This window comes from Flavobacterium macacae (genome assembly GCF_003865365.1).
In the GTDB taxonomy this organism is placed as follows: Bacteria; Bacteroidota; Bacteroidia; order Flavobacteriales; family Flavobacteriaceae; genus Flavobacterium; species Flavobacterium macacae.
The window spans coordinates 55,589-113,259 of the sequence record NZ_RQVR01000002.1 but is presented as its reverse complement, the minus strand read 5'-3'; the positions used below and the strand labels follow the sequence as shown (position 1 = coordinate 113,259).

48 protein-coding genes (2 of these 48 running past the window's edge) are annotated in these 57,671 nt (G+C 36.5%); 26 read left to right on the top strand and 22 right to left on the bottom strand.

Annotated features, from left to right (window positions below; genetic code table 11):
• A protein-coding gene (locus tag EG849_RS02260) for a sigma-54 interaction domain-containing protein (RefSeq protein ID WP_125011464.1) crosses the window boundary here: on the bottom strand, nt 1–235 show its 5' portion. The gene continues 1,028 nt to the left of window position 1, outside the view; 235 of the gene's 1,263 nt are visible here — the first part of the coding sequence; its start codon is at nt 233–235; the stop codon falls past the left edge of the window.
• A 76-nt stretch (nt 236–311) separates the two neighbouring features.
• A complete protein-coding gene (gene miaB / locus EG849_RS02255) occupies nt 312–1,757 on the bottom strand; it encodes a tRNA (N6-isopentenyl adenosine(37)-C2)-methylthiotransferase MiaB (protein WP_125011463.1) in 1,446 nt (481 codons plus the stop codon).
• A 457-nt stretch (nt 1,758–2,214) separates the two neighbouring features.
• On the opposite strand from miaB, the gene topA reads away from it, so the two are divergent.
• The 7 genes from topA (at nt 2,215) to EG849_RS02220 (ending at nt 11,735) form a co-directional block, all read left to right on the top strand.
• On the top strand, nt 2,215–4,734 hold the full coding sequence (topA, locus tag EG849_RS02250; protein WP_125011462.1) for a type I DNA topoisomerase: 2,520 nt from the start codon (nt 2,215–2,217) through the stop codon (nt 4,732–4,734).
• Nucleotides 4,735–4,737: 3 nt separating this feature from the next.
• Nucleotides 4,738–5,889 (top strand): formimidoylglutamase, encoded by a 1,152-nt coding sequence (locus tag EG849_RS02245; protein WP_125011461.1) that lies wholly within the window; start codon nt 4,738–4,740, stop codon nt 5,887–5,889.
• Between the two features lie 145 nt (nt 5,890–6,034).
• Nucleotides 6,035–7,402 (top strand): T9SS ring complex lipoprotein PorK/GldK, encoded by a 1,368-nt coding sequence (gene porK, locus EG849_RS02240; protein WP_125011460.1) that lies wholly within the window; start codon nt 6,035–6,037, stop codon nt 7,400–7,402.
• Nucleotides 7,403–7,469: 67 nt separating this feature from the next.
• Nucleotides 7,470–8,117: a type IX secretion system motor protein PorL/GldL gene (porL, locus tag EG849_RS02235; RefSeq protein WP_125011459.1), complete on the top strand. Its 648-nt coding sequence runs from the start codon at nt 7,470–7,472 to the stop codon at nt 8,115–8,117.
• Between the two features lie 56 nt (nt 8,118–8,173).
• A complete protein-coding gene (porM, locus tag EG849_RS02230) occupies nt 8,174–9,682 on the top strand; it encodes a type IX secretion system motor protein PorM/GldM (RefSeq protein WP_125011458.1) in 1,509 nt (502 codons plus the stop codon).
• A 49-nt stretch (nt 9,683–9,731) separates the two neighbouring features.
• A complete protein-coding gene (porN, locus tag EG849_RS02225; protein WP_125011457.1) occupies nt 9,732–10,619 on the top strand; it encodes a type IX secretion system ring subunit PorN/GldN in 888 nt (295 codons plus the stop codon).
• A gap of 66 nt (nt 10,620–10,685) precedes the next feature.
• Entirely contained in the window at nt 10,686–11,735 is a 1,050-nt protein-coding gene (locus EG849_RS02220) for an NAD(P)/FAD-dependent oxidoreductase (protein ID WP_125011456.1), read from the top strand.
• On the opposite strand, the gene EG849_RS02215 is transcribed toward EG849_RS02220, so the two are convergent.
• The gene (locus EG849_RS02215) at nt 11,736–12,119 is read right to left on the bottom strand and encodes a DUF983 domain-containing protein (protein WP_125011455.1); all 384 of its coding nucleotides are present in this window, start codon (nt 12,117–12,119) and stop codon (nt 11,736–11,738) included.
• A 98-nt stretch (nt 12,120–12,217) separates the two neighbouring features.
• Between EG849_RS02215 and EG849_RS02210 the strand changes: the two genes are divergently transcribed.
• Nucleotides 12,218–14,125: an ABC-F family ATP-binding cassette domain-containing protein gene (locus EG849_RS02210; protein WP_125011454.1), complete on the top strand. Its 1,908-nt coding sequence runs from the start codon at nt 12,218–12,220 to the stop codon at nt 14,123–14,125.
• An 18-nt stretch (nt 14,126–14,143) separates the two neighbouring features.
• On the opposite strand, the gene EG849_RS02205 is transcribed toward EG849_RS02210, so the two are convergent.
• Nucleotides 14,144–15,136 (bottom strand): App1 family protein, encoded by a 993-nt coding sequence (locus EG849_RS02205; RefSeq protein ID WP_125011453.1) that lies wholly within the window; start codon nt 15,134–15,136, stop codon nt 14,144–14,146.
• Between the two features lie 62 nt (nt 15,137–15,198).
• On the opposite strand from EG849_RS02205, the gene EG849_RS02200 reads away from it, so the two are divergent.
• The gene (locus EG849_RS02200; protein WP_125011452.1) at nt 15,199–16,074 is read left to right on the top strand and encodes a diacylglycerol/lipid kinase family protein; all 876 of its coding nucleotides are present in this window, start codon (nt 15,199–15,201) and stop codon (nt 16,072–16,074) included.
• Nucleotides 16,075–16,237: 163 nt separating this feature from the next.
• Here EG849_RS02200 and EG849_RS02195 read toward each other — a convergent pair whose 3' ends face one another.
• The 5 genes from EG849_RS02195 to EG849_RS02175 all read right to left on the bottom strand — a co-directional run bounded on the left by EG849_RS02195 (nt 16,238) and on the right by EG849_RS02175 (nt 23,490).
• The gene (locus tag EG849_RS02195) at nt 16,238–17,389 is read right to left on the bottom strand and encodes a peptidogalycan biosysnthesis protein (RefSeq protein WP_125011451.1); all 1,152 of its coding nucleotides are present in this window, start codon (nt 17,387–17,389) and stop codon (nt 16,238–16,240) included.
• A gap of 58 nt (nt 17,390–17,447) precedes the next feature.
• Nucleotides 17,448–17,936 (bottom strand): DUF1761 domain-containing protein, encoded by a 489-nt coding sequence (locus EG849_RS02190; protein WP_125011450.1) that lies wholly within the window; start codon nt 17,934–17,936, stop codon nt 17,448–17,450.
• Nucleotides 17,937–18,011: 75 nt separating this feature from the next.
• Nucleotides 18,012–19,328 (bottom strand): TolC family protein, encoded by a 1,317-nt coding sequence (locus EG849_RS02185; RefSeq protein WP_125011449.1) that lies wholly within the window; start codon nt 19,326–19,328, stop codon nt 18,012–18,014.
• Nucleotides 19,329–19,332: 4 nt separating this feature from the next.
• Nucleotides 19,333–22,422, bottom strand: coding sequence for an efflux RND transporter permease subunit (locus tag EG849_RS02180; RefSeq protein WP_125011448.1), 3,090 nt, complete (start codon nt 22,420–22,422; stop codon nt 19,333–19,335).
• A gap of 6 nt (nt 22,423–22,428) precedes the next feature.
• On the bottom strand, nt 22,429–23,490 hold the full coding sequence (locus tag EG849_RS02175) for an efflux RND transporter periplasmic adaptor subunit (protein ID WP_125011447.1): 1,062 nt from the start codon (nt 23,488–23,490) through the stop codon (nt 22,429–22,431).
• A 415-nt stretch (nt 23,491–23,905) separates the two neighbouring features.
• Between EG849_RS02175 and EG849_RS02170 the strand changes: the two genes are divergently transcribed.
• On the top strand, nt 23,906–26,281 hold the full coding sequence (locus tag EG849_RS02170; protein ID WP_125011446.1) for a GAF domain-containing protein: 2,376 nt from the start codon (nt 23,906–23,908) through the stop codon (nt 26,279–26,281).
• Here EG849_RS02170 and EG849_RS02165 read toward each other — a convergent pair.
• Nucleotides 26,278–27,459 carry a Pycsar system effector family protein gene (locus tag EG849_RS02165; protein WP_125011445.1) on the bottom strand — a complete coding sequence of 394 codons (1,182 nt, stop codon included), beginning with the start codon at nt 27,457–27,459 and terminating at the stop codon, nt 26,278–26,280. The genes EG849_RS02170 and EG849_RS02165 overlap by 4 nt on opposite strands.
• Nucleotides 27,460–27,489: 30 nt before the next feature.
• Between EG849_RS02165 and EG849_RS02160 the strand changes: the two genes are divergently transcribed.
• On the top strand, nt 27,490–31,218 hold the full coding sequence (locus EG849_RS02160) for a metallophosphoesterase (RefSeq protein ID WP_125011444.1): 3,729 nt from the start codon (nt 27,490–27,492) through the stop codon (nt 31,216–31,218).
• Here EG849_RS02160 and EG849_RS02155 read toward each other — a convergent pair.
• Together EG849_RS02155 and EG849_RS02150 are read right to left on the bottom strand one after the other, a co-directional pair.
• On the bottom strand, nt 31,201–32,070 hold the full coding sequence (locus EG849_RS02155; protein WP_125011443.1) for a hypothetical protein: 870 nt from the start codon (nt 32,068–32,070) through the stop codon (nt 31,201–31,203). The genes EG849_RS02160 and EG849_RS02155 overlap by 18 nt on opposite strands.
• Nucleotides 32,071–32,172: 102 nt before the next feature.
• Nucleotides 32,173–32,619 carry a KTSC domain-containing protein gene (locus EG849_RS02150; RefSeq protein ID WP_125011442.1) on the bottom strand — a complete coding sequence of 149 codons (447 nt, stop codon included), beginning with the start codon at nt 32,617–32,619 and terminating at the stop codon, nt 32,173–32,175.
• Nucleotides 32,620–32,884: 265 nt separating this feature from the next.
• Here EG849_RS02150 and EG849_RS02145 point away from each other — a divergent pair, with 265 nt between their 5' ends.
• Entirely contained in the window at nt 32,885–33,142 is a 258-nt protein-coding gene (locus EG849_RS02145; RefSeq protein WP_125011441.1) for a hypothetical protein, read from the top strand.
• A 43-nt stretch (nt 33,143–33,185) separates the two neighbouring features.
• Here EG849_RS02145 and EG849_RS02140 read toward each other — a convergent pair whose 3' ends face one another.
• From EG849_RS02140 to EG849_RS02120, 5 genes are all read right to left on the bottom strand, one after another.
• On the bottom strand, nt 33,186–33,980 hold the full coding sequence (locus tag EG849_RS02140; RefSeq protein WP_125011440.1) for an SPFH domain-containing protein: 795 nt from the start codon (nt 33,978–33,980) through the stop codon (nt 33,186–33,188).
• A gap of 32 nt (nt 33,981–34,012) precedes the next feature.
• Entirely contained in the window at nt 34,013–34,204 is a 192-nt protein-coding gene (locus tag EG849_RS02135; RefSeq protein WP_125011439.1) for a hypothetical protein, read from the bottom strand.
• Between the two features lie 250 nt (nt 34,205–34,454).
• Complete coding sequence (locus tag EG849_RS02130) at nt 34,455–34,988, bottom strand: DUF5004 domain-containing protein (RefSeq protein WP_125011438.1); 534 nt, start codon at nt 34,986–34,988, stop codon at nt 34,455–34,457.
• Nucleotides 34,989–35,121: 133 nt separating this feature from the next.
• Nucleotides 35,122–37,188, bottom strand: coding sequence for a TonB-dependent receptor (locus EG849_RS02125; RefSeq protein ID WP_125011437.1), 2,067 nt, complete (start codon nt 37,186–37,188; stop codon nt 35,122–35,124).
• A gap of 100 nt (nt 37,189–37,288) precedes the next feature.
• Nucleotides 37,289–38,563 carry a PQQ-dependent sugar dehydrogenase gene (locus EG849_RS02120; RefSeq protein WP_125011436.1) on the bottom strand — a complete coding sequence of 425 codons (1,275 nt, stop codon included), beginning with the start codon at nt 38,561–38,563 and terminating at the stop codon, nt 37,289–37,291.
• A gap of 189 nt (nt 38,564–38,752) precedes the next feature.
• Between EG849_RS02120 and hpt the strand changes: the two genes are divergently transcribed.
• The 7 genes from hpt (at nt 38,753) to EG849_RS02085 (ending at nt 46,981) form a co-directional block, all read left to right on the top strand.
• On the top strand, nt 38,753–39,283 hold the full coding sequence (hpt, locus tag EG849_RS02115) for a hypoxanthine phosphoribosyltransferase (protein WP_125011435.1): 531 nt from the start codon (nt 38,753–38,755) through the stop codon (nt 39,281–39,283).
• A gap of 31 nt (nt 39,284–39,314) precedes the next feature.
• Nucleotides 39,315–39,887, top strand: coding sequence for an adenylate kinase (locus tag EG849_RS02110; protein WP_125011434.1), 573 nt, complete (start codon nt 39,315–39,317; stop codon nt 39,885–39,887).
• A 15-nt stretch (nt 39,888–39,902) separates the two neighbouring features.
• Entirely contained in the window at nt 39,903–41,177 is a 1,275-nt protein-coding gene (locus EG849_RS02105) for a hemolysin family protein (protein ID WP_125011433.1), read from the top strand.
• A gap of 94 nt (nt 41,178–41,271) precedes the next feature.
• Nucleotides 41,272–42,288 (top strand): GTPase ObgE, encoded by a 1,017-nt coding sequence (obgE, locus tag EG849_RS02100; RefSeq protein WP_125011432.1) that lies wholly within the window; start codon nt 41,272–41,274, stop codon nt 42,286–42,288.
• A 243-nt stretch (nt 42,289–42,531) separates the two neighbouring features.
• Nucleotides 42,532–44,679 carry a S46 family peptidase gene (locus EG849_RS02095; protein ID WP_125011431.1) on the top strand — a complete coding sequence of 716 codons (2,148 nt, stop codon included), beginning with the start codon at nt 42,532–42,534 and terminating at the stop codon, nt 44,677–44,679.
• Nucleotides 44,680–44,846: 167 nt separating this feature from the next.
• Nucleotides 44,847–45,545: a tetratricopeptide repeat protein gene (locus EG849_RS02090; protein WP_125011430.1), complete on the top strand. Its 699-nt coding sequence runs from the start codon at nt 44,847–44,849 to the stop codon at nt 45,543–45,545.
• A 74-nt stretch (nt 45,546–45,619) separates the two neighbouring features.
• Entirely contained in the window at nt 45,620–46,981 is a 1,362-nt protein-coding gene (locus tag EG849_RS02085; protein ID WP_125011429.1) for a UDP-N-acetylmuramate--L-alanine ligase, read from the top strand.
• Nucleotides 46,982–47,036: 55 nt separating this feature from the next.
• Here EG849_RS02085 and EG849_RS02080 read toward each other — a convergent pair whose 3' ends face one another.
• Nucleotides 47,037–47,633: a DUF1287 domain-containing protein gene (locus EG849_RS02080; RefSeq protein ID WP_125011428.1), complete on the bottom strand. Its 597-nt coding sequence runs from the start codon at nt 47,631–47,633 to the stop codon at nt 47,037–47,039.
• Between the two features lie 72 nt (nt 47,634–47,705).
• Between EG849_RS02080 and radC the strand changes: the two genes are divergently transcribed.
• From radC to EG849_RS02050, 6 genes are all read left to right on the top strand, one after another.
• The gene (radC, locus tag EG849_RS02075; RefSeq protein ID WP_125011427.1) at nt 47,706–48,398 is read left to right on the top strand and encodes a RadC family protein; all 693 of its coding nucleotides are present in this window, start codon (nt 47,706–47,708) and stop codon (nt 48,396–48,398) included.
• 137 nt (nt 48,399–48,535) lie between these two features.
• Entirely contained in the window at nt 48,536–49,162 is a 627-nt protein-coding gene (locus tag EG849_RS02070; protein WP_125011426.1) for an ABC transporter ATP-binding protein, read from the top strand.
• On the top strand, nt 49,162–50,460 hold the full coding sequence (locus tag EG849_RS02065) for an ABC transporter permease (RefSeq protein ID WP_125011425.1): 1,299 nt from the start codon (nt 49,162–49,164) through the stop codon (nt 50,458–50,460). Before EG849_RS02070 ends, EG849_RS02065 begins: the two co-directional genes overlap by 1 nt.
• Entirely contained in the window at nt 50,453–50,995 is a 543-nt protein-coding gene (locus EG849_RS02060; protein ID WP_233581737.1) for a hypothetical protein, read from the top strand. Before EG849_RS02065 ends, EG849_RS02060 begins: the two co-directional genes overlap by 8 nt.
• A 2-nt stretch (nt 50,996–50,997) precedes the next feature.
• The gene (locus tag EG849_RS02055) at nt 50,998–51,684 is read left to right on the top strand and encodes a YjjG family noncanonical pyrimidine nucleotidase (protein ID WP_125011424.1); all 687 of its coding nucleotides are present in this window, start codon (nt 50,998–51,000) and stop codon (nt 51,682–51,684) included.
• A 16-nt stretch (nt 51,685–51,700) separates the two neighbouring features.
• The gene (locus tag EG849_RS02050; protein ID WP_125011423.1) at nt 51,701–52,426 is read left to right on the top strand and encodes a hypothetical protein; all 726 of its coding nucleotides are present in this window, start codon (nt 51,701–51,703) and stop codon (nt 52,424–52,426) included.
• On the opposite strand, the gene EG849_RS02045 is transcribed toward EG849_RS02050, so the two are convergent.
• On the bottom strand, nt 52,423–53,700 hold the full coding sequence (locus tag EG849_RS02045; RefSeq protein WP_125011422.1) for a replication-associated recombination protein A: 1,278 nt from the start codon (nt 53,698–53,700) through the stop codon (nt 52,423–52,425). The genes EG849_RS02050 and EG849_RS02045 overlap by 4 nt on opposite strands.
• A 308-nt stretch (nt 53,701–54,008) precedes the next feature.
• Here EG849_RS02045 and EG849_RS02040 point away from each other — a divergent pair, with 308 nt between their 5' ends.
• Entirely contained in the window at nt 54,009–54,800 is a 792-nt protein-coding gene (locus tag EG849_RS02040) for a rhomboid family intramembrane serine protease (protein WP_125011421.1), read from the top strand.
• 252 nt (nt 54,801–55,052) lie between these two features.
• Here the strand turns inward: EG849_RS02040 and rlmB are convergent, their stop codons facing one another.
• The 3 genes in view from rlmB to EG849_RS02020 are tightly spaced (at most 59 nt apart) and all read right to left on the bottom strand, a layout consistent with a single transcriptional unit that may run on beyond the window.
• Complete coding sequence (gene rlmB / locus EG849_RS02035; RefSeq protein WP_125011420.1) at nt 55,053–55,787, bottom strand: 23S rRNA (guanosine(2251)-2'-O)-methyltransferase RlmB; 735 nt, start codon at nt 55,785–55,787, stop codon at nt 55,053–55,055.
• 59 nt (nt 55,788–55,846) lie between these two features.
• Entirely contained in the window at nt 55,847–56,743 is an 897-nt protein-coding gene (locus EG849_RS02030) for a hypothetical protein (RefSeq protein ID WP_125011419.1), read from the bottom strand.
• A 23-nt stretch (nt 56,744–56,766) separates the two neighbouring features.
• Nucleotides 56,767–57,671, bottom strand: the 3' portion of a protein-coding gene (locus EG849_RS02020) for a SusD/RagB family nutrient-binding outer membrane lipoprotein (protein WP_125011417.1). 814 nt of this gene lie beyond the right edge of the window; the window shows 905 of its 1,719 coding nt (coding positions 815–1,719); the start codon falls outside the window, past its right edge — the gene reads right to left on this strand; the stop codon is at nt 56,767–56,769.

Genomic DNA, 57,671 nt, shown 5'->3' with positions numbered 1-57,671 from the left:
CAATCGTTCCTTCCGGAATGGCACCACAGTTTACAGCAATGTATTTTCCGTGTTTTCGATGCGAGAGCGAATGGATGATCTTTGGAACACTTTCTTTTCCGACACCACTTTCTCCCACCACCAAAACCGAAATATCTGTTGGGGCAACTTGAATTGCTTTTTCGATTGCGCGATTGAGTTTCGGGTCGTTACCGATAATTTCAAAACGCTGTTTTATGGCTTGAACTGATTCCATATATTTTTTGTTGTTTTTGTTTAAGACTTGAAGTCAAACATTTCGTGAACTTTAAACCTTAAACTTTAAACTTTTTTTAATTCATATCCGAATATCCCACAACTTCACCAATCAAAGTGCCACTCGTGCAACTGTTGATTTTTACGTTTACGAATTCTCCGATTTTATAATCTTCTCGTGGAAAAACCACCGTAATACTTTGTGAATTTCTTCCAGAGAATTGTTCCTTAGATTTTTTAGACGTCTTTTCGATCAAAACTTCCACCGTTTTTCCGATGAATTCTTCGCTTCTGAACCAACTGTGCTTTTGCTGTAAATCCACAATTTCCTGCAGTCTTCTGGCTTTTGTTTCTTCGGGAACATCGTCTTCCATTTTTCTTCCCGCCAAGGTTCCTGGTCGTTCCGAATAGGAATACATGTATCCAAAATTGTATTTTACAAATTCCATCAAACTCAAGGTATCTTGATGATCTTCTTCTGTTTCTGTCGGAAAACCAGCAATCATATCTTGCGAAATACTGCAATCAGGAATAATCGTTCTGATTTTTGTAATCAAGTCGAAATATTCAGCTCGCGTGTGCAAACGGTTCATTTCTTTCAAGATTCTGTCGCTTCCCGATTGTACCGGAAGGTGAATGTGTTTGCAGATATTTGGGTATTTTGCAATAATGTGCAACACACTTTCGTGCATATCTTGTGGATTGGATGTCGAAAAACGAACCCTCATTTTTGGGAAAGTCGTCGCTACCATTTCCAATAAATTATCAAAATTAACGGCTGTCGCTTTTTGCATATCCGATGCTTTTTCGAAATCTTTTTTCAAGCCACCGCCATACCATAAATAACTGTCTACGTTTTGACCCAAAAGTGTAATTTCTCTATACCCTTGGTTCCAAAGGTTGGTGATTTCGGTCATAATACTTTGCGGTTCACGGCTTCTTTCGCGACCGCGCGTGAACGGAACTACGCAAAACGTACACATATTATCGCATCCTCTTGTGATGGAAACTAGCGCTGTAATTCCGTTTGAATTCAATCGAACCGGAGAAATATCGCCATAGGTTTCATCTTTCGATAAAATCACATTGATGGCGTCGTTACCCGATTCAACTTCAGCAAGAAGATTCGGCAAATCTTTATACGCATCTGGACCTACAACAAGGTCTACGATTTTTTCTTCTTCCAGAAATTGGCTCTTCAAACGTTCTGCCATACAGCCCAAAACCCCGACTTTCATCTTTGGATTGATGCGCTTTACTGCATTGTATTTTTCCAGGCGTTTTCTAATAGTCTGTTCAGCTTTGTCGCGGATGGAGCACGTGTTGACCAAAACCAAATCGGCTTCTTCTAAAATTTGAGTGGTGTTGAAACCATTTTCAGATAAGATGGAAGCTACCACTTCACTGTCTGAAAAATTCATCGCACAGCCATAACTCTCTATAAAAAGTTTTTTGGTATTCTCTTTTTTTTGTTCTAAAACAAGACTTTCGCCTTGTTTGTTCTCTTCAATTGTCTTTTCCATACGTCTTCCTTCAGCGGAATTTATTCAATTCGCAAATATAGGATAAATTCTATTGATATGACAAGATGGCAGGGTGAGATTTAACGTTTTATGATAAAGATTTCAAGATTTTGAAGTGCGCTGGTTTAAGTGAAGCAGGGTGGTTTGGAAATTTACTCTTATATATAGGGTAATTTTTCTTGATAATAATGGTTGCGAACCTTCCAAAGAGGGGGTGGTTTATTAAGATAAACCCGATAGGAGGGAAAAGCCTTTTAGTCTCGCTTCTTTAGCGGACAAAAAGCTTTGGAAGGAGAGCGGGAAAACGGACGGCTAAGATGCCTGAAGTTTTGCTTCTGGAAAGGACGGATTTCACATTGGTTCAGAGTGCTGAAAATCAACAAATTTCAATTTAAAAAAATCTTAAAACGCAATATTTAAAAAATTCACATACTTTTGTCGCAGAAATAAAAGCATTATGGCAAAGAATTTAGTGATAGTAGAGTCACCAGCAAAGGCAAAAACGATAGAGAAATTTTTAGGTAGCGATTACCAGGTGGAGTCCAGTTATGGTCACATTGCCGATTTGCCGTCTAAGGAAATCGGGGTGGATGTATTAAATGGATTTAAACCTAAATATGAAGTTTCTCCAGATAAAAAAGCCTTGGTAACAAAACTAAAAGGACTAGCGAAAAAAGCCGAAATGGTTTGGTTGGCAAGTGATGAGGACCGCGAGGGAGAGGCTATTTCTTGGCACTTGGCGGAAGAATTGAATTTGAAGCCTGAAAATACAAAACGAATTGTTTTTCACGAGATTACTAAAACAGCGATATTAAAAGCGATTGAAAATCCGAGAGCTATTAATTATGACTTGGTAAACGCTCAACAGGCGAGAAGAGTTTTGGATCGATTGGTGGGTTATGAGCTTTCTCCGGTTTTGTGGCGCAAGATCAAAGGCGGTTTATCGGCAGGAAGAGTACAGTCGGTTTCGGTGCGGTTGATTGTGGAACGCGAGAGAGAAATCCAGAATTTTAATGCGGTTGCCTCATATTCGGTTGTAGCTGAATTTGCTAACGAAGCGGGAAAAACATTCAAGGCAAAATTGCCAAAGAATTTTAATACGAAGAAAGAAGCCGAAGATTTTTTAAATAAAAATATCGGGTCTATATATAAGGTAGCGGATTTGGAAACAAAACCGACCAAAAAATCACCTGCAGCGCCATTTACGACTTCTACGTTACAACAGGAAGCGGCGCGTAAATTGTATCTTCCGGTTGGAATCACGATGCAGTTGGCACAGCGTTTATATGAAGCCGGTTTGATTACCTACATGAGAACGGATAGCGTGAACCTTTCAAATGATGCGATGAACGCGGCGGAAGCTGAAATCATTAAGTCATACGGCAAAGAATTTTCGAAGCCCAGAACTTTCACGACGAAAAGCAAAGGAGCTCAAGAGGCGCACGAAGCGATCCGTCCGACAGATATGTCGCGCCACACTGTGAATATCGACAGAGACCAGGCAAGATTATATGATTTGATTTGGAAAAGAACGTTGGCTTCTCAAATGAGCGATGCACAATTGGAACGTACTAACGTGAAAATTGAAGCGAACAACCACAAGGAATTATTTGCCGCAACGGGAGAAGTGTTGCTTTTTGAAGGTTTCTTGAAAGTCTATTTGGAAGGAAATGACGACGATGACGAAGAGCAAGAAGGAATGTTGCCTGCAATGAAAGTCAATGAAAAATTGCAAAATAATTTCATTACAGCAACAGAAAGATACACAAGACCGCCAGCGAGATACACGGAAGCTTCTTTGGTGAAGAAATTAGAAGAATTGGGAATCGGCCGTCCGTCAACGTATGCACCGACGATTTCTACCATTATCAACAGAAATTATGTTGAAAAAGGAAATTTAGAAGGACAGGAAAGAAATTACACGCAGTTGACTTTGCAAGCTGGAAAACTTGGAGAGAAATTACTGAAAGAAAATACAGGTTCTGATAAAGGAAAATTGGTTCCGACAGATATCGGGACAATCGTTACTGATTTCTTGGTGAAAAACTTCGAAAAAATCTTGGATTATAATTTCACGGCAAAAGTGGAGCAAGATTTTGATGAGATTGCCGAAGGAAATGTGAACTGGGCAAAAATGATGCAGGAATTCTACGACCAGTTTCATCCGAATGTGAAAGATGTGGAAGCCAATGCGGAAAGAGAAAGTGGCGAACGAATTTTAGGAAAACATCCAGAATCTGGTAAAACGGTTTTAGTTCGTTTGGGAAAATTTGGAGCGATGGCTCAAATTGGCGATGCTGAAGATGAGGAAAAGAAATTTGCCAGCTTGCGTCCAGAACAAAATATTGGAACGATTACTTTAGAAGAAGCCTTGAATTTATTTTTGCTTCCAAAAGCATTGGGAACATATCAAGGAGAAGAAGTTGAAGTGAGTTTGGGACGTTTTGGCCCGTTCATTAGATTCGGGAAAGTGTTTGTTTCGCTTCCAAAAGGAGAAGAACCTTTGGATGTAGATTTCGAAAGAGCCAAAGTTTTAATTGATGAGAAAATCCAGGCTGATGCGCCAATTGCCGTTTATAAAGGGGAAGGTGTTCAAAAAGGAACGGGTCGTTTTGGTCCTTTTATCAAATGGAACGGCATTTTTATCAATGTTTCTAAAAAATATAATTTTGACAACCTTTCTCAAAGTGATATCGAAGAATTGATTGAAGATAAAATTCAGAAAAACATAGATAAAGTAATCCATAATTGGGAAGAAGAAGGTATTTTGGTCCAAAAAGCCCGTTGGGGAAGAAGTGAGATTACCAAAGGAAAAATCAAAATTGAATTGAGCAAAGAGGTTGATGCAACAAAATTGACGCTGGCAGAAGTTCAAGAAATGATTGAGAAAAAAGCGCCAGCGAAGAAAGCCGCGGCGAAAAAAACGACAGCAACTAAAAAACCAGCTGCCAAGAAAACAGCAGCAAAAAAGAAATAACATATGGAGTTTGATTTTCTATCGCCCTTAGATGATGAAACCTTACAATTTATAAACAGCCTTACTTCTCAAAATTTGGGAAGCAAGGTTGTTTTGCATACGGACAAAGATTTTCCTGACTTAAATAAGATCAAGCTCGCTATTATTGGCGTGAAGGAAAATCGCGGCGCGCACCTTGAAATTGAAAACACGAAGCTGAGCCATATCCGAAAGGAACTGTACAGCTTGTTTCCGGGCAACTGGGAAGCGTCTATCGCTGATTTAGGGAATATCTTGGCAGGAAACGACATTGAGGATACGTATTTTGCTTTGCGCAAAGTGGTGGCTTCTCTTTTGAAGATGAAAATTATTCCGATTGTCATTGGCGGTTCTCAAGATCTGACGTATCCGCTGTATCGCGCGTATGATGAATTGGAACAGATGGTGAATTTGGTTTCGATTGATAATAGGTTTGATTTTGGAGACGCAAGCAAGCCACTTTCTTCAAATTCATATCTAACCAAAATGATCGTTGAAGAGCCTAACAATCTTTTTAATTATAGTAATTTGGGCTACCAGACCTATTATAATTCGCAAGAAGAGATTGATTTGGTAGAAAAATTATTTTTTGATGCTTATCGACTGGGTGAAGTATCGAACAATATATCGATCGCAGAGCCTGTTTTTAGGGATGCTGACATTGTAAGTGTAGATTTAACATCAGTAAAATCTTGTGATTCGGGTAATTTTATTACATTTACGCCCAACGGATTTAACGGTAAAGAGATATGTTCTTTATCAAGATATGCCGGAATAAGCGATAAAGTTTCAATATTTGGGATTTTTAATCATAATAATTCAAAGCAAGAAGCTGTTTTGATTGCCCAGATTATTTGGTATTTTATCGAAGGGTTTCATTATCGTTCCGATGAATATCCATTTGGAAGCAGGGAAAGCTATTTGAAATATATTGTTCCGCTGGAGGATGAAGAATTGGTATTCTTCAAAAGCAACAAAACAGATCGTTGGTGGATTGAAATACCGTTTATTTCAAATGTTAATAATAAACTAAAAAGAAATACGTTATTACCATGTACACACGATGATTATTTGGGAGCTTGTTCAAGCGAAATCCCTGAGAGATGGTGGAAAGCACAGAGAAAAAACATAATTTAATATGCGTACCTATTATTTTTTAACATAGTCTTAATAGAATGTTACAGTTTGTTTAAGAAAAATTAGTAAAAAAATTGTTTTTTAGAAAAATAATAAATAGGTTTACGCCCTTAAAAAATACGAATATATCATAACCCAAATTTATATGAAGAAGTTCATTGCATTTGCAGCATTAGCATCAATATTGTCAAGCTGTGGTTCGAGCGATAAAGGGGAACTAGTAGGTGTTAAAGGCCGAAAATGGCATCCGGAGAAACCGTATGGTATGACTTTGGTTCCAGGTGGCGCTTTTATTATGGGTAAATCGGATGACGATTTAGCTAACGTACAAGATGCTCCAACAAAAACAGTTACTGTTCGTTCCTTTTATATGGATGAAACTGAAATTACAAATAGCGAGTACAAGAAATTCGTGAAATGGGTGAAAGATTCAACTGTTAGGATGCGTTTGGCTATCATGGCTGAAGAAATGGGCCAGACTGCTGGAAGTGGTGGAATTGGTGATTTTGCATTTGATGATACTGATCCGGCAACAATGTCTCCTTATGACAAATATATGTATGAGAATTACTATAGCTTAGGAAGTGGTGATGATCCGTATGCTGGAAGAAAATTGAATAATAAAATCAAATTGATTACAGATCCACAAAAGTATCCTGATGAGTATTATGTTGAGGTGATGGATTCAATGTATTTGCCGGCTGCAGAATCTTATAATGGTTTGAGAACTATTGATGTTTCTAAATTAAAATTCAGATATTCTGAAGCTAATTTACATGAAGCTGTAAAAACAAAAGGCAGAAAGGATTTTTACAAAAAAACGGAGCCTATTGCCATCTATCCTGATACGACAGTTTGGATTAAAGATTTTGCTTACTCTTACAATGAGCCAATGCATAATGATTATTTATGGCACCAGGCTTATGATGAATATCCTGTTGTAGGTGTGACTTGGAAACAAGCAAAAGCTTTTTGTGCTTGGAGAACGCTTTATAAGAATGCTTACTTGAAAAAGAAAAAAGGCAGAAACCAGATTAACTCTTTCCGTCTTCCAACAGAAGCAGAATGGGAGTATGCTGCAAGAGGTGGTTTAGAATCAGGAACTTTCCCATGGGGTGGTCCTTATGCTAAAAACGACAGAGGATGTTTCTTGGCGAACTTTAAACCAAACAGAGGAGATTACGCAGCAGATGGAGCTTTATATACAGTGGAAGCGAAATCATACGATCCAAACGATTATAACTTATATAATATGTCAGGAAACGTAGCAGAGTGGACAAACTCTTCTTATGATGCAGGTTCTTATGAATTTGTTTCAACAATGAACCCAAATGTGCCAGATGCTAAAAATCAAAGAAAAGTGATTCGCGGTGGTTCTTGGAAAGATGTTGCTTATTTCTTGCAAGTAAGTACAAGAGATTTTGAATACGCAGATTCTGCAAGAAGCTTTATCGGTTTCAGAACTGTTCAAGATTACATGGGAACACAAAATACAGGTAACGCACCTCGATAAAAATTTAACCAACTTTATATTTATTTATATTACTATTTACTTAACTAACTAAAAACTATTTTTTATTATGGCAATTTTAAGCAAAAAAGCAATGAATTTCGCTTACGGTATGGGAGCAGCAGTTGTAATCCTTGGAGCATTATTCAAAATTACACACATTGAGATTGGTCCGCTTACAGGAAACTTGATGCTTACAATTGGTCTTGTTGTTGAGGCGTTAATTTTCGCTTTATCTGCATTTGAACCAGTTGACAATGAAATCGATTGGACATTGGTTTATCCAGAATTAGCGGGTGGAGAAGCTAAAAAGAAAGAAATTAAAAAAGAAAACCCAACAGAAGCTCAAGGTTTATTATCTCAAAAATTAGACAACTTGTTGAAAGATGCTAAAATTGATGGTGAATTAATGGCTAGCTTAGGGAATTCTATCAAAAACTTCGAAGGAGCTGCAAAAAACATGGCGCCAACTGTGGATGCTATTGCTTCTCAAAGAAAATATGCTGACGAAATGACAAGTGCTGCAACTTCACTTGAAACGTTGAACAGCCTTTACAAAGTACAACTAGAAAGTGCTTCTAGAAATGCTGAGGCTAACAAAGAAATTGCTGATAACGCAACTAAATTAAAAGAACAAATGCAATCTATGACTGCAAACATTGCTTCATTGAACAATGTTTATGGTGGTATGCTTTCTGCAATGAGTAACAAAGGATAATTAGTTTAAAACTATATTTTCATTTTAATAAAATAAAACTAAACTAATTAGAAAAAATGGCAGGAGGAAAATTAACCCCTAGACAGAAGATGATTAACCTGATGTATCTGGTTTTCATTGCGATGTTAGCATTAAATATGTCCAAAGAAGTTTTATCTGCTTTTGGATTGATGAATGAAAAGTTAGAGGCTTCAAATACTGATGCAACTACAAGAAACAAGGCTTTTATGGATGGTCTTGCTGAAAAAGTAAAAGAAAATGATAAGCAATATGGTCCTTTAAAAGCGAATGCTGATAAAGTAAAAGTATTAGCTGATGATCTTAATTCTTACTTAGAAGGATTGAAACAACAGATGTTAAAAACTGTTGACAACCCAAAGGATTATGAAGTAATGGATAAAGGGGATTTTCTTGACGGTAAATTCTTTGTAGGAGATAAAGTTTCTAAAGAAGGAGAAGTGTTTTTAGCTAAAATTGCTGCTTTTAGAGATGGAGTTGCGACTTTGGTTCCTAATGTTGCTACTTCAGTAAAATCTAAATTTGCTACAGCACCTGTAAAAAATAGAGATGGAGTTTCAATTGACTGGTTAGATTATCACTATAAAGGATTTCCTTTAGTTGCTTCTCTTACGAAATTAACTCAATTACAGGCAGATGTTAAAACTACAGAATCGGAAGTTTTAGGTAACATGCTACAAGGGAATTTAGCTTCTCAGGTTTCTATGAAGAATTATGAAGCTATTGTAGTTTTAGATAAAAATGCATATTTCCAAGGTGAAAAAGTTACAGGTAAAGTTGTTCTTGGTCGCTATGATGCAAACACAAAACCAACTGGTTTTAAAGGGCCTGGAAGTATTGAAAACGGACAAGCGGTGATTAATATGACTGCTGGTAATGTTGGAGAGCAAAAGATTGCTGGTCAATTTACTTTTATGGAAGATGGTAAAGAAGTGCCACTTCCTTTTAATGGAACTTACGTTGTAGTGCCTCGTCCAAATTCAGCTACCATTTCTGCTGATAAAATGAACGTTGTTTACCGTGGTGTAGCAAATCCAATGACAATTTCATTCGCAGGTGTGCCTACTAGTGATGTTAAGGCAAATGCTCCAGGATTATCTGGAGGTGCTGGTGGTAAATACATGATGAATCCAGGTGCTGGTCGTGAAGTTGTTATCAATGTTTCGGCTAAAATGTCGGATGGAAAGACGGCGAACGACAAAAAAGTATTTAGAATTAAAAATATCCCAGGACCAACAGGTGCTTTAAGAGGAAGAGAAACAGGTACTATCAAAGGACCTAAATCGAACTTAGAAGTACAAACAGTTAATGCTATTCTTGAAGATTTTGATTTTGATGTTAATCTTGATGTAGTTGGATTTAATATCAAAGTTCCAGGACAGCCAACAATTGTGGTATCTGGTAACAAATTAGATGGACGTGCTAAAGCAGCTGTTCAAAAAGCAACAAGAGGTGACGTTGTTATCTTTTCTGAGATCAAAACGAAGCTTGTAGGTAGCCCAATTATGTTGCCTAAAACAGCTCCAGTTGCTTACGAAATACAATAATTATTTAAAGTTTGAGTTTTAACTTAACAAACTAATAAATTACAAAAAAATGAATTGGAGAAATTTTTCATTAATAGTAACATTAAGCTTAGTTTCTAGTGTAACTTTTGCACAATCTAATCTTTTAAATGCGAAGACTCCTGAAGAAATCGGGAAGAAAACAGAAGCACAATTAAACGCTGACAATGACAAACCGTTGCCTTATGGATACGTTCACGATCGTGATATCCTTTTAGGAAAAACGGTGTGGGAATTTGTTGATCTTGATGAAAGAATCAATTTCCCAATGTATTTTCCAGTTGAAGGGAATTTAGGTCCAGATAGAAAATCACTCTATGCTGTTTTAATCGAAAACATGAAGTCTGGTAAAATTAGTGAAGTTTATGACGACAGTTATTTTACTACAAAAAAGACGTTGAAAGATATTGAATCTTCGTTGTCTAAGATTGATACTTCTGATGCAGGTAGAGAGCAGTATAATGCAGGTGAAAAAATTGGCGAAGAGTACATTGTAAGAACAGACATCGAACCTATTGATGTTATGGGATACAAAATTAAAGGATATTGGTATTTTGACAAACGTCAAGGTGAATTGAAATATCGTTTGCTAGGTCTTTGTCCTGTTGTTCCAGATGTTTATACAAAAGGAAGTGAAGAAGAAGATCCAATTGAATTATTTTGGGTTTATTTCCCATCTGCAAGAGAAGTTCTTCATAGTGCTTTAGCATTCAATGACAGAAACTCTGCAATGGCTGTAACGTTTGATCACTTGTTAAATGCACGTCGCTTTAGCGGTACAATTTATCAAGAAGAAAATGTTATGGGAGACAGAAAAATTGAAGACTATTTGAAAGATAACGCGCAAATGCAGTTATTAGAATCTGAAAGAGTTAAAGATAAAATCCGCAACTTCGAACAAGATATGTGGAATTATTAATAAAAAATTTCTCCAATACAAATCAACTCTTGCCTTAATTGGCAAGAGTTTTTTTATTTTTGCACTATGGTAGATTATTTAATTGTCGGATGCGGTTTGGCCGGAATTGCTTTTGCAGAAACAGCTTTACAAAATGGCAAATCCATTTTTGTTTTTGATAATAATTCACAGCAGTCTTCACGCGTTGCCGGAGGATTATACAATCCGGTTATTTTAAAGCGATTCAGTGAGGTTTGGAAAGCGCAAGAGCAAATTACTTTGCTGGATGCTTTTTATGGAAAATTAGAGCAGAAATTAAATTCGAAATTTGATTTCAAAATTCCAATTTATAGAAAATTATTTTCTGTGGAAGAACAAAATAATTGGTTCCAGGCTACAGATAAATTAGGTCTTTCGCCTTTTCTTTCGACCAAATTGATTTCAAAAAAATACAACGGAATCGATTCGCCCTACAATTTTGGTGAAGTTTTACAAACGGGTTATGTAGACACGGAAGCTCTGCTCAATGCTTATCAAGATTATCTAAAGACAGCAAATCTTCTTTCAGAAAGCGCTTTTGATTATAATGATTTTATTTCTAATGGCGAGTTTGTGCAATACCAAGGTATTAAAGCAAGACACATTATTTTTGCGGAAGGTTTCGGGATGGTTTCAAATCCGTTTTTTGGACATCTTCCTTTAGACGGAACAAAAGGCGAACTGCTGATTATTAAAGCTCCCGATTTGAATTTGGATGTGGTGGTAAAAACTTCCGTTTTTATTCTTCCTTTGGGAAATGATCTGTATAAAGTGGGGGCTACTTACAACTGGAAAGACAAAACAAATTTGCCAACGGAAGAAGGAAAGCAGGAACTGCTTGAAAATTTAAAAGAAATCCTGCATTCTGATTTTGAAATTATAGAACATTTGGCAGGAGTTCGGCCAACGGTAAAAGACAGAAGGCCCATGATTGGAACGCATCCAAAGCATCAAAACGTACATCTTTTAAACGGTTTGGGAACAAGAGGCGTGATGCTTGCTCCCGCAATGGCCTTAAATTTATTTGATAAAATTGAAAACGGAAAACCTCTTGATTTTGAAATCGATATCAAAAGATTTAAAAAAGTGCAGTGGTAATTATTTTTTGACAGCGTTTTTGTCATAATGGACGAAAATATTGATCCAGATATTTCTTGAAACGCGCATAATTATCGGCATAAAAACAATCAAGGCTCCAATAATTGCAATAAAGGCTGTTTTTAAATCGGTTTTAAACATAAGATAGGAAATAACAAATGCGGCTACGCCAAAAGCAATTCCTACACCATAACTAACATACATGGCGCCAAAAAAGAAGGAAGGTTCAATTTTATATTTCAAGCCACAATGACTGCATTTTTCGTGCATTTCAAAAATCCGAGAGAGATTATAAGCGTTTTTGGACAAATACATACTCTCATTCTGGCATTTAGGACAAGTTCCTGTTAAAATGCTATATAATTTGGATCCTTTTTTTAACATTTGCAAAAAATTTGTTTTTACTTTTTTTAAGTAAACAAATTTACAATAATATTGAGGTTTAATATCTTTAAATCTTACAATCTTTTAATCAATTTTAAATGCTGAATATACATAATTTGTCAGTTTCTTTTGGAGGAACGTATCTTTTTGAAGAAGTAACCTTTCGATTAGGAGCTGGCGACAGAGTGGGACTTGTTGGAAAAAATGGAGCTGGAAAATCAACAATGCTAAAAATATTAGCTAAAGATTTCGCTCCTGATTCTGGAGTTATTTCTCAAGAAAAAGAAGTTAGGATGGGTTTCCTTCGTCAAGATATTGATTTTGAACAAGGAAGAACCGTGCTCGAAGAAGCGTATGAAGCTTTTGTGGATATTAAAATTGTAGAGAAAAAATTGGCAGAAATCAATCACCAGTTGGTTACAAGAACCGATTATGAAAGTGAAGAATATAGCCAGATTATTGAAGATTTATCTGATTACACACACCGTTTTGAATTATTAGGAGGGTATAATTATGTGGGCGATACCGAGAAAATCCTTCTTGGATTGGGTTTCAAGAGAGATGTTTTTAACAACCAGACAGAAACTTTTTCGGGTGGATGGAGGATGCGTATCGAATTGGCAAAATTATTATTGCAGGCGAACGACGTTTTGTTGCTGGATGAGCCTACGAATCACTTGGATATCGAAAGTATCATTTGGTTGGAAAGCTTTTTGCGCAACTATCCTGGCGTAGTTGTAATTGTATCGCACGATAAAATGTTTTTGGACAATGTGACCAATAGAACGATCGAAATTTCTCTTGGAAAAGCATACGATTTTAACAAGCCTTATTCTGAATACCTATTGTTGCGTCATGAAATTCGTGAAAAACAATTGGCTACGCAGAAAAACCAAGCGAAGAAAATTGAAGAAACAGAAAAACTGATTGAAAAGTTTCGTGCCAAAGCTTCAAAAGCATCGATGGCACAGTCGCTTATCAAAAAGTTGGACAAAGTTGAACGCATTGAAGTTGACGAAGACGATAATTCAGTGATGAATATTTCGTTTCCGCTTTCAAAAGAACCGGGAAGAGTGGTTGTGGAAGCAGAAAATGTGACCAAAAGCTACGGTGATAAAACCATTTTGAAAGACATTTCGCTTTTAGTAGAACGTGGAAGCAAAATTGCTTTCGTTGGACAAAATGGACAAGGGAAATCTACGTTTATCAAAGCCATTGTCAATGAATTTGAATTTGAGGGAAATATCAAATTGGGCCATAACGTGCAATTGGGGTATTTTGCCCAAAATCAAGCCGAATATTTAGACGGAGAAATTACGTTATTGCGAACCATGGAAGACGCAGCGACAGACACCAATCGCTCAAAAGTACGCGATATGTTGGGTTCTTTCTTGTTCAGGGGCGATGATGTTGAAAAGAAAGTAAAAGTGCTTTCTGGAGGCGAAAGAAACCGTTTGGCGCTTTGCAAATTGCTTTTACAGCCAATCAACGTTTTGGTAATGGATGAGCCGACGAACCACTTAGATATCAAATCTAAAAATGTTTTGAAAGCGGCTTTGCAAAAATATGAAGGAACGCTTCTTTTGGTTTCTCACGACAGGGATTTTCTTCAGGGAATGTCCAATATCGTTTATGAATTCAAAGACCAAAAGATCAAAGAATATTTGGGAGACGTCAACTACTTTTTAGAACAGCGCAATCTTGAAAACATGCGTGAAGTGGAAAAGAAAGATGCGATTAAAAATAGCGCTCCAAAAGAGAACAAATCACTTTCTTATGAAGAACAAAAGAAAGGAAAAGCGCTTCAAAATAAGTTGAGCAAAGTGGAAAGCCAAATTAAGCAATTGGAGAATGATATCCAAAGAGACGATAAACTTTTAGCTTCTGAATATGACAAACACATTGAAGACGCTTCATTTTTTACGGCGTATAACAAAAAGAAAAAAGATTTAGACAATCTTCTGGAAGAATGGGAAGCTGTTCAACTCGAAATTGAAAATGCATAAAACCAAAAGACAGGCCATTCAGCCTGTCTTTTTTTTGTGGTTTTCAGAAACTATTCCAATGCGTTCTGAATGTTCCATCGCGTCTTTACTTTCCTTGAAATAACAAGTATCGACGCCCATACTTTCCATATTGGCTAAAGCGTCAATTGCTTTTTGTTTTTTGTGTTTACCGGTTTGGCGAATGTAAACCGCTTTTACCGTTACTGGAAAAATTTTGCAGATATCTTCATATAGAAAAGGATCATGCTGTGAATCATCGCCCATTAAAACATATTTTAAATGCGGATAAAATTCAAGTATATGTTTGATCTTTTCAAACTTATGGTCGTGGTCGCCACGTCCGGTCAAAAAGAAATCGGTCAAGCTTGTTTTAATATCTTTCAGCAATAAGACCGCTTTTGGAAGTTCGTGCAACTCGGCAAATTTGGTAATAAATCGATACAGGTTCCATTCACTGCTCGACACATAAAAGAAAGCATTTTTTTCAGAATCACTTTCCCTTCCGGCAGAACTCAGCGCTTGATAGTGTGGCACTACATCTTCAAAAATCTTGCGGTCGTTTACATTTCGAAAAAGCAAAATGTATAATTTCTTAAAAGCATTCCGCGTATGCGAAACCAAAAAAGTGTCGTCAATATCTGAAATGAAACCCAAATCACCATCGTGCGGACGAATGTAGCTTCCCTTTGCCACGATTTCTTCTTCCTCGTGAAAAAGGCTCACCTTGTACTCGTTCCAGCCATACGCCAAATCCCGATTCAGCGGAATACAAAATTTAAAATAACCGTCATCAAGGGTTTTTGTATGGATTTTCAAACCGTTATGTTCTAAATATATGGAAGCATTTTTCTGGGTTTTAATTCGAAACATTCTAATAACAGACTTTGCATTTCTCAAATTTTTTTTTTCAAAATTGTATTCTTCTTTCGTCGTCGGCTTAAAAACGTGGCCCATCACAATCAACTCCTGGTCGTTGGCATAACCTCGATATAATTTTAAAATTGGCTTCATAAAATATCTTATATTTATATAACGTTACAACAAATTACAAAAATTATAGCAATAAGAAAAATATGAGCTCGCAAAAGAATTTTATCTTGGTGGTAAACCCTATTTCGGGAGATGTCGATAAGACTGAAATCACTGAGATTGCCTCAGGTTTTGCCGAAAGCCAAGACGTCAATCTGATTATTTTTGAAACAACTGGAAATAATGATGAAGTAGCAATCCAGAAATTGCAGGAAAAAAATAAGGCCGAAAGAATTATTGTAGTTGGTGGCGACGGCACAATTAAAATGGTGGCAGAAGCAATGAAAGACCACGAAGTCATTCTCGGGATCATTCCGGGTGGCTCTGCAAACGGACTTTCAGTGGATCTGAATCTGCCCAGCGAAATCGAAGAAAACCTGATAATCGCTTTCCAAAACGATTATATGGAAATGGATATGATTTCCATAAACGGCAAAAAAAGCATGCATTTAAGCGACATCGGGATCAATGCTGAATTGGTAAAAAACTATGAAAACAGCAATGTTCGTGGCAAATTAGGGTATGCGCTTCAAGCCATCAACACGCTGACCGGTTTGAAAGAACCGTTTCGTGCCAAAATCGAAACTAAAAATCGAACAGTTGAAACCGAAGCCAGAATGGTGGTTATCGCCAATTCTCAAAAATACGGAACCGGAGTTACCATCAATCCTCAAGGCGTGATGAACGACGGAAAATTTGAAATTGTCATCATAAAAAACCTTGATTTGATTGTTTTCGGCAAGATTCTTTCCGGCAATATGCCCATTGAAAGTGGCGATGTCGAAATCATTTCTACAGACAAAGCGACCATTACGACCAACGTTCCGGTCAGTTTTCAAATCGATGGTGAATACTGCGATGAAGTCACAAAATTAGAAGTCGAAATCCTTCCAAATCAAATGAAAATTGCCATTCCTTAAGTTTTTTTCGAAACCAAACAGGAGGCCTTTTTTAAATCATTTTCCTGCTCCATGAACTATCTTTTGTTCCGAACCCCGGAAACAAAAGGATAGTTTCCGGCATCAGGGTTAGACATTCAATCGTTCCGGTATTTTTTAAACATTTAAATAGATTGCCGAAAAACTAAACCTTAAACGGATTCCGTTCCTGCCATTCGGTTTTTGGCTCTAAATAATTAAAAATTTTATCTATTTTTCTATTGATCAAAGAATTGCTGTGCTGGATGTAGCCAAACATTTCCAGCGGTTTTGCCCCCACAGAACTTTTGATTTCCAAGGCGGTCCTGGCAAAAACAATTTCTTTAAAGCCTTGATTTATTGAATAGCCGATCATATCATACAGCATGTTCAGGTACAGCATTTTTTCTTTTTGAATCGTCTCGTCATAGCCCAAAAAATAGGTGTCCATTGATTCGCCGTTTTTAATCAAAGTATTAAATCCGACCAATTTATCGTCAATGAAATAGCCATAAAACAAGAACTTGTCTTGTAATACTTCTTTGAAAACGCTGAAGTGATTTTTTGCCAAAAAGAAAGTATTAAACGGAGCATTTTTTGCCACGTGAAAATACAGGGCATAAATGGTTTCTTCATATTTTAAGATCGCTTCCAGATCCATTTTTTGCTTGGTAATTCCTTCTGCTTTTTTTCGGGAACGCTTGAATTGGTCACGGTATTTTTTACTTAAATCGGCCACATAATCGCCAAAGGTTTTCCAGTTTTCTCTGATCTCAAAAACCATATTCGGTTGTGTTGAGAATTTGTAATGGTTTTCAAAGGTGACGTTTTTAAAACCAGCAATTTCTTGTGAAGTGAAATCTTTAAAAGAAGTCACATGAATTTTATGCCCTGTGTTCTTGAAGATTTCTTTCAATGCTTCCGAGGCTTTTTTTAATGATTTTAAAGCTTCCTGGCAATTGATATCTTCTGAAAAATGGTACGCATTTTGTCCTGTCAGCATATTGTTTCCGATGAAAAGAACGTGCGAACTGAAGTTTTTAAAAATAATATTCCGCACGGAAGCTTTCAAACATTTGTCGCGTTCTCCAAAAGACGCAAGCTTGTTCAAATCTAAAAACTGCGACAACGCAATTCCAACTAATTTTTCCTCCTTAAATAATCCGATGAAATGGCAGATCATATTTTCGGGTGAAGATTTTTCTAAAACGTGTAAGTAATTTTTAGAAAGAAAAATATTTTCCGTTGCCAGATCATCCCAGTTTTCTGGAAGCAAATCTGTTGTCGGGAAAATTTTAAAATGGAGTGTGTTTTTCAAAGGCTGATAAATAATAAATCCCGCCTTTTACAGCGAGATTTGAGTATATTAAATGGTTTTAAACCCATCCGCAAATCATTGAACCAATAACTGTCAAGCTCAAAATCCAATAACCGCCGTTGATTAAAATATATTTCCAAGATTTTCTTTCGAATAATCCGTTGATGGCAACTATTGGTAAAACGAAGAACAAACCGGTCATGCATCCGTGGAAAGCACCGTGTTTAAAGGTTCTGTAAGCTGTTCCATATTCTTCCATAAAGTTCACAAAAGATTCTGGTTGCACCACATCAGGAGCACCACCGCCTATCATTCCCATGGCTCCAAACTGGTGAATCACAATCGGCATCATCATAAATCCGATTAATAAGGAATAAATAAATGTCAATCCGAAGATTTTTAGCATATTTCCTTTGGCCAATTCCTCTTCGGTAAGTCCGGCTTCACGCATCCAAATGGTTCCGAAAACTTTTGGGTGGTACCAAATAAATCCAGCCAAAAGCGTGATGATTCCGCTGGCTAAAACAGGGTAAAAGTTAAATTCCATAATTGATTTTGTTTTAAGTTTGTTCAATCAAAGATAGAAAATTTTAACTTTCGTTTAAGAAATCAGGTTCGAAATCTAAAAAGAGGCCAAAGGTAAATTTCCAGCCAATTCCTTCAAATTAATTTCAGAAACTTTGGCTTGGTATTGCGCATTGCTGTTTCTCACTTTTGCATTGACATAATTCAGTTGGGCTTCTCTAAATTCTAACGGAGCGATGGTCCCAATTTTATATTTTGCCAAGGTAATATCTAAATTTTCTCGGGCAATTTCTTCGTTTTTAGCTTCCAATTTTGTCAATTGCAGATTTGTCAAATACGTTTGATACGCCGAAGCCAATTGCGAATAAAGCAATTGCGTTTGTTGTAGCACTAAAATGTTAGAATTCTCAACCTGGATCTTGGCAATTTTTTCATTTCGATTTTGTAATCCTCCGTTAAAAATAGGCATTGAAGCATTGAATCCATACGTCAAGCCTTGTCCGTTGGATTGTCTGGCAAAGCCCAAAGACGATTCACTACTCGTAAAATTATAGCCTGAAGAAATAGTAATAATCGGCAATCGCGAGGACTTCACCTGTTTTAATTGCAACTCCGTTATTCGTTTAGTAATAATCTGGGCCTGCAATTGCGGATTTTGTTTTTCTGCCAAAGCAATCAGCTCAGGAAGCAAAAGGCTTTCGTCAATTTTAAATTCACCCTCGACATCAAATGGGGTGTTGACTTCTCGGGCCAAAAGTTGGTTCAACAGAATTTTCGTATTGGCATACAATTCTTTTTGTCTTAATAAATTGGTCGTATCCGTATTAATATCCACTTGTGCATTCAGAACTTCCAGCTTCGCAGCTTTGCCAATTTTATATCGGTTATCCGCTGTTGTGACTCTCAAATCAGAAATAACAATGGCGGTATCCAAAGCTTGTAATTGCTGTTTTTGCTGCACCAAATCATAGTACGTGCTAATCACATCAGAAACTTTTGTGAAAATAGTCAGTTTCATTTCGGCATCTCCTAGCTTTTCCAATTCTTTCAGTTGGTCGTATCTCGCAAACATTCTAAATCCGTCGAAAATGGTCCAGTTTAGTGCGACTCCATACGAAAGATTCATGTTTTTTGCACCGTCAAGATCTCTGATCGAACCATCTTGTTGCGTTTGTTTTGTATCTAAAATAGAACTGTTTTCTGTGACAACAGCGTTTAAGGTCGGCAATATTCCGGCATTTGCAAGGCTTACATTCTGCTGGTCAATTTTTAAATCGTTGGATGCAATTTTTATTTCATAATTGTTTTCCAATGCAATTTTCACGGCATCTTCTACGCTCAAAAATTCTTGTGCATTTGCCGAAATAGCAAACCCAAATAAAAGTAAAAATTGGAAAAAGAGTCTTTGTTTCATAAAATTATTCTTTTTCATATTGTTCGATATTATCAAATTCTGGTCGGTGTTTCTTTTCCCTTGACCACATAAAATAGATGGCAGGAATCACAAATAAGGTTAAAACTAATGAAAATAAAGTTCCTCCCACAATGACAACACCCATACCAATTCTGCTGGTTGAAGCTGCGCCAAGCGACATTGCAATTGGCAGAGCGCCCAAGGCAATTGCCAAACTGGTCATTAAAATAGGACGCAGTCGGTCTTCAGAAGCTTCTAAGATAGCTTCCAATTTTGTCCTTCCTTGTTCGCGAAGCTGGTTGGCAAATTCCACAATCAGAATTCCGTTTTTGGTGACCAGCCCGATCAGCATGATGGTTCCGATTTGGCTGAAGATATTCCAAGTCTGTCCGAATAGCCAAAGTGAAAATAAAGCTCCGGCAACCGCCATCGGAACAGTCAAAATAATAATAAAAGGATCAATAAAACTTTCAAATTGTGCCGCCAAAATCAAATAAATTAGAAGCAAAGCCAATCCAAATGCAAAAGCCGTATTGGAGTTGCTCTCCACGAAATCTCGTGATTCTCCACCTAAATCTGTGGTAAAAGTTTCGTCTAAAACTTTAGTTTTGATGCGCTCCATGGCTTCAATTCCGTCGCTGATGCTCTTTCCTGGAGCCAATCCGGCCGAAACCGTGGCCGACATATACCTGTTGTTATGGTACAATTGTGGCGGACTGCTTTGTTCCTCTATTTCCACAACATTATCCAATTGAATCAATTCTCCTGTCGCGCTTCTCACAAAAATAGATGTCAGGTCCATTGGTGCATCACGGTCTTTTTTATCAAATTGCCCCATCACTTGATATTGTTTTCCGTTCATCATGTAATATCCAAAACGTTGCCCGCTTAAAGATAATTGCAAGGTTTGGGCAATATCAATCACAGAAACGCCAAGACTTTGTGCTTTTTCCCTGTCAATTGTCACGTAAATTTCGGGCTTATTGAATTTTAAATTTACATCCGTGATTGCAAAAGTGGGATCTTGCGAAGCTTCGTCCATAAATTCAGGAATTTTCTCCTGCAATTTCTCAAAATTTTGCGCTTGGATAATGTATTGAATTGGCAAGCCACCGCGCCTGTTTACCGCAATTGTTGGCTGTTCTGAAACGGAAACTTTGGCTTCAGGATATTTTTTTGTGGCTTTTGTCAAGGCTTGTGCAATTTCTTTTTGTGAACGCTCCCTTTCGCCAGCTTCCACCAAGGCAATTCGAGCACGGCCGCTATTTACAGAAGAAGAACCAAAACCAGGAGATGTTATGATCAAGCTCACTTTTTTCTCTGGAATCGAATCATTGATCATTTCTGAAAGTTCGGTCATAAAGCGGTCCATGTAGTCATACGAAGCGCCTTCTGGTGCTGTCACGTTTACGCCGATAAAACTTCGGTCGTCATAAGGCGCGGTTTCTTTTTGCAAGATGCTGAAAAATAAAGCGATCAAGCCAATGCATATAATTAAGATGGGGAAACTAAGCCATTTCTTTTTCATAAATTTGGCTAAAGCATTTCCGTATCCTGAATTTAATTTCAAGAAATAAGGCTCGCTCCAATTATAGAATTTTGATTTTTTCTGTTCGCCACCTTTCATTAAATAGGCATTCAACATCGGTGTTAAGGTCAAGGAAACAAAGGCAGAAATTAAAACGGCCGCTCCAATGACGACGCCAAATTCCCGGAACAGCCGCCCGACGAAACCTTCTAAGAAAATAACAGGTAAAAATACTGCGGCAAGTGTAATGGAAATAGAAATTACGGCAAAGAAAATTTCGTTAGAACCTTTAATCGCTGCTTCAATGGGTGACATTCCTTCTTCGACTTTTTTGAAAATATTTTCAGTAACAACGATTCCGTCATCAACCACCAATCCTGTAGCCAAAACGATTGCCAAAAGAGTCAAGACATTTATAGAAAATCCGAAAAGCCACATGATGAAAAATGTAGCAATTAGCGAAACCGGAATATCGATCAAGGGCCTGAAAGCGATGGCCCAGTTCCTGAAGAATAAATAAATAATTAAGACTACCAGAACGATGGCGATGAGCAATGTTTCTGCTACTTCATGGACTGCTTTTTTTACAAAAACAGTATTGTCAATGGCGATATTTAATTTGAAATCTTTTGGCAGATCTCTTTTTAAAAGATCATATTGAATGTAAAAAGCATCGGCAATATCAAGATAATTGGTTCCGGGTTGTGGAATAATAGCCATTCCGACCATTTCTTGGCCTGAATCGCTCATCTTCGTTTCTAAATTTTCAGCTTCCAAAGATGCATTTCCGATATCACTGAAACGTACAATTTTATCGCCTTGGGCAAGGATAATGATGTCGTTAAATTGTTTTTCGTTTGAAAGGTTTCCCAGTGTTTTTACGGTCAATTCGGTATTCGCACCCGTTAATTTTCCTGACGGGAGTTCCACATTTTGTGAAGCCAACGCATTTCTGACGTCAGAAACTGTCACGCCATACGAAGTCATTTTTACAGGATCAATCCACAAACGCATGGCATATTTTCGCTGTCCCCAAATTTGAACAGAACTCACCCCTGGAATCGTCTGCAAACGTTGCGCAATTACGTTGTCTGCATAATCTGAAAGTTCCAAGACATTTTTGCTGTCACTCTGGACCGTCATTGTGATGATTGGCTCTGAATCGGCATCGGCTTTTGAAACCACTGGTGGCGCGTCAATATCTTGGGGCAAGCTTCTTACGGCCTGGGAAACCTTGTCACGAACGTCATTCGCGGCTTCCTCAAGGTTTTTATCCAAATTAAATTCTATGGTAATATTACTGCTTCCCTGATTGCTTGACGAGGTTATATTTCGAATTCCGTCAATAGAATTGATTGCTTTTTCGAGCGGTTCCGTAATTTGGGATTCAATAATATCAGCATTTGCTCCGGCATAATTGGTTCGAACCGAAATCTGCGCGGGGTCAATCGATGGAAATTCTCGAACACCAAGATAAGTGTATCCGATAATGCCAAAAAGAATCAGCATCAGGTTCAAGACAATGGTCAGGACGGGTCTTTTTATACTTAAAGTTGATAAACTCATGTGGCGTTATTTTTTAATTTGAACGCGAACCGGCATTCCGTTTTTTAAAGTCATTACGCCAGTGGTCAAAATGGTGTCGCCCGCTTTTAAGCCTTCCGTGATCAAAATGTCTTTGTCGGTTCTGGCTCCGGTCTTCACGATTATTTCTTTAGCTTTTCCGTTCTCTGAAATAAAAATTTTCTTTCCGTTTTGAATCGGAATCAAAGCTTCCGTCGGAACCAATAAAGCATCATTGATCTCGTCTAAAGGAAGGGTAACATTGGCAAAGGTCCCTGGATATAATTTTCCGTCTTTGTTTTCTGCAATCGCCCTTAATTTTAAGGTGCGCGTTGCAATTTCAATTTCGGGTTCGATAGCGTAGATTTTTGCCGTAAATTTTTCAGCAGAACCAGCCGTCGTGAAAGTCAGCGAATTTCCCACTTTCATTTGCGAAGCATATTTTTCAGGAATCGAGAACGTAATTTTTAATTGAGAGGTATTCACCAATTTAGCAATAACGGTGGTAGGTGTTACATAAGTTCCGTTTGAAATGGCACGCAAGCCAATTTTTCCAGAAAAGGGAGCACGAACCGTAGTTTTGGCAATTTGTGCTTGAATTAACTGTGTTTCTGCTTTTGCCGTCTTATAATCAGCACTTGCAATATCGTATTCTTCTTGACTGATAGCTTCTTTTTCAAGTAAAAGTTTGGCTCTTCTTTCGTTTTCAGAAGCTAATTTCTGGGTAGTCTGTATTTTGGCAGCTTGTGCACGAAGTTCAATGTCGTTGACCTTGAACAAAACTTGCCCTTTTGAAACATTTGTTCCTTCTTCAAAATTGATGGTTTGGACAATTCCTGAAATTTCACTTCGGATATCCACTTGTTCGTTAGCTTCAATCGAGCCCGAAAGTGAAAGCACATCTTCAAATTTTTGGGGCACAAGAACCATCCCGCTTACTGCCGTGGCTTGTTTTTTGCCTTGAACTTTTCCGTTTTCTGCGTCTGCTTTTTTGTTATTCGTAATTCTATAAACAATTAGACCGCCAATTCCAATGATAAGTATTGCATAGACGAAGTGTTTTATTTTCATAAAAATTGGTGTGTAAATTTAATTCTGAGGGAGTTAAATAGTTGAATTCACAAATCTAATTTTATTTATTTAAATTTGACTAGGCTTAAATGTTTTTTAACACTTGTCTCAACAAAATCAAGCGGTTAGCAAATATTCATAAAGTATTAGCAGTGGTGTTTTAATAAATATTTTAAGATATTAATGTATTTTATCGATTTTATTTGCAGATTATCGATAAAATTAATATATTAGCTAAGTGATTTCAAGTATTTAATTAGTGGTTATAGTTAAAGTACTTATTTAAGTTAGTTAATAAATAGTTTTAGATTTTATTTCAAAAAAGCCATCAGTTAGTAGTTGATGGCTTTTTGTGTTTTAGCCTTTTTTTGACCGATTATTTTGTAAATTTGCCTACATTTTATAGACCTAAAATATGAACCATTTTCACGATAAAATCAGTCCGTTTCAAATTAAAATTTCTTTTGAAAAAGTGATTCAGGTTTTAGAAGAAATTGCCCAATCAAACGTTGATTATCGTGCAACTTACGCTAAAGGTTTGCTGAAAGAAATTGCGCCTTTTCCTGAATTGCGAGAGGGAGTTGAATCGTATGAACAAATTGAAAAACATTACCAGCTGATCAAATACTTGCTCTCTGACCTGTTTCCGACGGCTTTGACCAAGAATGAAATCAAGGCAGTAACAATTCCTTTTTACAATTATATCTTTAATATTTCAGAGCGTCTTGAAAAAATAATCGAAGATGCAGGAGATGATTTCGAAATCATCATCAGGGATTTTGACGAGCACCAATTTTATGTAATGAATTGTACGCTGATTCTGAATTATTATTACGGACAGGAAATTGATTTTTCGAATCCGATATTTTATGATATTCCAGATAAAAATGGAATTATAAGACATTACAGAATTCTTTACAATGCAGATTTCATGGAAATCCAGCCTACAGAAAAAGCTATTTCCTTGTCAGAAGAAGATATTAATCACCTGCTCAACAATTATGAGGATCTGACACTGTGGAAAGAAAAATTTCCTGAAGGAAGTTGGATTATGAAAGGCTTCGGCATCATGAGTCTGTATGACAACACGATTGGAAGTGCCATTTCAAATTTGAAAACCTCACTTTTGAGCATCGAAGAAGACAATTCGCTTCGCAATGAAAATTTAGAAACTATTTTTTGCTCCATCTTTAAAATTGCAGATTTAAAAACCGGATTTACCGCTTTTAGTTATGAAGACTCAAAGTTCAAAATGGTAGAAATGCAAAATCAGATGCGGAGCTATATTTTGTACAAAGGAATAGAAGCAGATTGTGAAGAAGCTTTAGGAAATTGTTCTTTAGAGACGCTTTTAGGGCGAAAAAAATTCTTGGTAATTTCTGATGTACAGGAATTTTTGTTGTCAAATCCAGAAGATAAAAAATTAGCAGAACACCTTTTGTCGCAAAATATCCACAGTTGCATTTTGGCTCCGGTGATTAAAAATGATAAGTTTTTAGGCATTATTGAACTGGTTTCTTCAATTCCAAAACAATTAAATAGCCTTAATGCCAATAAGCTAGATCTAGTGATGCCGTTTCTGGTTGACACGATTGATCGCGTGTATTCTGATATGAAAAATCAAATCGAGGCCATTATCCAAAGGGAGTACACCTCGATTCATCCTAGTGTCTATTGGAAATTTCGCCAAGAAGCATCTTTGCATACAACCGATAAAATCAGCAAAGACGAACCGTTTAAAGAAATTGTATTTCGAGAAGTATATCCCTTGTACGGGCAAATTGACATCAAAGGTTCTTCAATGGCAAGAAATTTTGCGATTGAAAAAGATTTAACAATACAAATTGACTTGTTATTGAAACTGCTTCGTTATTTAAGTAAAAACTTGAATATGCCAGTTATTGTCCAAAATATTTTTGAATTGGAAGCTTTTGAATTGCAATTGAAAGGGAATTTAAAAGCAGATACCGAATCGACTATCCAGAATTATATTTTGAATGAAATTCATCCGATATTGGAACACTTTAAAGATTTTAAAGGAGAATCGGCAGAAAAAATCGCATCTTATTTTTCTTCTCTTGATCCCAAAATCAATATGATTTATGATGCCCGAAAAGATTTTGACGAAACGCTTTCGTTGATTAATAAAAAAATGGCGACGCTTTTAGATCAAAAACAAGAAGAAGCACAATCTTTTTTCCCGCATTATTATGAGCGATTTAAAACCGATGGAGTAGAGCATAATTTGTATATCGGAGCTTCAATTGCGCCTTATTTAACGTATAGTCCCATGTATCTGAGCAATCTTCGCCTGTGGCAATTATTGGTTTTGTGCGAACTTGAAAATGAATATTACAGAATGCGACCGACTTTAGCGTATGATTTAGATGTTACTTCGCTGATTTTCGTTTTTAATACGCCAATTTCAATACGATTTAGAATGGATGAAAAGCGTTTTGATGTAGACGGAACCTACAATGCGCGATACGAAATGGTGAAAAAACGAATTGACAAATCAAACATAAAAGGAACAAGTGAACGAATTACCGAGCAAGGAAAAATCACCCTTGTTTATTCGCAAAACCATGAAGAAATGGAATACCGAAGGTATATAAAATTGCTTCAGTTCAAGAAAAAACTCGGAAAGGTAGAGGCTTTTGAAGTAGAAGATTTACAAGGGGTTACCGGTTTAAGAGCATTTCGTGTCGAGATTTTATACAGTCAAAAGGAAGATTCAGAAGAAAATTTTACTTTTCAGGATTTATTAAAAGAATTGCCTTCAAAAAATTAAACATTTTTAAAAGCGTACACAAAAGCCAAGAAAGAGATGATGATTCCAAACATGAAAATATTGTAAGTGATTCGAAGTAATTTGTATTTTTTATTTAAAACCAAACCCAGAAAGTACAGATCTTTAATCATGGAATTGTAAAGGTATTCGCGGTCTTTCATCATTTCGTTCATGGCCCATTGGTATTCGTCAATTGGCATTTTATAGAAATTTCCGAAGAATAAAAGATTGATTTTTTGTTCTTCAATATCTTTTCTTGTAAAAACACCGCTCGTTACTTTTGGACGTGTGGAAAGTATGGCAAATACAATCGAAGTCACGCTGAAAACCAGCATTATAAAGGTCGGTAAGACCAAATGTGCATTGGAAGGGCTGTCTAGTTTGGGAATCAAAGTTGAAAGAGCAATCGAAATAATAATCGCATTTACAGAAAGAAGAATATTGGCCTTGCTGTCTGCAATCTGGCTCAACTGGGTGTGATTGTTGAGTGTGACTCTAAAAACAGTATCAATGCCACGCTCAGGATTGTCTATCCGTTCCAGCTTCTTCTGGTTTAATATATCTTTGGTCTTGTTTTTTTTCTTCTCTTTTGCGTTTGATTTATTTTGAATTGAACAATAGTTGGCGTCTTTTAAAGGTTGCCAATTTTTTTTGGCAAAGTCGGTAAAAAAGCGATGTCCGGCGGTAAAGATGCGCTGGTTTTCCGTGGCCCACTCTGTATCTGAAAATTCTTTTATTCCTAGGTTTTTCCATTCTTGGCGAAGCAATTCCGATAAGTTTAAATAATCGGGACTTGCAAAATGCGAACAATCGGCATCGCGAATTATTTTTTCAAGATGGCCTTCCGGCGTGTTGCATAATTCAGTAGCAAGAATAAGGTTTTTGACAATTTGAATTTTTTCTTCCGGATAATTATTCTCTTTTAAAAACTTCTCGGCAATTACGGCACTTCTTTTTTCGTGATTTTCTCCTCCTTCAATATATCCCGAATCGTGAAACCAAGAAGCAATCAGCAATAACTCTGCTTCTTCTGCATCAACTTTCTCTCCTTCAATAAGAACGCCCACACTATTTACTACACGCAAAGTATGATTGAAATTATGATAAATATATTCAGAAGATAAGTTATCTTTGAATAGAAGAAACATGAAATTTTCAGCTTTTTGAACGATATTCATAGAAATTGAAATTAAATCCACCACCAAATTATGAAATTATTTCGGCTTAATGTGATTGATAAACGAAATATAACTTTGTTTAAGTATATAGCAATTGTATTTATTTTGCAGTCTTGCGCTACAAACCACTCCCAATTCGGTAAAAAAGAGCCCGTTACCATTAAAGATAATTTTAATAATTCTAAAGAAATTGCGCATACTTTTTATTTGATTGGCGATGCCGGCAATGCAGATGATCTAAAATCAAAGGAGGTTTTGGGCCTATTTCAAGAGCGATTAAAAAAAGCAGATTCGTCAAGCACGCTTATTTTTCTGGGAGATAATATCTATCCAAACGGAATGCCGTTGAAAAATGATCCGGATCGCAAATTAGCAGAAGAAAAATTGACAATCCAACTGGAAATGTCAAAAGGTTATAGCGGAAATACGATTGTTATTCCAGGAAACCATGATTGGTACAATGGCGTTGAAGGTTTAAAGGAACAAGAAAAATTTGTTAAAGAGTATTTAAAAGCAAAAAAATCTTTCCTGCCAAGAAATAATTGCGGTCTTGATCATGTAAATATCAATGACAATGTGGGATTGATCGTGATTGACAGCGAGTGGTATTTAGAAGATTGGGACAAGCATCCAACGATTAACAACGAATGCGATATTAAAACCAGAGAGCAGTTTTTTGAGGCTTTAGAGAACAAGCTAAACGATTATCAAAATCGAACTACGATTATGGCAATCCATCATCCGTTAATGTCTAACGGAACCCACGGTGGCGAATTTTCTCTTGAAAAGCATTTGTTTCCTTTGGAACAAAAAATCCCGCTTCCGGTAATTGGAACGGTGATTAATCTGCTAAGAAAAACCTCTGGAATCAGTCCGCAAGATTTACAAAACAAAAAATACAATGCGTTTGTAAAAAGAATCAAAACGTTGATTCAAGAGAAAAGCAATGTGGTGGTGATTTCGGGCCACGACCACAATCTGCAATACATTGAAAAAGATAATATCAAGCAAGTTATTTCAGGTTCTGGTTCTAAAACAGAAGCCGCGAGAGCAATTAATGAGAATGACTTTTCGTTTGGAAAAAATGGCTACGCGGTTTTAGAAGTTTTGAAAAGCGGCGCTTCAAAAATTTCTTTTTATGGAATGGATTCCAAAGGAAAAGAAGGGCTTTTGTTTCAGCAACAGCCAACTTTTAATAGGCCAAAGCCAAATTTGAGAGAATACCCAAACAAGTTTTCCACTTACAAAGACACGGCCATTTACACTGTGGCAGAAACCAAAAAAGGAGGTGCCTATCGCTTTCTTTGGGGAAAACATTACAGAAATGTGTACAGCACAAAAATTCACGCAAAATCAGTAAGTTTAGATACACTGTATGGGGGCTTGATACCCACAAAATCGGGTGGCGGACATCAGTCAAAATCACTTCGATTAGTGGATAAAGATGGAAAAGAATATGTGATGCGCGCATTGCGCAAAAGCGCTACCCGATTTTTACAATCCGTAGCATTTAAAGATCAGGCGGTTGAAAAAGATTTTAAAGATACATATGCGGAAGATTTTATCATGGATTTTTACACCACGGCACATCCTTATACACCGTTTATTGTTTCTGAATTGGCAGAAAAAGTAAAAATAAGCCATTCAAACCCAAAGCTTTTTTATGTTCCAAAACAAAATAGGCTGGCACTTTTTAATGAAAATTATGGAGATGAATTATACATGATTGAAGAGCGCCCGATGGACGAATGGAAAAATCTAAAAAGCTTCGGAAGTCCCTTGAAAATTTTAAGCACTGACGATGTTTTGTCAAATGTTCGAGCCGATGAAAAATATGAAGTGGACGAGCCAAGTTACATCCGGGCACGATTGTTTGATATGTTGATCGGCGATTGGGACCGCCATTCTGATCAATGGCGTTGGGGCGAATATAAAGAAAATGGAAAGGTAATATACCGTCCGATCCCGAGGGATCGGGATCAAGCTTTTTCAAAATATGACGGAACTTTGCTTTCAATTTTGATGAACATTCCGGCTTTGCGTCACATGCGCTCTTATGATAAAAAGATAGATAATTTAAAATGGAATAACAGGGCGGCTTATAATTTAGATTTGGCATTTATCACAAAATCAGATGAGAAAGAATGGACAAGACAGGCAAAATATATTGTAGATAATTTATCTGATTCTGAAATTGACAATGCTTTTTCAAAACTTCCGAAAGAGGTTAAAGAAGAATCAATTGAAAAGATAAAATCAGAATTGAAAGGCAGAAAAAAGTATTTGGCGAAATATGCGGTGCAATACCACGAGATTTTGCAGCAAACCGTTTTAGTTGTTGGAACCGATAAGAAAGACCGCTTTTTAATTACCAGAAATGGTGATGAAACCAAGGTTGAGGTTTATCGAATTAAAAAAGACGGAGAAGAATTAATTCATAGCAAATCATATAAAAACCCAGAAACAAAAGAATTATGGGTGTATGGATTAGATGATGACGATATTTTTGAGATCAAGGGCGAAGGCAGAAGAAAGATAAAAATCAGGCTGTTAGGCGGGCAAAATAGAGATTCGTATGTGATTGAAAACGGAAAGAAAGTTAGGATTTATGATACCGATAATGATGAAAACGACGTAGTTGCTGCCGGAAAAGCAAAAGTTATGCTTTCTGATTCGTATGAAATCAATACGTATGATTATGAAAAACCAAAATACAATGTCTTCGCAGGTTATCCATTATTAGGGTTTAACCCTGATGACGGCGTGAAAATGGGCGCAAGATTAAATTATACCGTGAACGGCTTTAACAGGTTCCCTTACTCGCAAAGACATACAATCGGCGCTAATTATTACTTTGCCACCAGCGGTTATGAATTATTCTACAAAGGAACTTTCCCGAGACAAATTGGCAAATGGAATTTGGTGGTTGATGCTTTGTACACCAGCCCAAATTTCAGCATTAACTATTTCGGGTTAGGAAATGAAACTGACAATCCGCAAAAAGAAATTGATGCCGATTACAATCGTGTTAAGATGAGAACGATAAAAGCAACTCCGTCAGCACAATGGACGGGCGAACAGGGCGGTTTTGCGACGGTTCAGGCTTCATTTGAAAGAATTTCGGTTGATGACACTTCGGGAAGATTTGTGACGGTTCCAGGAGTTGTGAACCCCGATGTTTTTGATTATAAAAATTTTGTAGACGTAAGTGCCAAATATGGTTTCCAGAATTATGATAACGTTTCAAATCCAACCTTAGGAATGACTTTTTACATTCTTGGAGGTTATAAAATGAATCTTCAAGAAACGGATAGAAAGTTTCCTTACGCCGAAAGCGCGCTTGGATTTACCTATAAAATTTCAACAAGCGGTAACTGGGTTTTGGCAACTTTAGTAAAAGGAAAAGCGATTTTTGACGATAATTATGAGTTTTATCAAGCAGTAACGGTAGGCGGAGATACGGATTTGAGAGGTTTTAGAAATCAGCGTTTTTCAGGAAAAAGCGCTTTGTACCAAAGTACGGACTTGCGCTGGAATTTGGGCAAAGTGAAAAATGGTTTTGCGCCGATTCGCTACGGAGTTTTTGGAGGATTTGATTATGGGCGCGTTTGGGTTCCAAATGAAGTTTCAGACAAATGGCACCAAGCTTACGGCGGTGGAATTTGGATTAACGGCGTCAATCTGGTTACAGGCCAATTGTCACTTTTTCATTCCACCGACGGACTTCGTTTTACAGCCGGATTAGGATTTGGATTTTAAATCAGAAATTTTAAATTCATATTGATTTCCGCCTGTTTTTTTATCTTTTTCGTCCACAATAAGAAGGGTCTCGTTGTCTTTAAAACAGATTCCTTCTTTTTGTGTGGCATCTGGCAGGGTCAATTCTTCCGTTTTTCCGTTTAAAAAAGCATCCGAGGAAAAGTCAGATAAAAGCCAAACTTTATTGGCGCTTAAAAGGGCAATTGTTTTTCCGTTGGGACTTATGGCTGCTGAGGTTATAGCGCAATGTTTGTAAATATTGCAAGCTTGAAATTTACCTAAAAGAACAGCTTTGTGGTTACCAGTTTGATTCGGAATTTTATATAAAAAAACACTTCCGTCAAAACCTTTGCTTCTGTTTTTGGTGAAAATGTAGAAGTTTCCGTTGTGTTCAAAAAAGGATTCGGCATCATAAAAAAGACCCGATTTCTTAGGAGGAAAAGCGGTTTGCTCTGGATAATAAAAAGAAATTTTTGAAGAAGCAGTTGCGATTTCTTGGCTTAAATCTTTAGAGTCCACTTTATAAATGCAAAGGTCTTTTCGTGCATTATCGTTATTTCCAAAATCGCCGATATACAAATTTCCCGCTTTATCAGAAGTCAAATCTTCCCAATCTACGTTTTTTGCATTCTCAATTTCAATGGTTTTGTTGATTTTTCCATCCGAATTTAATCCGTAAATACTGTTTTTATTGCCACTGTCTTCCAAAACCCAAATCAGTTCTGAAGCGCTTGAAATTTCAACTCCTGAAGCTTCTTTTAGTTTTAATTTTACGGTATGGGAACTTATTTCTTGAGATTTTCCGTTACAAGAAACCAAGGCGATGGCAAAAAGGGGAAGGTAATATTTCATGGGATTTTTTCTTTTAATGAAATTACGAATTTATTTTTCTATGGGCAATAAAAAAAGGCTCTCAGAAATACTGAAAGCCTTTGCTTTATCTTTTCGAAGAAATTAATCTTCCATTGCTTCACCAGACTTTCTGTAAATGAAGCTTCCGTAAATGTGTCTTCTTGCAAAACGGCTTGGTGATTCAGCGTTTACCATTTTCACATAGGTATTTCTTGGAACGCCAATGTATTCATACATATTTCCGTTTAAGTGCTGAATTTTCAAAATCTGCTTTTCAAAATAAAAATCGTGAATATTAGATTTTGCAATAGTTTCAGTGTACTCTTCTTTATATTTTTCTTGCGTTTCTTGGTTGATGCTCACCAAAAAGTGGTAGGCTTCAATTACAGATTTGCTTTTTTCTTCAGCTTCTAATTTTCCAGCTTCGTCATTCACAAATTTATCAGGATGCGAATCTTTCATCGTATTTCTGTAAATTGTCTTTAATTCTTTTAAACTAACGGTTTTATCAACCCCAAGAAGCTTTCTATGCTCAATAACTCTTTTCATAATTTTGAATCCTTATTTCGGGGGGCAAAAGTATGTAAATTAATTTATAAAATCATAACTTGTTCAGTATTAATTTATTTGAAGAGTAAATATTTAATATTTCAATAACTTCATCTTTAATAAGATGCGTTTTTTTCTTTAAATTTTTAATGTAAAATAAAGGGTCAAAATTGAAATGGTAGAAGGTTTTAAATGAAAACTGTAATTTATTTTAGACTAAAGATTTTAAATTTACAGAATCTAATTTGTTTAAAAATAGTTTGTTATGAAAAATCCAGACCAAATAAATCCTAAAGATATGAAGTCACATAAAAACCCAGATTCTATTCCTGGAGAAGATGTGGGATATGAAATGGCGAAAGCACAAAAAGATATTCCGCAACCCGGAAATCACGACGGAAGTAAAGAATTAATTGAAAAATATAATGTTAATGATCAAGCTTTTTCGATTAGCAGTAAAAAAGATTTCGTAAAAACGGTTTCTAATTTCAATCATTCTGATGAAAATGATAGAAATTCTTAAATAAAAAAAAACCATCTTTTTCAGATGATTTTTTTATTTTTTTTTAATTTACATTTTTGAAGAAGGCGGGTGCATTACCGTAAATTGCTGTTTTACCGTCCCATTTTTCAATAAATTGCTGCTGGATTAATAAGTTGTTCAATGACATTTTTCGCAGCTCATTGGCTTTCGCTTCTGATTCTGCTAAAACTATTAATTTTCGAGCCTCGGCTTGCGCAATCTTTAATTCGTTTTCAACTCGCATTGCCTGTTGGACGGCCGCATTCTTTGCATTGATTGCTTGCGTAATGGTTTCTGGATATTGGATACCGCTCGTCATTTGTTCTAAGTTGAAGCCTTCCTTATCTAGCAAAGTTCCCATATTAGTTTGGATAGCGAATTCAAATTTTTCACGGTTGCTGATAATGCTGTCCGTTGTGTATTTATTAAATTCAATTCTGAAAGCATCTTTGATGTAATTAAAAAGCGTGGTTTCAGTAATTTCCTTGATGTCTTTTCTGTATTTTTTGAAAATCACAGGACTAAATCCGTCTTTTACTTTAAAAGAAAGCGTTGGGTCAACGGTAAAAACCGAGCCATCTTTTGCATTCACCGTAAAAGCTTCATAATTTATAGTTTGGACATAGGTTGGAAATTCATATACATTTTCTGTAAAAGGATTGTACCAAACGCGTCCGGTAACCAAGCTCACGTCTTGAATTCCTTTTTCGCTGCCATAAAGTTTGACTAATATTCCTTCATAACCGGCATCAATTCTTTCGTTGCAAGAAACAAAAGCGATAGAAGTTAAGATAAAAAATAGGGTTGCAGTAACAATAAGAGTAATTCTGTTTTTCATTTATTTGGATTTTAGGTTGTCTTATAACAGGGTTAAAGTTTGTATTTTCTTTTTAATAAAGCCAATAGATACGAAATTGCAGCGAAAATAATTCCTAAAATAAGGAAGCCAAAAAAAACAGAACTGTCTGATGGGGCACTAATTAAATCAAAGGAAAAAGTTAAAGCATAAGCAAGTGTCAATAGCAAAATTGGGATACAAGCAATAATTAAAAACTTTTTCATAGTAATTTCGTTTTTGGGCAAGATAGTAAAAAAATATTTTATAGCTAAAATCGTATTATTTTTAAGCTCTAGGATTTTCCACATCAATGGTTTTGCCTTCCGTTTTTGCGACGGCCATTCCAGTAATTTATGGCAAAGGGGTTAATTTCCTCTGTTTTATTAATAAAGCTTACGCCAGCTTTAACGGAAAGATTAATCCCAAAAAAAAGGCCCAATTAGATTGGGCCTTTAAATTTGAATACGAAATTTATTATTTTTCGTAAATGATTTCAACATCACCAATAGAATAAATTGCACCGCCAGCTTCGTTTCTGTCTGGATATTGGGCAAATAATCTAAAATCTGTGATTCTGTTTCCTTCTTTTGTTAATGTCAATGTACGAGTGTCGTCATTTTCATCTAAATAAGTTGCCGTAATAATTGCAGTTGTTCCCGCGCCGCCATTATTAACCCAAGTTCCCAAATATTGACTTGGAGTAGTACAAGCGCTTGTTCCATTAGTAACATCAACTAAAATTCTATTTTCTTGGTATTTGAACGAACCGTCAGAATTCAGAATGATTTTGCTGCCACTGTAGCATGATGTTTCAAGTGTCTGATTGCCGTTTAATGTTCCATCTTGATTAAAATCGGTTGGATCTTCAGTGTTGAACTCAACCAGGTTGTATGTTCCAGCAATTTCAACTTCGTTTGAACCATTGTCATTGTTATCGTCTGAACTACACGATGTTAATGTCATTCCTGCGAAAATAATCGCGCCTAAGGTAAATTTGATCTTTTTCATTTTGATTTTTGTTTTATTAGGTTATAATACAAATCTACTTAAGGAATATCCCTAAAGTGTTATAAACACTCACACAATTGTTATGCAATTTTAATATTGCATCATTTTTTCGTTAATAAAAGTTCCACAAATGTTAAAAGGAGTAAGCGAAGGATATATTACCATAGAAATTTACAGGAAGTCCAGGATAATAATATCGAGGTGATGCATTTCCAAAAGCGGTCGCATTGACCAAAACCATCGATGCATATTTTTCGTCAAACAAATTATTAACACCAGTGGAAATGTGCGAAGTGAAATTTTTGAAAATTTGAAAACGACAACCGGTTTTTAAATTGGTAATTTTATAAGCATCAGAAGTTGCAGAATTGGCGTCATTCAATGGGATTTCATCTGCAAATTGATAATCGGCAGCGAGATAAAATCCGAAGTCAGTATTCAAAGCAATTCCTGCATTCACTTTATTGGAAGGAACTCCCGTTAATTTGTTTCGTGAAAAATTATTTTCTTTATCGATGAATTCTTTAAATTCATATTTACCTATGGAAGTAGAAATAAATGTATTCAGCGCAAAAATTTTGTTTAAAGTTAGGTTGTAATTTGCTGAAAATTCAATTCCTTGATGCAAAGTTTCGCCCGCATTTATGCCTACATACTGATCATCGCCAACTCTTTGTGCAACTAATAAATCATTGATTTGCATTCGGTACGCTGAAATTTCAGTGTAAAGATTTCGGTTTAGGAAATAAAATTTCCCTCCAATTTCAAAATTATAACCGTTTTCTGGTTTGATATTCGGGTTAATAGTTCCATTTTCGGTCAACGTTTCTTCAATGGTCGGAAGCGAAAATCCTCTACTTGCTGAAAAATAAACGGTTTGAAAATGATTCGGTTTGAATAAAAAAGAAATTTGTGGCGACCAAATGGCATCATAACTGTAATTTTCTGAAGAAGCATTTTCAATCGGAAAAAGAGTTTCCAAATTAAACTGCGTTTTGTTGAAGTTTAATCCGGCCTGCAGTTCAAATTTCTTCGAAAGCAAAATCTGAAGTTGCGCAAAAGCATTGTAGAAATCACGTTCTTGATTGGTTTCGGTTAATTTATTTCCTTCAAGGCTTCCGTTGCCATTGTTTTCTTGGTATAGATTTTCTAATGTTTTTCCAGCATAATTATCTCGAAAATATTCCAAACCTAAATTCCAAAGTGCTTTCGTTTTTCCAACAGAAATTGCGCCGTTAAATTGCGTTCGCGCACCCGAAGCAAAAGTATATTGACGTAAAATATCAAAAGGTCGGGGTTCATTATTGTCTTTATAATTGACAAAAACAGAAGTTGCACTAGTGATTTTATCAGAAATTTTAAAGTCATAGGCCAAGCCTCCCAACACCGATTTGTATTCTTTAAAACCTTTGGAAGCCACCCAAGTCGGTGCGCCCGCTTCTGGATCATTATCAAAAGCTTCTTTGTTAATTGAACTCGGAATGAACGCTTTTAAATAAGTATAATTTGAGAAATAAGTCAGTTTGCTGTTTTTCTTTCGGAACAGTTCGCCCGCCAAAGTAATTCCTTCTCGATTATAAGAAGAATTGTCGCGCCAGCCGTCCGTTTCTAAATTATGGTAACTCAAATTTAAACTTGAAGTTTCTGAATCTAATCCCAAGGAAACCGTATTTTTTACCAATCCAAAAGAGCCGTGAGTGGTGCTGATTGAAGCAGTGTTTTCAGATTTTTTCGGTGAAATTAAAATCGCGCCTCCCAATCCCGCGCCATAAATACTCGAAAGCGGTCCTTTTATGATTTCCACTTGATTAATGTTTTCCAGATCAATGTCATCAATTGTAGTTTCGCTATTTCCAGAAGTCAGCGGAATATTTCCATAAAAAGCCCTAATTTTATTGGTTCCATAAGGAGTTCTTGCGCCAATTCCTCTGATGGAAATTCGATTGGTAGTCAAATTCGCTGATTGCATATAAACGCCCGAAATTCGGTTTATTGCAGTGGAAATATCGGTGTTGTTGTTGGCTTGCAATTCTTTTTTAGAAATTATTCCAATGGAAGCAGGAGCGTTTTGCAAGCTGTCATTGATGTGAAAAGAACTGATAAAAACTTCGTTTAATGTTTTTGTTTTTTGGATAGAATCGTTTTGGGCAAATAAATTTGAAGTAAAAAGGATTATAAATAAAAGGTAATATTTTTTCATTTTTGAAAGAATTGGGAGCGAATTTTAAACACGAATTTCACGGAATTGTACAAATTCTTATCTGTGAAAATCCGTGAAATGGGTGTTTTAAAAAAAAATATTATTTAGTAGCCGTTACTTGCCAAATCGTGTTTCCGCTGTCGTCATTTACCAAAAGCGAACCATCAATCATTACGGTAACCGCAACCGGACGTCCATAAACTTGTGCTTTTTCTTCGTTGGCAATAAATCCGGTTAAGAAATCTTGCGGTTTTCCAGAAGGTTTTCCGTCTTTGAATGGAACAAATAAAACTTTATATCCGCTTAATTTTGAACGATTCCAAGAGCCGTGTTGCCCAACAAATGCGCCGTTTTTATAGGTTGCAGGAAAAGCATCTTTGTCATAAAAAGCAAGGCCGAGTGAAGCTGTATGTGTGTCAACTGGAACATCGGGCACAATTGCTTTTGCGACCAAATCCTTTCCTTGGCCTTTCATTCTTGGATCTTCAATTTGTCCGAAATACGAATAAGGCCAGCCATAAAAGCCGCCTCTTTTTACACTTGTGATGTAATCGGGAACCAATTCGTCACCCAGATCATCACGTTCGTTTACGGCAGTCCAAAGCTCATTATTTGCAGGATTCCAGTCCATCCCGACAGGATTTCTTAATCCGCTTGCGTAGATTTTTTCGCCAGTTCCATCGGGATTAATCTCTAAAATAGTGGCTCTTCGCACTTCGTGTTCCATTCCGTTTTCGCCAACATTACTTCCAGAACCAACCGAAACATAGATTTTTGAACCGTCGGCATTTGCTAGCAGGTTACGAGTCCAGTGATTGTTATACCCTCCCGCCGGAAGTTCCAAGATTTTTTCGCCAGAGCCCTTCAGTTTCAAATCACCTTCTTTATAGGGAAAACGATACAGGCCGTCTGTATTGGCGATGTAAAAATGGTTTTTTAAAATCAGCATTCCGAAAGGCATGTTCAATCCTTCCTTAAAAACTTCTCTGGTTTCAAATTTTCCGTCTTTGTCTTTATCCCTAAAAACCGTAATTCGATTCGCACTCATAAACGTGTTGCTTTCCACCACAAAAATGTCATTATTCGGCCCAATATAAGTCCAGCGCGGATTTTTTAAATTGTCTGCAAACTTAGTTACAGTGAAACCTTCAGGCGCTTTCGGGGTTGTTCCTTCAGGCCAATCTTTCATGCTACTGTTTTTGGTTACCGATTTTGAAGAATAAGGTGCGGGAAGTGTCAAGTCACCGATGGCTGTTTTAACCGTTGTGCTTCCTTTTTGAGAAATCACTTTTTTTTCTTCCTTTGAAACTTGTCCGTTGCAAGAAAACAATGAAAAAGTGGTAATTGCTACTATTGATAATATTCGCGTATTCATAGCTACTAAAATTTTGTTGGTTTATTTTTCGAGGCTTGAATTTACTGATTTTAAAAATTTTATCGTTTTAAAGCAGTGAATATTAGATATTATTTAACATTACTAAATTTATTATAAAACTCAAATAATTTATAAAATAGGTGCCTTCTATTTTACTATATTTGCAACTTATACTTTAATAAACTAATTGTGATACAGCTTCACGACAAAAAATTTGTTCCTTTCATCAGTGCAAAGGAAATTGATTCTGCAATTGCCAAAATGGCTCAAGAAGTTGCGGAAGACCTTGACGAAGAGATACCCTTATTTGTGGGCGTTTTGAACGGCGCCTTTATGGTTGTTTCAGATTTCATGAAACATTATCCAAAAAATTGTGAGATCAGTTTTGTAAAAATGGCTTCCTATGAAGGAATGTCAACTACACACGAAGTCAAAAAACTCATCGGAATTAATCAAGATTTATCGGGAAGAACCGTTGTCATTATAGAAGATATTGTTGACACCGGAAATACTTTGGTCGAACTGAAAGAAATGTTCGAGGCCCAAAACGTAAAGGAATTGAAAATAGCCACTTTGTTTTTAAAGCCAGAAGCGTACAAAAAAGACATAAAAATTGATTATATTGGTATTGAAATTCCAAACAAATTCATTGTTGGGTTTGGATTGGATTATGACGGTTTAGGAAGAAATATTCCTGAAATCTACCAATTGGCTGATTAAAAACAAACACACAACTATATTACAACACAGAATGATTAACATCGTATTATTTGGAAAGCCAGGTGCTGGAAAAGGAACACAAGCCGAATTTTTAAAAGAAAAATACAATTTGACGCATCTTTCAACAGGTGATATTTTTAGATTTAATATTAAAAATGAAACCGAGTTGGGCCAGTTGGCAAAAACGTTTATGGACAAAGGCGACTTGGTTCCAGACGACGTAACCATCAAAATGTTGCAAAGCGAAGTAGAAAAAAATCCGCAATCAAAAGGGTTTCTTTTTGACGGATTTCCAAGAACATTGTCTCAAGCAGAAGCTTTAGATGCTTTTTTAGAAAGTAAAAATGAAAAAATTACGGCAACTGTGGCTTTAGAAGCAAGTGACGAAATTTTAGTGCAAAGATTACTGGAAAGAGGAAAAACTTCTGGAAGGCCAGACGATCAAGATGAAGAAAAAATCAGAAATCGTTATCAAGAATACAATGAAAAAACCGCGCCTTTGATGCAATATTACAAAGCGCAAGATAAATTTCACGCCGTAGACGGAATCGGTTCTATAGCTGAAATTACACATCGATTAAGTTCAGTAATCGATAGCCTTTAACTTAATTAACAAACCTTGGAAATAGCTATAATTTTCTTTTTAATCCTTTTGAATGGTGTTTTTTCAATGTCAGAAATCGCATTGATTTCGGCGCGAAAAAACAGATTGGAAACATCCGCAAAAAAGGGGAATACGAGCGCTAAAACCGCATTGGATTTGGCCAATTCACCAAACAAATTTTTGTCAACCGTTCAAATCGGAATCACATTAATCGGAATCTTAACGGGTATTTATTCAGGAGATAAAATTACCACAGACGTTAAACTTTTTGTAGAAAGTTTTCCCGCATTACAGCCTTATTCAGATAATATTTCTGTCGGAATTGTGGTGGTTGTTCTTACGTTTTTCTCTTTAGTTTTAGGAGAATTAGTTCCAAAGAGAATCGGTTTGAATTACCCAGAAGCAATTGCAAAGATGGTGGCCGTGCCCATGAAAATCATTTCAGTAGTCACTGCGCCATTTATCTGGTTATTGACAATTTCAACAGAATCACTGTTGAAATTATTCAGAATCAGGCCAACAGCTGACGGAAAAGTGACCGAAGAAGAAATCAAGGCAATCATCAAAGAAGGAACCGAAGTCGGTGAAGTCCAAGAGATTGAGCAAGACATCGTGGAACGCGTTTTTCACATTGGTGACAGAAAAGTGAATTCGCTGATGACACACAGAAAATCAGTGGATTACCTTTCGTTGCAAGATGATTTTGAAACCTTGAAACAAAAAGTGTTGGACGAAATTCACTCGGTTTATCCGGTTTGTGAAGAGAGTTTGGACGAAGTGATCGGGGTGGTTTCTTTAAAAGATCTGTTTGCCAAATTTGAAACCGGAAACTTCAATTTAAGAGACATTGTTAAAGAACCGGTGTACTTGATTGAGCATACTTCGGCCTACAAAGCCTTGGATATTTTTAAGAAAACAAAGGTGCATTACGCCATCGTGACTGATGAATACGGTATCACGCAGGGTATGATTACCTTGAACGATATTTTAGAAGCTTTAGTTGGTGACGCTTCTGATTTCTATCACGAAGAATTTCAGCTGGTTGCCAGAGAAGACGGTACTTGGCTCGTGGACGGACATTATTCATTGCACGATTTCTTGACCTATTTTGATTTGGACGACCTGATAAACGACTACGAAGTTACAACCGTTAGTGGTTTGATTATGACCGAATTATCATACATTCCAAAACAAGGTGAAAAATTAATATGGAATCTTTTTGAGCTAGAAGTTATCGATATGGACGGTGTCAAAATCGACAAGGTGATGATACGTTCGTTAAAAGAATAAACAGAATAAATGTTTAAAGTTTAAGGTTTAAAGTGGTCGGTTTGGCAACTTTAAACCTTAAACTTTAAAAGAAAATAAGAGAAACAAAGAAAAAATGACAGAAGGGAATTTTGTAGACTACGTAAAAATTTATGTTTCTTCCGGAAAAGGAGGGAAAGGTTCTACGCATTTACATAGAGAAAAATTTATTGAAAAAGGTGGTCCAGATGGTGGTGACGGTGGACGTGGCGGACACGTATATTTAGTAGGAAACAAAGGTCTTTGGACCTTGTTTCACTTGAAATTTGCAAAACACGTGAAAGCCGGCCACGGTGGCGATGGAGGAAGTGCAAGAAGTACCGGTGCTGACGGAGAAGACAAATACATCGAAGTTCCATTAGGGACCGTTGTTCGTGATAAAGAAACCAACGAAATTTTATTCGAAATCACAGAAGATGGCGAAAAAAGAATCGTGGCAAGAGGCGGAAAAGGTGGTTTAGGAAACTGGCACTTTAGAAGTTCTACGAATCAAACGCCTAGATATTCGCAACCCGGAATGCCAGCCAATGAAATTGATATGATTTTAGAGCTTAAAGTTTTGGCAGACGTTGGTTTGGTAGGTTTTCCAAATGCTGGAAAATCAACTTTGCTTTCTGTTTTGACTTCGGCAAAGCCAAAAATTGCAGATTATCCGTTTACGACCTTAAAACCAAATTTAGGGATTGTGGCTTATAGAGATTTTCAATCTTTCGTTATGGCTGACATTCCCGGAATCATTGAAGGCGCAGCTGAAGGAAAAGGCTTGGGCCATTATTTCTTGCGCCATATTGAAAGAAATTCGGTACTGCTTTTCTTGATTCCTGCAGATGCGGATGATATTAAAAAAGAGTATGAAATTCTTTTGGATGAATTGCGCCGTTATAATCCAGAGATTTTGGATAAAGAACGCTTCATCGTGATTTCAAAATCAGATATGCTGGACGAGGAATTACAAAAAGAAATGAAAGTGCAGTTAGACACTGAGTTTAAAGGATTAAAATACCATTTTATTTCATCGATTGCCAATCAAGGTTTGGTCGAATTAAAAGACAAGCTTTGGGAAATGCTGAATTCAGAAGAAAACCAATTATAAGAATTAAAAGCTGCTTTCGAGCAGCTTTTTTTATGGATTCTGACCAATAATAATTCCTTTTTCACGGAAATCTAAAATTAAAGTTAAAAGTCACGTCTTGTTATGCGTTTTTCTAGATTTCAGTTAATCGAAAATTTTAAAATTGTTATATTCGCAACGCTAAATTTTTTGTTGTAAACTGTAACATTTAATGGTCATCGACGTCCAATTCAGCAAAACTATAAACTATCTAAATTTCACTACATGAAAAAAATTATCTTATCCTTAATCATGGCGGTTATGCTTGTTCCTACAAGTGTGAAAGCTGACGAAGGAATGTGGTTCTTGATGTTCATTGAACGTTTGAACCACCGCGATATGCAAAAAATGGGTCTTCAGTTGACTTCTGAAGAAATTTACAGCATCAATAACTCAAGTATTAAAGATGCAATCGTTCAGTTTAACGGAGGTTGTACTGCAGAAATTATCTCAAACCAAGGTCTTGTGTTGACAAATCACCACTGTGGTTACGATGCTATCGCTGAAGTTTCTACGCCAGAAGCCAATTATTTAAGAGATGGTTTTTGGGCAAAAGACAAAAAAGCAGAAATTAAGCCAAATTCCCTGTATGTTCGTTTCTTCGTAAGAATGGATGACGTATCAAAAAGAATCTTAGGGAAATTAAATGCTTCAATGACCGAGGCAGAAAGAAACAAAGCAATTCAACAAGAAAGTGCTTTGATTGAAAAAGAGAACAACGAAAGTGGAAAATACACAGTTTCTGTTCGTCCTTTTTTCCAAGGAAATGAATTTTACTATTTCGTTTACCAAGATTTTAAAGACGTTCGTTTGGTGGGAACTCCTCCAGAAAGCGTTGGGAAATTTGGTGGAGACACTGACAACTGGGAATGGCCTCGTCACACAGGTGATTTCTCAATGTTTAGAGTTTACACGGATAAAGACGGAAATCCTGCAGAGTATTCAGAAAATAACATTCCGATGAAACCAAAACACCACTTGCCAATCAGCTTGAAAGGTGTTCAAGAAAATGATTTTGCAATGATTTTAGGATATCCAGGTAGAACAAACCGTTGGATGCCAGCTGGTGGAATTGAGCAAAACGTAAAATTTGCATATCCTGCGTGGGTTGAAGGTTCAAAAACGGGAATGGACGCGATGAAAGTTCACATGGACAAAAGTGACCAAGTGCGTTTAGATTATGCTTCAAAATATGCTTCTGTAGCAAATTACTGGAAAAACCGCCAAGGAATGATTGACGCTTTGACAAAATTCAAAACGGCAGCTACCAAAGCAAAAGCAGAAGCTGATTTTAACAAATGGGCTAACAAAGCTGAAAATAAAGCGAAATATGGAAATGTTGTAGCAACAATCAACAAGTTTTATGCTGCAACAAATGAAAAAGCGAGACACGATAATTACTTGACTTCAGTTTTAAGAAATAGTAACTTTGGAGCTGGACCTTCTAGTTTGGGTCAAGGTATTGAGTATTATATTGCTCAAAATGATGCGAAGAAAGCAGAAGTTTTGCCACAACTTCAAGAAGGAATTAATGAAACTTACAACGGACTTTATTTGCCTCTTGAAAGAGATGTTCTTATTGCAGAATTAAATCTTTACAACAAAAAAGCAGGATATCCAGTAGCTCCTTATGTGGCTGAATTGGCTAAAGCAAACGGTGGTGATTTTACTAAATTTGTAGATGACGCTTTTGCTTCCAGTATTTTTACTTCTAAAGAAAAAGTTTTGGCTTTCTTGAAAAATCCAAATGTAGATCAATTAAAAGAAGATAAATTATACCAACTTTCTTCTAGTTTGTTGACAACTTACAGAGCAAAATCAGAAGAATTGGTTAAATTGGATAACGATTATCAAACTTCTTTCCGTTTGTTAGTAGAAGGCTTGAGAGAATCAAAATTGAACAAAATTCAATATCCTGATGCCAATTCAACATTGCGTTTGAGCTATGGAAAAGTTCGTTCTTTGCCTGCTGACAAAAGAAACGATGCGAAAATCAATAACTATACTACGCTTCAAGGAACAATCAAAAAATACAAACCAAACGATCAAGAGTTTGATTTGCCAAAAAGATTGATTGAATTAAATGAGAAAAAAGATTTCGGACAATATGCTGACAAAGCAGGATACATGCCGGTAAATTTCTTGACTGACAATGATATTACAGGTGGAAACTCAGGTTCTCCAGTTTTAAACGGTAAAGGAGAATTAATCGGTTTGGCTTTTGACGGAAACATCGAAGCAATGGCTGGTGACGTAATCTTTGATCCAAAATTGCAAAGAACCATTAATGTTGATATTCGTTATGTGTTGTTCATCATCGACAAATATGCGGGTGCAAAACACATTATTGACGAAATGACTATCGTAAAATAATTTTAGATTAGTTATTAGTTCAAAATCATATTCTGAAAATCCGCTTTGGGAAACCAAAGCGGATTTTTTTTTGCGTTTTTTTAAATTAGTTTTTTAAACTCTATCAAATACAAGCCTAATTTTTATCTGAATTTAGTACTTTTGACAAAAGCAAGTACAAACCGTTTATGAGATTCTTCCAACTTTTATTTTTCTTTTTTACAATTTCAATTTCAGCGCAAACGCAATTCGAAAAAGCGGAAAAGCTTTTTGATCAGGGAAATTATGGGAAAGCCAAAATTATCTTTGAGTCATTGGCTGTAAAGAATCCGAATGATCTGAAATCAGTAGAGTTTTTGGGAGATATTGAAAGTTATTACAAGAATTGGGACGATGCATTGGTGATTTACAATCGGTTGAAAACAAGTAAGCCTAGTGAAGCTGATTATTTTTATAAATACGGCGGTGCTTTGGGAATGAAAGCCAAAGAGAGTAATAAATTCAAAGCTTTGTCAATGATTGACGACGTGGAAGAATCCTTTGTGAAGGCTATAAAATTAAATACAAAACACATTGGAGCGCGTTGGGCTTTGATAGAATTGTATTTGCAATTACCGGCAATCGTTGGTGGAAGTGAGAAAAAAGCACAAAAATATGCTTCTGAATTATTGAGAATTTCTGAAGTGGACGGCTATCTTTCCAAAGGGCATATTGCCGAATATTTTAAAAGATATGGTGAAGCCGAAAAAAATTATAAAAAAGCAGTCCAAATAGGTGGTTCCAAGACAACCTATCAAAAATTAGCCGATTTATATAAAAACAAAATGAACCAGCCCGAAAAAGCGAAAGCTACGCTGGAAGAATTTACTGAAAAAAGAAAAACATAAATAGAAAGGTCGAAGATAGAAATTCACCATAAACGGGAGTCTGAAATCTAAGATCTAAAATCTTAAATCTATAAATGAGAACACATTTCATTGCCATTGGCGGTAGCGCGATGCACAATTTAGCGATTGCATTGCACAATAAAGGATATCATGTAACCGGAAGCGACGACGCAATTTTTGAGCCGTCAAAAACACGTTTAGAAAAAAAAGGACTGTTGCCTGATGAAATGGGTTGGTTTCCTGAGAAAATTACTTCTGATATTGAATCCATAATTCTTGGAATGCACGCCAAAGCAGATAATCCTGAATTGTTGAAAGCGCAAGAATTAGGACTAAAAATTTATTCCTATCCAGAGTTTTTATACGAGCAATCCAAAAATAAAACACGTGTAGTTATTGGCGGTTCGCACGGAAAAACCACAATTACTTCCATGATTTTGCACGTGATGCATTACCACAATATTAATGTGGATTATATGGTTGGCGCCCAATTGGAAGGCTTTGAGACGATGGTTCACTTGACTGAAGAAAATGATTTTATCGTTTTGGAAGGTGATGAATATTTGTCTTCTCCGATGGATCGCCGTCCGAAATTTCATTTGTACCAGCCAAATATTGCCTTGATTTCAGGTATCGCTTGGGATCATATCAACGTTTTTCCAACGTATGAAAATTATGTAGAGCAATTTGAGATTTTCATTCAAAAAATTACAAACGGAGGAATTTTGGTTTACAACGAAGACGATCCGGAAGTAAAAAGAGTAGCCGAAGCTTCAAGGAATCCAATACGAAGAATTCCTTATTCAACACCAAATTATTCTGTGGAAAACGGAACAACTTTGTTAGAAACGCCAGAAGGCGCGATGCCAATTGAAGTTTTCGGAGCGCACAATTTAAATAATCTGGCAGGGGCCAAATGGATCTGCCAAAACATGGGCGTTGACGAAGCTGATTTTTATGAAGCAATCGCCAGTTTTAAAGGCGCTTCAAAGCGTTTGGAAAAAATTGCTGAAAACAAAAATAATGTGGCTTATAAAGATTTTGCACATTCGCCGAGCAAAGTTGCCGCAACTACAAAAGCCGTGAAAGAACAATATCCAGACCGTCAATTGATAGCTTGTTTAGAATTGCATACCTATAGCAGTTTGAATGCAGAATTCTTGAAAGAATATGAAGGAGCGCTTGATAATGCTGACGTTGCCGTGGTTTTTTATTCTCCAGATGCGGTTAAAATTAAGCAGTTGGAAGAAGTAAGTTATGAGCAAATCGCAAAAGCTTTTAATCGCGAAGATTTGGTTATTTACACCAATCCGGCAGCTTTTAAAGAATATTTATATCACTTAAAATTTGATACCGAAAAAATTGCGTTGCTATTAATGAGCTCCGGAAATTATGGCGGATTGAATTTTGATGAAGTAAAAACATTATTCAATTAGATAATTCTTCCATTCGAAAATTAGATAATTTTTGCGGTTCGAGAGAATTGACTAATTATCTAATTTTCGAATTGACTGATTGAAATCGATAATGCCCTGTCATATCATATTTAAAAAGGCAATCTTCTAAAACTTGTCCGGCGCCGACATTGTGAACGATCAAATTTCGTTTTCCGTCTGCGGTTTTTTTATTGGTTACAATGCCAATGTGAGGCAGTTTTCCGTTGATCTTCCACGTGACCAAATCTCCTGTTTTAAAGTCAGAAGCTTTTTCTGAAACATCTAAACTTTGCCCGAAACGAGTAAAAAATACTTGTAAATTCGGAACTCTTCGATGATCAATATTCGTGTCTGGTTTTTTTAATCCCCAAATTTTTGGATATTTTGAAAAGTTGTTTTTCATATCTTCATGAACCTCTTTCTGCAAATCAATTCCTAATTTTCGATACGCACGAATCAAAACATCGGTGCAAACTCCTTTGTTTTTTGGTACATCTCCGTTGGGATATTTTATCGAAAAATACTTTCCGTCATATTCGACCTTGTCTTTTGTAAGCGAAATTGCGGCGTCAGAAAGTTTTTCATAAAATGTTTTTTCAACTTTTAGAGTAGAAATTCCGATAAAAAATAACAAGATGTAAATTGATTTCATACTTTAGTATTTGATATTCAAACGAATATAATTGTAAGAAAATTATAAACCAGTCAAAAAAATAATTGCCATATGGAAGAAAACACTCCTTTTTCGATAAAATATTGGGCCGAAGATGACAAGCCTCGGGAAAAATTAATGCTAAAAGGAAAAGCGGCTTTAAGCGACGCAGAACTGATTGCCATCTTAATTGGCTCGGGAAGCCGAAATGAAAGCGCTGTTGACTTAAGCAAAAGAATCCTTGCCAGTGTTGAGAACCTCAATGCTTTAGGCAAATTATCGCTCCAGCAGCTAACCACATTCAAAGGTATCGGCGAAGCAAAAGCCATTTCTATTATTGCAGCCATGGAATTAGGAAGGCGGCGCCGTTCAGAAGAAAGTGTCGAACTCACAAAAATATGTTCCAGCAAAACTGCTTTTGAAATTATGCAACCCCTTATCGGTGAATTGCCTCACGAAGAATTTTGGATTTTATATCTCAATAATTCCAATAAAGTGATTTATAAATACCAATTAAGCAAAGGCGGAATTACGGGAACGGTCGTTGATATTCGTTTGGTTTTTAAAGTAGCGTTGGAACAAAATGCTACCGCAATCATACTCGCCCACAACCATCCTTCTGGGACTTTGGTTCCGAGCGAAGCGGATAAACAAATTACAAAAAAGCTAAAAATGGCGGGCGATAATCTGGACATCAAGGTTTTGGATCATATAATCGTGACTGAAAAAGATTATTATAGTTTTATGGACAGCAATATTTTATGAATACAAAGATTATATTAGGATTTAAAATCGCGCCTCAGGAATTTTCCTTTTGATGAGTACATTTTTAAGTAATTTTTAAGTGGTTTCAAGGCATCTTTGATTAAATTGCGGGCTATAAATTACAGCGAGAAATCAGAATGATACATACAAAAGATATCACTTTTTCCTACTCTGAAAAAGTGAATTTTAGTTTTCCAGATATCCGGACAGAAAGTGGCGAGACGCTTTTAATTACAGGTGGTTCAGGGAAAGGAAAAACCACATTATTGCATTTGCTTGGCGGTTTGCTTCGTCCGAAAAGCGGTTCGGTTTCTATTGGAGAAACTTCCATTTCAAATTTATCTGAAAAACAATTAGACCAATTTAGAGGAAAAAATATCGGACTGGTTTTGCAGCAGTCCCATTTCGTGGAAGCTTTTTCAGTTTTAGAAAATGTAATTCTGGCCTCTTGGCTGGCAACAGGAAAAAAAGCAGAGGAAAAAGCAAAATCACTTTTGAAGCATTTGGATTTAGAAGACCAAATGCACAAACTGACTTCTCAGTTAAGTATCGGGCAACAGCAACGAGTATCAATTGCAAGAGCGCTGATCAATGAACCAAAATTGCTTTTGGCAGACGAACCCACATCAAGTTTAGATGATGAAAATGCTTTTAGAGTGGCCGATTTGCTGTCAAATTTATCAAAAGAATACAAAGCTTCGCTGGTGATTGTAACGCACGACCAAAGATTAAAAGACCGATTTTCTAACCAAATTTCTTTATAATGATTACAAAATTAGCTTGGAAAAACATTTGGTTTAAACCTTTGAATACGGTTTTAAGTGTCGTTTTATTGACCGCAAGTGTCGCCATAATTTCGCTGTTGATTTTATTGCAAGAACAATTTGAAAAACAATTCTCCAGCAATATTGACGGAGTTGATGTGGTTTTAGGCGCACAAGGAAGTCCGTTGCAATTGATACTTTCTTCGGTGTACCAAGTTGATGCGCCAACCGGAAATATCAGTTATGACGATGCAAAAGCGTGGATGAAACATCCGTTTGTGAAATCGGCAATTCCGTTGGCTTTTGGCGATAATTACCGCGGTTTTAAAATAGTGGGAACTACGCCAGAATATCTTGAAAAATTTGGAGCAAAGGTTCATTCGGGAAAAATTTTCGAAAAAAACCTTGATGTTGTGGTCGGAAGCGAAATTGCCAAAAAGCTGAATATAAAAGTTGGAGACAAATTTTTCGGTTCGCACGGCGATGCTGCTGAAGGCGAAGTCCACGAAGATTTTGAATATGTCGTTACAGGAATTGCCAGCGAAACTGGAAAAGTTGTGGATAATTTAATTCTGTGTACTATTCAAAGTGTTTGGTTAATGCACGATCACGAACATTCTGAAGCCGAAGAAAATCCGGCTCACGGAGAAGAAGGCCACGTTCATTTTGAAGGAGATGATCATGAACATCGCGACCACGATCATGAACATCACGATCATAAAGAAGAACCTGCGGCTGTTTCCGAAAGCGGTAAAGAGATAACGGCTGTTTTAATAAAATTTAAAAGCAAAATGGGTTTTGTGACTTGGCCCAGATTAGTTGCGCAAAACACAAAAATGCAAGCCGCTTCGCCAGCCGTTGAAATTAACAGGCTGTTTTCTTTATTCGGAATTGGTTTGGAAGCCTTGCAATATCTGGCTTACGGAATTATGCTGATTTCTGGTATCAGTATTTTTATTGCTTTATACAATACTTTGAAAGAGCGTAAATATGAATTTGCATTGCTTCGTGTTTCAGGAGCAAGCCGTTTGCAATTATTAGGTTTAGTGCTTTTTGAAAGCATTTTACTTTGCGTAACAGGTTTTATTCTTGGCACTGTTGTTGGAAGAATAGCCTTGTTTTTAATTTCTTCTACAACAGATGAGCAATATAAAATGACTTTTAATCCGTTCGCTTTTGTGTGGGAGAAAGAGGGAATTTTATTTATAGTTACTATCTTTGTAGGAATACTGGCAGCGCTGATTCCTGCCATAAAAGCTTATCGATTAAACATTTCAAAAACTTTAGCTAATGCGTAAATTATATTATTTTTTAGGAGGAATTTTTGTTCTTTTTTTGGCATTGAACACTACTGATTTTTCAAAAAAAGAAACTTCCGTGCAGAAAATGCAAACAGCAGGATTTGTTCCTGATTTTAAAAATAGTTTTTTAGGAGAAAAAAAATCTTTTGTTGCTACAGATACTTTAAACTGGAAGCTTCTCGGGATGATAAAATTCGTAAAAAAGCAACATAAAGATTATCCGGAAGGAGTAATGTTTCCGGTCATAAATTCAACTTTAAAGGCAAAAAATAAAAAACGAATTGCCATGTCAGGATTTATTGTTCCAATTGACAACACTACGTATGCGTTGAGCAAGAATGTTTTTGCATCATGTTTTTTCTGTGGACAAGCCGGTCCAGAAACCATTATGGGTATCAAGTTTAAAGGTGCAACGCCAAAGTTAAAGACGGACCAATATGTGACTTTAGAAGGAAATTTCAGGGTCAATGAAAATGATATAGAAGACTGGATTTATCACATAGATGATGCCATAATAGTTAAAGGAAAATAACTTTGGAGACAACAATTTCAGACATCTTTTTTGACTTGGACCATACGCTTTGGGATTTTGAAAAAAATTCAGCAATGGCTTTTGAAACCATTTTAAAAAAACACGGAATCCCGGTTGATATTGCACATTTTGTTGCGTTATATGTTCCGATAAATTCAAAATATTGGAAATTATATCAAGATGATCAAGTGACCCAAGAACAACTTCGTTATGGAAGATTAAAAGATGTTTTTGACTCGATAGGATATGAAATTAGTGACGATGTGATTCATTTGCTGGCGGAAGAATACATTCATTATTTGCCACAGTACAATCACCTTTTTGAAGGTACAATTGAGCTTTTGGACTATTTAAAGCCAAAATATAAATTGCATATCATTACCAACGGTTTCAATCAAATTCAATTCAATAAATTGAAAAATTCTAATATTGACCATTATTTTGAAACGGTAACTAATTCAGAAAATGCTGGTTTTAAAAAGCCAAATCCGCAAATATTTCATTACGCTTTAGAAATTTCAAATTCAAAAAGAGAAACCAGTGTAATGATTGGAGATAATATTGAAGCTGATATTGAAGGCGCATTAAACGTTGGGATTGATGCCATTATGTTTAATGAACACAATATTGAAGTAGCTGAAAATATTAAGCAAGTGAATACTTTACTAGCTTTAAAAAATTACTTGTAATTCTTATAAATTAAAAATGAAAAAATACCTATTAAGCCTTTTTCTTCTCGTATCAATAGCTGCTTCAGCACAAAAAACATTGAATGATTACAAGTATGTGATCGTTCCTTTGAAGTATGAATTTTTTAAAGAAGAAAACAAATACAGATTAAATACGATTACAAAATTCAATTTGACTAAAATGGGTTTTGAACCTTTTTATGAAAATGAAAATCTTCCATCTGAAGCCAATGACCGTTGTAATAGATTGTTTGTGAATGTAGAAAGTGATGGCAGTTTTTTAGCCACAAAATTGACGGTTGTTTTTAGAGATTGTGATAATAAAGTGGTTTACACGAGTGAGCCTGGAAAAAGCAAAAGCAAAGAATATAAAATTTCTTATCCAGAAGCTTTGAATAATGCATTTGAGAATCTTTACAGCTTCGGTTATGCATATAACGGAACAATAGCTTCTTCAAAACCCATAACTAATGAGCCCAAAAAATCAGAAGCACCAGTTTCATCTGCACAAATTGATGAAACCAAAGACTATCTTTTTGCACAGCCCATTATCAATGGATTTCAGTTAATTGATAAAACGCCGAAAATAGTTTACAAGATTTATAAAACATCACAACCCGATTATTTTACCGTTCAAGGTGATGGAATTGTAGGTGCTTTGTTAAAGAAAAATGGCGAATGGATTTTAGAATATTATAAAGATGACAAGCCAGTTTCAGAAAAACTGCTAATCAAATTTTAATACCCATATTTATCTTTCCAGCGATTTTTCAAGAATTCTCTTGTAGAAGCTTCTCTCGAATTATTTCCTGGAACATAAAAAGCTGTACTTTTAATTTCGTCGGGTAAAAACTCTTGCTCGGCGAAATTATTAGAATAATCGTGCGAATATTTATAATCCTCGCCATATCCCAATTCCTTCATTAATTTTGTCGGCGCATTTCTCAAATGTATCGGAACCGGCAAATCTCCAGTCTGTTTGACCACTTGTTGCGCTTTTCCAATGGCCAAATAACTCGCATTGCTTTTTGGCGAAGTAGCCAAATAAACCGCACATTGGCTCAAAATAATTCGACTTTCCGGATAGCCAATTGTTGAAACTGCCTGAAAGGTATTATTTGCCATAATGAAAGCCGTTGGGTTTGCATTTCCAATATCTTCACTTGACAAAATCAACATTCTTCTAGCAATAAATTTCACATCTTCACCACCTTCAATCATTCTTGCCAGCCAATAAACTGCTCCGTTTGGGTCGCTTCCGCGGATCGATTTGATAAAAGCAGAAACAATATCATAATGCTGTTCACCCGTTTTGTCATATAAAACCGTGTTTTGTTGCACCAGTTTTAAAACCGAATCGTTCGTAATTATAATATTTTCATCGTTCGAAGCATTCACGACCAAGTCAAAAATATTCAGCAATTTTCTTCCGTCACCACCCGAAAGTCTTAGCAAGGCCTCCGTTTCTTTCAGTTCAATATTTTTTTGTTTCAAGAAAATATCGGTTTTCATTGCTCTTTCCAACAGCGATTCTAAGTCTGATTTTGAAAAAGCATTCAAAATATAAACCTGACAACGCGACAGTAAAGCGGGAATCACCTCAAAACTTGGATTTTCGGTCGTCGCGCCAATCAGCGTCACCCAGCCTTTTTCTACCGCCGCCAATAAGGAATCTTGTTGCGACTTGCTAAAACGGTGAATCTCATCAATGAACAAAATTGGGTTTTTAGCCGTAAAAAGACCGCCACTTTGCTTGGCTTTTTCAATCACGTCGCGCACATCCTTCACGCCAGAATTGATTGCGCTCAAGATATAAAACGGTCGCTTTGACTCTTGCGCGATGATTTGCGCCAACGTCGTTTTTCCCGTTCCTGGCGGTCCCCACAAAATCAACGACGGAATCAATCCTTTCGAAATTTGCTGTGTCAATGAGCCCTGAGGTCCCACCAATTGTGGTTGTCCCAAATAATCTTCCAGTGATTGCGGTCTGATGCGTTCTGCTAAAGGTGCTTCCATGTTGCAAAATTACGGATTTTGATTCGCTCTTTTTTATATTTTGAAACAGAAACGTTCTGAAATTTCAGGAAAGGGCAGTCCCGCTTTCCGTTACAATCTTTTGCCTTGAAAAAAATCAAGGCAAAAGGATTTTCACTTCAAACACGAAGAGTTCACCGAACACTTATGGAAATAAGTGTATTGTGAGGTAATCGGGGTTAGCAGTAAAGGGCAGTGCTTTTCTGGAAACGCTGACAAAATTGCGCATAAAAAAATTTGGTTGCATTTTTGAGTGTTCCTTACCAACAAACTTAGATTCTCAAAAAACGATGGAAGATAAAAACATCAAATTTTCGCCCTCGGTTTTGGCTTGGCCCTTGTTTTCTGTTGTTTTTATGTGGATTGTTTTTTGGGCAGAAATACGTTTCAAGTTAAATCTCACCGAACTCGGAATTTACCCAAGAACTTTTCTCGGATTAAGAGGTATTATCTTCAGTCCGTTTTTACACGGCGATATTGAGCATCTTTATAACAATTCGATTCCGTTATTTCTTTTGATAATGGCGTTGCGTTTTTTTTATCGAAACCAAGCCTTGCGAGTGATTGGTTATGGAATTCTGCTCTCCGGCTTTTTAACGTGGCTGATTGGCCGGGAATCGTATCATATTGGCGCCAGCGGACTGATTTATGTTTTGGTCAGCTTTATATTTTTTAAAGGAATTCAGACCAAATATTACCGATTGGTTGCTGTTTCATTGACTATTATTCTTTTATATGGCGGTATGATCTGGTACATATTTCCTGATGTGCAACAAGGCATTTCTTGGGAAGGCCATCTATCTGGATTAATAACCGGTTATGTTTTTTCATTAGCCATAAAAACGCCTGAATATCAAAAGCCAGTGGTTTATGAATGGGAAAAGCCTGAATACAATGCAGAAGACGATTTGTTTATGAAACATTTTGACGAAAACGGAAACTTTAAGCCGTTGCCAAAACCAGAAGAAATGGAAGTTATTGAAGCAGAATATTTTCAGTCTAATTATACTGTTTTTTATACGATTGTTTCCAGTGCTATTGAAGAGGTTCCCGAAGAAGGTGCAGGGATTCAAAAAGGATAATTAACCGCAGTGACCTAAATAAAAAGTCCGTCAGTGTTTTGAACGCTGACGGACTTTTTTTAAATATTTTTTTATCGCAAAGTTTATCGACAAAGATTGGGACTGACGCTGACGAAAATGCGAAAGGTTTCTCAAATAGCCCTGATGCTGGAATTGTTTGAGCTCTTAAACCTGTAATCCAACAGGTTTAAAGCGAGTTCCTGCAGCAGGAAATGCGATTGTACTATTGCTGGTGTTTCGCTTCAAATTATTTTAGCTTCTTTGACGAACAGCTTCGTAAAGAAATGCGCCACAAGCCACAGAAACATTCAATGACGAAATGGTTCCGAACATGGGCAGTTTTGCTTTTTCATCCACGATTTTTAAAACCGATGGGTTTACACCACGATCTTCAGAACCCATGATGATGGCAACAGGCTCATTTAATGCAATGTCGTAAATGTGTTGGTCTGTTTTTTCAGTTGCGGCAACCGTTTTGATTCCCGAACCTTGAAGGTGGAAAATAGCATCTTTAATATGTTCTACTTTGCAGATCGGCACGTTGAAAACGGCTCCAGCAGAAGTTTTAACGGTATCGCCATTTACGGGAGCGGAGCCGGCTTTTTGAACGATGATTCCGTTCACGCCTGTACATTCTGCAGTTCTGATGATGGCGCCAAAGTTTCTAGCGTCAGAAATTTGGTCTAAAATTAAAAATAGGGGAGTCTTGCCACTTTCGATGACAGATTCGATTAATGTTTCCAAATCTTGGAATGAGATCGGAGCGATTGTTGCTACGGCACCTTGATGGTTGTTGGGCGTTAATCGGTTCAGTTTTTCAACCGGAACGTAAGTGAAATTTACGCTGGCGCGTTTCATGACTTTCATTAAGTCTTTCATCAATTCGCCTGAAATGTCTTTTTGAATGAAGACTTTGTCAACTTCTTTTCCTGCTTGAATAGCTTCGATAATTGCCCTGATTCCGAAAATTTGGTGTTCTTTTTCCATGGCGCAAAGATATAAAAAAACCATCCGTTTTAGCGGATGGTTTTTAAAGAATATTTAGATTAATTTGTTAAGTCTGGCCAATCTGTACCGTCAGTTCTGGTAAGCGTTGTGCTTCCGTATTCTCCATAGGTATTGCTCCAGCTAAATGATAAATTGCTTCCGCTTGTGGTTACATTACTTATTGTGTAGGTGTCTCCGTAATCGTCTGATCCACCAAAAGATAAAGTGTTGCAAATGTCAATTAATGTTACGCCGCTTGCTCCTGGAGGTCCATAAAGGGCTTCCCATCCACCAAAAGATCCGTCAGAAATTGCGTAAACACCACCGCCATTGTCAGTAAATGTTACCGTTCCTGTTTCGGGACCTGGAACAACAAAGCCACCTGGCTCGCCGATGTTAATAGATACAAAATCATAAGTTCCGCCTAAGTCAGAAGGACATGATACAATGTAATTTTGGAAAACTTTGTAAACCGCTGAGTTGGCAATGTCTTGACCAAAATTAGGAGTCGCATCGTTATTTAAGATGTTTAGCTTGCTTCCGTTTGTTAAAGTGATGTCAGCAGAAACGCTTAATACATCTCCTACTTGGAAATCTGCAGCTGAGTTAAGTTCAGTAAAAGCTTCAATGATATCAAATTGTGTCAACGAATAGGCTTTAGGAAATGTTGTTAAATTTGATTCTAAAACGGTTCTGTAAACAGTTGTTCCGGTTTTGTAAAAAAGTACAACATCCATTGAAGCGATATTTCCTTGTCCTTTATCAACTGTGAAATTAATTGTAGTTTCTTCGCCTGATTCTAATGCAATTAAGTCAATAAACGTATTGCTTCCTGTAACTTTTAAAATATTAGGAACTGCACCTTCGTTTAAGCTAATTACAGAATCACCACCGTCATCTTCACAAGATGCTATTGTTAGCAATCCCATTGCTAAAAATGCAAATATAAATCTCATTTTTTTCATTTTTTCCATAGTTTTTAGTTATCCCAAAAGATAGTGTAAGTTGCAGGGTTTTTTTGGCTAGGTGCATTTTGGTTTGAGTTAAGCTCACTTTGAGGCCAAAATAATGATTGTTGGAAACTATTGTTAAGAACAGTTTGTGAATCAATCAAAGGAAAACCATCACCATTGTTTAATTGATATTCTGGAGAAGGCCCGTTTGGATTTGCTAAAACTGGGAATCCAGTTCTTCTGTAATCATTGTATTGATCAAAAGAATCTCCAAAAGTAGCTACCCATTTTTGTGTCATAATTATTTCTAATTTTTTGGTTGGGCTTGCAGGGGTAAACTCTGTCATTATGTTAGCAATAAAAGCGGTCACCTCAGGTGTTCCTGAAAGTACAGGGATGTTTTGTGAGCTTTGATTTCCGGCTACAACTTGATCCACTTTTGCAAAACTAGCTGTCATTGCTTCTTCAAGTTTACTTCCTGCATCGCCAGTCATTAAACCAACTTGAATTAATTCAGCCTGAATGTACAAGAATTCATCATAAGTTAATATTCTGTGAGGAGCTACTCCAGTTCCTCCATTAACGTCCATTTCTATTTTATCTCCATTAGAGTTAGTGTAACCTTCTCCGTCATCATATCTTCCACCTGCTGGAAAAATTCCAGGGTAAGTATACGAGCCTTCTGCGCTTGAATCTCTATCTGGACCTACACTTCCGAAACGGATACTGTAAAAGCCAGTTGAAGCATCCCAATAATCTGCATTTGGATCTCCAGTTGTTGTGTTTCCTTGATCTGGTGGAAATTGTCCTGGTAATAACTGATTGAAGAAATAATAAGGCATTCTTGGATCAGGATTACCATTATGAATATTAGGATTAACACCTTTTAAAATTTCATAAAACCAAGGGCTCATGTATGTAGAAAACTGAG

Bases quoted from the DNA above. Each gene is read 5' to 3' on its own strand.
- topA (WP_125011462.1), top strand. From the start codon at position 2,215: ATGGCAAAGAATTTAGTGATAGTAGAGTCACCAGCAAAGGCAAAAACG.
- EG849_RS02085 (WP_125011429.1), top strand. From the start codon at position 45,620: ATGAGAACACATTTCATTGCCATTGGCGGTAGCGCGATGCACAATTTA.
- EG849_RS02125 (WP_125011437.1), bottom strand. From the start codon at position 37,188: ATGAAAAAATATTACCTTTTATTTATAATCCTTTTTACTTCAAATTTA.
- EG849_RS02180 (WP_125011448.1), bottom strand. From the start codon at position 22,422: ATGAGTTTATCAACTTTAAGTATAAAAAGACCCGTCCTGACCATTGTC.
- EG849_RS02215 (WP_125011455.1), bottom strand. From the start codon at position 12,119: ATGTTAAAAAAAGGATCCAAATTATATAGCATTTTAACAGGAACTTGT.
- porM (WP_125011458.1), top strand. From the start codon at position 8,174: ATGGCAGGAGGAAAATTAACCCCTAGACAGAAGATGATTAACCTGATG.
- EG849_RS02080 (WP_125011428.1), bottom strand. From the start codon at position 47,633: ATGAAATCAATTTACATCTTGTTATTTTTTATCGGAATTTCTACTCTA.
- EG849_RS02245 (WP_125011461.1), top strand. From the start codon at position 4,738: ATGGAGTTTGATTTTCTATCGCCCTTAGATGATGAAACCTTACAATTT.
- obgE (WP_125011432.1), top strand. From the start codon at position 41,272: ATGACAGAAGGGAATTTTGTAGACTACGTAAAAATTTATGTTTCTTCC.
- EG849_RS02040 (WP_125011421.1), top strand. From the start codon at position 54,009: ATGGAAGATAAAAACATCAAATTTTCGCCCTCGGTTTTGGCTTGGCCC.
- EG849_RS02045 (WP_125011422.1), bottom strand. From the start codon at position 53,700: ATGGAAGCACCTTTAGCAGAACGCATCAGACCGCAATCACTGGAAGAT.
- EG849_RS02135 (WP_125011439.1), bottom strand. From the start codon at position 34,204: ATGAAAAAGTTTTTAATTATTGCTTGTATCCCAATTTTGCTATTGACA.
- porK (WP_125011460.1), top strand. From the start codon at position 6,035: ATGAAGAAGTTCATTGCATTTGCAGCATTAGCATCAATATTGTCAAGC.
- EG849_RS02120 (WP_125011436.1), bottom strand. From the start codon at position 38,563: ATGAATACGCGAATATTATCAATAGTAGCAATTACCACTTTTTCATTG.
- EG849_RS02205 (WP_125011453.1), bottom strand. From the start codon at position 15,136: ATGAAGCCAATTTTAAAATTATATCGAGGTTATGCCAACGACCAGGAG.
- EG849_RS02185 (WP_125011449.1), bottom strand. From the start codon at position 19,328: ATGAAACAAAGACTCTTTTTCCAATTTTTACTTTTATTTGGGTTTGCT.
- EG849_RS02050 (WP_125011423.1), top strand. From the start codon at position 51,701: ATGAAAAAATACCTATTAAGCCTTTTTCTTCTCGTATCAATAGCTGCT.
- EG849_RS02110 (WP_125011434.1), top strand. From the start codon at position 39,315: ATGATTAACATCGTATTATTTGGAAAGCCAGGTGCTGGAAAAGGAACA.
- EG849_RS02175 (WP_125011447.1), bottom strand. From the start codon at position 23,490: ATGAAAATAAAACACTTCGTCTATGCAATACTTATCATTGGAATTGGC.
- EG849_RS02150 (WP_125011442.1), bottom strand. From the start codon at position 32,619: ATGAAAAGAGTTATTGAGCATAGAAAGCTTCTTGGGGTTGATAAAACC.
- EG849_RS02165 (WP_125011445.1), bottom strand. From the start codon at position 27,459: ATGAATATCGTTCAAAAAGCTGAAAATTTCATGTTTCTTCTATTCAAA.
- rlmB (WP_125011420.1), bottom strand. From the start codon at position 55,787: ATGGAAAAAGAACACCAAATTTTCGGAATCAGGGCAATTATCGAAGCT.
- EG849_RS02220 (WP_125011456.1), top strand. From the start codon at position 10,686: ATGGTAGATTATTTAATTGTCGGATGCGGTTTGGCCGGAATTGCTTTT.
- porN (WP_125011457.1), top strand. From the start codon at position 9,732: ATGAATTGGAGAAATTTTTCATTAATAGTAACATTAAGCTTAGTTTCT.
- radC (WP_125011427.1), top strand. From the start codon at position 47,706: ATGGAAGAAAACACTCCTTTTTCGATAAAATATTGGGCCGAAGATGAC.
- EG849_RS02160 (WP_125011444.1), top strand. From the start codon at position 27,490: ATGAAATTATTTCGGCTTAATGTGATTGATAAACGAAATATAACTTTG.
- EG849_RS02155 (WP_125011443.1), bottom strand. From the start codon at position 32,070: ATGAAATATTACCTTCCCCTTTTTGCCATCGCCTTGGTTTCTTGTAAC.
- EG849_RS02210 (WP_125011454.1), top strand. From the start codon at position 12,218: ATGCTGAATATACATAATTTGTCAGTTTCTTTTGGAGGAACGTATCTT.
- EG849_RS02140 (WP_125011440.1), bottom strand. From the start codon at position 33,980: ATGAAAAACAGAATTACTCTTATTGTTACTGCAACCCTATTTTTTATC.
- EG849_RS02070 (WP_125011426.1), top strand. From the start codon at position 48,536: ATGATACATACAAAAGATATCACTTTTTCCTACTCTGAAAAAGTGAAT.
- EG849_RS02170 (WP_125011446.1), top strand. From the start codon at position 23,906: ATGAACCATTTTCACGATAAAATCAGTCCGTTTCAAATTAAAATTTCT.
- miaB (WP_125011463.1), bottom strand. From the start codon at position 1,757: ATGGAAAAGACAATTGAAGAGAACAAACAAGGCGAAAGTCTTGTTTTA.
- EG849_RS02200 (WP_125011452.1), top strand. From the start codon at position 15,199: ATGAGCTCGCAAAAGAATTTTATCTTGGTGGTAAACCCTATTTCGGGA.
- porL (WP_125011459.1), top strand. From the start codon at position 7,470: ATGGCAATTTTAAGCAAAAAAGCAATGAATTTCGCTTACGGTATGGGA.
- EG849_RS02145 (WP_125011441.1), top strand. From the start codon at position 32,885: ATGAAAAATCCAGACCAAATAAATCCTAAAGATATGAAGTCACATAAA.
- EG849_RS02090 (WP_125011430.1), top strand. From the start codon at position 44,847: ATGAGATTCTTCCAACTTTTATTTTTCTTTTTTACAATTTCAATTTCA.
- EG849_RS02130 (WP_125011438.1), bottom strand. From the start codon at position 34,988: ATGAAAAAGATCAAATTTACCTTAGGCGCGATTATTTTCGCAGGAATG.
- EG849_RS02030 (WP_125011419.1), bottom strand. From the start codon at position 56,743: ATGAGATTTATATTTGCATTTTTAGCAATGGGATTGCTAACAATAGCA.
- EG849_RS02095 (WP_125011431.1), top strand. From the start codon at position 42,532: ATGAAAAAAATTATCTTATCCTTAATCATGGCGGTTATGCTTGTTCCT.
- EG849_RS02065 (WP_125011425.1), top strand. From the start codon at position 49,162: ATGATTACAAAATTAGCTTGGAAAAACATTTGGTTTAAACCTTTGAAT.
- EG849_RS02190 (WP_125011450.1), bottom strand. From the start codon at position 17,936: ATGGAATTTAACTTTTACCCTGTTTTAGCCAGCGGAATCATCACGCTT.
- EG849_RS02060 (WP_233581737.1), top strand. From the start codon at position 50,453: ATGCGTAAATTATATTATTTTTTAGGAGGAATTTTTGTTCTTTTTTTG.